The organism is Stenotrophomonas lactitubi, assembly GCF_002803515.1.
Taxonomy (GTDB): Bacteria; Pseudomonadota; Gammaproteobacteria; order Xanthomonadales; family Xanthomonadaceae; genus Stenotrophomonas; species Stenotrophomonas lactitubi.
Map to the genome: position 1 here is coordinate 1 of NZ_PHQX01000001.1, position 57,671 is coordinate 57,671.

Consider the following 57,671-nt stretch of genomic DNA (forward strand, 5'->3'; position numbering starts at 1 on the left):
CTCTTGTACGCTTTGAAACAGCTCGGTGATGTGACAAGTGTCATGATCCTCCCGGTCGCATTTGCTCGGTCAGAGTGCTGGTTTTTCACACATTAGTCCTGTTTGACGAATGTGGGCAAATGCTAAACCGGCACCTCGTCCAGGATCAGCAGGTGATAGGAATGCGCCTGCAGCGCCTGTTCGTCGCGCCAGAGCAGGGGATAGGTGGTCAGTATCAGATCATGTGCGGCAATGGCATCGAACTGCGTGTCACGCGCAGGTCCGTGCAGGGCCAGTACGCGCAGATCCGGGGTGAAGCGCGCAGCTTCACTCTGCCAGTTGTGCAACAGTGACGTCGGCATGACCACCAGCGCCGGTTTGTCCAGGCGGCCGCTCTGTTTTTCAACCAGGAGATGGGCCAGGGTCTGCAGTGTCTTGCCCAGGCCCATGTCGTCGGCCAGCACGCCGCCCAAGCCCTGCTGGCGCAGGTACTGCAGCCAGGACAGGCCCTCAAGCTGGTAGCTGCGCAGCGTCGCGCGCAAGCCCTGCGGCGCCGGGACAGCGGTCATCGCCGGTGCGTCCAGCAGGCGCTGCACGCGTGCGCGGGTATCGTTGCTGCTGTGCAGTCGCAGCTGCGCGGCGTCCTGCAGTGCCTGCAGGCGCCCGCGGTCGTGCACCTGCAGGCGCAGCGGTTGCCCGTGGTCGCCGAACAGATCCGCCAGCAGCGCGATCACCGGTTTCAGACGTCCCGCGCGCAGTGCCAGGCGTTCATTGCCCGACGTCGTCAGCAGTACGTTCTCGTCATCGCCGATCGCGTCCAGCTGACCGCGCAGCCAGCGCGGATCAGACTGCAGTACGCCCTGCAACAGCGGAACCAGTGCAACGCTGCGGCCATCGACGTCGATGGTCAGGGCCAGGTCGAACGCAGCGCTGTCGGTGGACATCGACCGCACATCCAGGTCGATCTCCTCCACCCGGGTAATGCGATGGCGGAAGGCATCGTCAGTCTCGATCTTCCAGCCCAGCGCTTCCAACCGCAGCACATCCTCCAGCAGGAAGCGGGTCCAGTCGAAACTGCGCAGCTCGAACAATGGACCGCCGCCGTCCAGCACGATGCGCGGTTGCCGCTCGCGGTGCAGGTGGACGCTGTGCAATTCCGCTTCACGCCGTGCCTCCCCGGCCAGGTCACGCGGCAGCAGGTAGAGCTGGCCCTCGGCGCCATGCACGAACAGCGACGGGTCGTCGAGAAAACGCACGTGTTCGCCGTACTCGAAAGCGACGGTGGCAACGTCGAGCCACTGCGAGGCATCGCGTTCGGTGAGCCAGGCGGGACGGTATTCCATGCTGTGCAGATGGAGGATCGGCGTCATCGCCTGGGTCTGCAGGGTGGGCAGCGTTGGCTTGGCGGCCGGGCGCAGCAGGCCCGGCGTACCCTCCAGGGAGGTTGCCAGCGCGGCCAGCAGTACGGCGGCGACATGCTCGCAGTGCCCGCCAACCGGACAGGTGCAGCGACTCTGCAGGGGGCTGTGCGGTGTGCGGGCGCTGGCATCCAGGTCGATCGACACCTGCCAGCCCTCGAGCTGGGCGGTCAGCAGCGGTGACTGGTAGCGCAGTTCACGCACTGCCGAAACGAGGTGGTTGCCCTTTCCCAGTGTCCCGGCATCCAGCCAGCGGGACAGTTCCCCTCCGGTGAATACTACGGCCATGCGTCGTCCTGTCCTCTCCATCTGCAGCACGCGTTGCCGAGGGCACCGCAAGCGGGGAAGCGGACATTCTACGGATTGAGGGCCCGGCATGCTGGTTCATGCTGCGGCGCATCCCAGCCGGCAACGGGTGTACCGCTAGAATGGCGGCATTCTCACCGGGTAGGGCAGTAGAGATGCAGCAATCGACTTCCAGCGGCACGCGCAGCAAGCGTTTCGCCTCTGCGGCGGATGCCCTGCAGGGCGTGGTCGCTGATGGCCAGGTTCTGGCCGTGGGTGGCTTCGGCCTGTGCGGTATTCCTGAAGCACTGATCGCCGCACTGCGCGACAGTGGGGCCAAGGGCCTGACCGTGATCTCCAACAACGCCGGCGTGGATGGCTTCGGCCTGGGCCAGCTGCTGGAAACCCGGCAGATCAGGAAGATGATTTCGTCCTACGTGGGCGAGAACAAGGAGTTCGAACGGCAGTTCCTGGCCGGCGAGCTGGAGTTGGAATTCAATCCGCAGGGCACCCTGGCCGAACGCCTGCGTGCCGGTGGTGCGGGTATCCCGGCGTTCTTCACCGCTACCGGCTATGGCACGGTGGTGGCCGAAGGCAAGGAAACCCGTGAGTTCGACGGCAAGCACTACGTGATGGAAACCGCGCTGCGCGCCGACGTGGCACTGGTCAAGGCCTGGAAGGCCGACGAGGCCGGCAACCTGGTGTTCCGCAAGACCGCGCGCAATTTCAACCCGGCCTGTGCGATGGCCGGCAAGGTCTGCATCGTGGAAGTGGAGGAGGTGGTGCCGGTCGGCAGCATCGACCCGGACCAGGTGCACCTGCCGGGTATCTACGTGCACCGCATCGTGCACAACCCCACTCCCGAAAAACGTATCGAACAGCGCACCATCCGTGCGGAGGGCAACTGAGATGGCATGGACCCGCGACGAGATGGCGGCGCGCGCTGCGCGTGAACTGACCGATGGCGCCTACGTGAACCTGGGCATCGGCCTGCCGACGCTGGTGGCCAATCACATTCCCGACGGCGTGGATGTGTGGCTGCAGTCGGAAAACGGCTTGCTCGGCATTGGTCCGTTCCCGACCGAAAGCGAAGTGGATGCCGACCTGATCAATGCCGGCAAGCAGACCGTCACCGCACGTGCGGGGGCCAGCTATTTCGGCAGCCATGACAGCTTCGCGATGATCCGCGGTGGTCACGTCAACCTGGCCATCCTTGGCGCGATGCAGGTCACCGACCAGGGTGACCTGGCCAACTGGATGGTGCCCGGCAAGATGGTCAAGGGCATGGGCGGGGCGATGGATCTGGTGGCCGGCGTACAGCGGGTGGTGGTGCTGATGGAGCACACCGCCAAGAACGGCGAACACAAGATCCTGGCCGAATGCACGCTGCCGCTGACCGGTGTGGGCGTGGTCGATCGCATCATCACCGACCTGGCGGTATTCGATGTGACCGATGACGGTCTGGTGCTGGTGGAAGCCGCGCCCGGAGTTGGCGATGGCGAGTTGAAGGAAAAGACGGGCGTGGCCTTCAAGCGCGCCTGATTGATCCGCGACAGGAGGTGTGCGGTCCCTCCTGTCGGTCAGCTGCGTCGGGCGTAGGCGTATTCGCTGCCGTGGGCGTCGGGCTCGCCGACGCATGCGGCCGCTGTCGCTACACGTAGTCCGGCGTGTTCACAGCATGTACCGAACACGCGTTCGATGGCATGGGCGAGCGTTCCATCTATCTGGCCGTGCTCAGCCTCGAAGTTGCTTCGGTAGAGGTGTGCGTCCAGCAGCGGGCGCAGGGCCCGCAGCCGCCACCAGCCCATGCTGCCGGCACCGAACTGGCTGCCGTCTGCTGCAGCGTGCAGGCCGACCCGCGCCTGGAGCCGTTGCAGTGCCGGACCATTGCCACCAACGTACTCGGCAACCGGCAGAAGGTGACCCTCGGCGACGACCATGCCCAAGCTGCGATCGGCCTGGAACGCAGCGTGGATGCGTGCGGCTCGCCCGCCCTGTACCAGGCGCTGCAGCAGTTCCTGCCGCCACTGATCGCCATCGGACCGATGGCTGGAACGTTTCGTATGCAGCTTCAGGATCACATCGTGCTGGTCCTGCAGCAGTTCAGCCACTTCAAGGAACGGCAGGATGTCCCGGCCATGGTTTTCCACAGCCATGACCTCGCCCTGCAGGCCGTGTGCGGCAAGTGCCTGATGCACTGCGTCCACGTGCTGCGCCGGAGTAGTCACCACGATCCGCCAAGGCAGCGCTGCATCGTGTAGTGCAGACAGGACTTCCGGCAGCGTCTCCAGGTACCAGGCATGGAGATGCACCGCCGGCTGCTGGACTGGTGCAGCAGCCGGTGACAGCGCATCACGGGTGGCCTGCAGCCACGCATGACCCAGCCTCGCATCCGGTTCCAGCACTGCACCTTCGGCCCATTCGTTCCAGGCGTTGATGAATACCATGCGCTTGTTCGTGGGCGCGGCAGCAAGGCGTTTCTCGATCGTGCTGCGCAGCCAATCACGATAGCCTCTGGGCGATGCATGCAGGTACACCCGGCCGCGCCCCGAACGGCGAGCCTCGTTGTCCCAGCCAGGATTCACGCCGGGGTAGAGCGGATAGTCCGGCAGCGGACGTGCGCTGATCTCGGCAGCCAGTTCACGCCAGTCGCGCACGTCGCCATTGAAATCGGGATTGAGCAGCCACTGCCGCGCCGACAGCGAGGAAGGGTTGCTCATGTTCGGAGGGAATTCGACGGCAGCGTCGAATCCGATGTCACGAGGGTCTGGCCGTTCAAAACCTTGAACGTAGACCAGATGGATCTCGCCCACGCCATTGTCGCGACACCAGCGGCGCCAACGGTCGGCGGTGGCACGTGCATCGGGCAGCAGATGGGGTCGGTAGACCAGCAGCATCGGCAGGCCATCGACCTTCAACGCGCGCCGGTCGCGCAGATACGGCGCGATGTGGGCGATGAAGGACAGATCGTCTTCGGCGCTGTGCTGCTGGCCGATCAGGATGTCATCGTCGCGCCCGTCCCAGCGCCGCGCCCAGTTCTCGTTGGCCCAGCACAGGCAGAACGGCAGGTCGATGCTGTCGTCGTCCAGCCATTGGCGCAGCGGGTCTTCCATCAGCGTGCGACCGCTGAACCAGTAGTAGTAGAAGCAGAACGCGCCGATGCCATACTCCGCAGCCAAACGCGCCTGGTCACGCATCACCTGCGGATTGCGCAGGTCGTAGAAGCCCAGGTCGGCAGGCAGGCGTGGCTGCACATGGCCTTCGAACTGCGGCAGGGCGCGGGTGACATTGCGCCATTCCGTAAAGCCCTTGCCCCACCAGGCATCGTTCTGCGGGAACGTGTGGAACTGCGGCAGGTAGAACGCCACCAGGGTGGCGGGCAGTGGCGAGGGCAGGATGCCTTCGCGCCAGGGGACGTGGCCGATCGCTGGTTCGTCGGCGCGCCACCGCAATTGGGCATTGGCGCGCGGTCCGCCGGCGTCCTGCTGTCCTTTCGGCGGTGGCGGCACCCAGGCGCCATGGCCGGCCAGAAAGCGGGTGCGCAGGCGATCACGCTGCCCCTGTGACAGCGGCAGCGCCCGAAAGGCCGCGCGCAGCAGCGGGAACAGTACCCGGCGCAGGTTGATGCCGGTCATCTCACGTGCTCGTTCAGGAGGGCGCGTGAGCAGGGTTTGGCAACGTAGATGTCGGTCATTTCTCCATTTTCAGCGTTGGCGGCCGTCGGGGCAAACATCACCGTGCTAGCGTTGGCCAATGCTGTTCCCCCATGACCTGCCAGACGCCGACGTCCGCCACCTGACCGGGTGGCTGCCCGCCGCTGAAGCCGACGCTCTGCAGGAGGCATTGGCACAGGAAATTCCTTGGGAAACCCACCGCATCCGCATGTTCGGCAACTGGGTGGACTCACCCCGGTTGAGCTGCTGGATCGGCGATCCGCAGGCGCGCTACCGCTATTCAGGCGCCGAGTTCGTGCCCCATCCGTGGCCGCTTGTGCTGGGGGCATTGCGCGACCGGCTGCAAGCGCAGGGCGTGGGTCGATTCAACAGCGTGCTGCTCAACCGCTATCGCGGCGGCACCGACTACATGGGCTGGCACAGCGATGACGAGCCGGAGCTGGGGCCGGCGCCGCTGATTGCTTCGTTGAGCCTCGGAGCGGCGCGACGGTTCCTGCTGCGTCGACGTGACGATCCTGCGCGCAAGGCCGAATACCTGCTCGGCCACGGCGATCTGCTGTTGATGGCCGGGCAGACCCAGCGCCACTACCAGCACGCGCTGCCGAAGATGGCGCGGGTGCAGGGTGAACGCATCAACCTGACGTTCCGGTGGATCACGCCGCGGACCTGACGCAGGTCCCGGAGCATTCATCCACGCATGGCGTGGATCTACCCGCATCGCGGGACCAGGCCCGGCGTAATCAGCGGAAACCGATCAGCGCTTCAGCGCCTGCTTGTCGTTCTGCCCGCTGGTCAGCGTCCAGCCCACCACGTCCTGCGCTACCTGCTGCAGGCCACGCTCGAAGGCCGCTGCCACCGCCGACACATCAGTGCTGCCTACCGGCTGCAGCTGACGGAAGGTGCGGTCGGCGACCACGCGCTGGCTGGTCACATCGATCAGCTTGGCGTTGATCTCGATGACGACCGTTGGCGTTGCCTGGCCCTGGTAGTCCGATTCGAAGCGACGGATGTCGGTCGACAGCTTGTAGTCGGCGCGGATGCCGGCGGCAACGCGGGCCACGCCGTGGATGCGGCCGGAATCCTCGAAGCCGCGCAGCAGGGTGTCCTCGATCATGTCGGTGGCCGGCTGCGCCCAGCTGGCGCCCTTGTAGATCTCCAGCTCCGACGGCGTCGGCCGCACGTTGATGCGCGGGCTGTCGACCATGCGCGCGGCGCTGGGCTTGGCCAGCACCAGTTGCCAGTCGGCCTGTGGCCAGCTGGGGTCGACCTTGACCTGCACGGCCGGCGAATACAGGGTGACGGGGTTCTTGTCGCCGCTGCCGAGGATCGAGCAGCCACCCAGCAGGGTGGCCAGCGACGCTGCCAACAACAGGCGCGGAAGGGTGGTCGGGCTCATTTGGGTTCGAACTCCTTCGGGGCGTCGCGGCCGAGCAGGTAGCGCGCGGGGTTGTTCTCGAGACGGTCGCTGACCCGGCGCAGGTCGCGGATCAAGCCACGCAGTTCACCCAGCGTCGGGCCGAGCTGGCCGAGGCCGTCATTGGCGAAGCTGTTGATGGCGGCGCGGTTCTCGCCAAGGATCGAATCGGCATTGCCAGCGGCCGAATCAAGCTTGGCCAGGGTGGCGTCGAGCTTGTCGATGATGCCCGGCAGCTGCTGCACCAGGTTCTTGTCCAGGCGCTCGATGGTGCCATTGGTGGTCTTCAGGGTGGTGTCCAGGCTGCGCGCGGCATCGCGCGCGCTGAGCAGCAGCGACTGCGTGCCCTGGTCGCGGTCGGCCAGGCCGCCACTGATCGTTTCCAGGTTGGCCAGGGTGGCGTTGATCGAGGCGACATTGCGGTCGCTGAGGATCTGGTCCATGCGCTCAACGATGCGGTTGGCCACATCGGTGATGTTCTGCAGCGCCGACGGCGTGGTCGGGATGATCGGTGCCGGGTCCTTGTTGACCGTGGTCAGCGCCGGCGACTGCGGCGTGCCGCCGCTGAGCTGGATGATCGACGGGCCGGTCAGGCTGGTGATCGCCAGCTTGGCGCGGGTATCGGTCTTGACCGGGGTTGTCGAGTTCAGGCGGATGCGCGCGACCACCTGGCGCGGATCGTCCGGTACCAGGTTCAGTTCGGTGATCGAGCCCACCGCGATGCCGTTGTACTGCACCGGGCTGCCGACCGACAGGCCGGTCACCGCTTCGCGGAACACCACCCGGTATTCCTGCCAGGTGCGGTCGGAGGAGTACTTGGCGGCCCACAGGCCGAAGGCCAGCAGGGCCAGGCCGGTGATCAGGGTGAACGCGCCGATCAGCACGTAGTTGGCTTTTGTTTCCATGGCTCAGGCACTCTCGATCTGTTCGCCACGCGCGGCGCGCGCGCGGGGTCCGTGGAAGTATTCCTGGATCCACGGATGATCCAGTCTCTCGATTTCCGGCAGCGGCGCATTGGCCACCACCTTGCGATCGGCGATGACCGCCACCCGGTCGCAGATCGCATACAGCGTGTCCAGGTCGTGGGTGATCAGGAACACGGTCAGCCCCAGCGCTTCCTGCAGGGTCTTGATCAGGCGGTCGAACGCGGCCGCACCGATCGGGTCCAGCCCGGCGGTGGGTTCATCCAGGAACAGCAGCGGCGGATCCAGCGCCAATGCTCGTGCCAAGCCGGCGCGCTTGCGCATGCCGCCGGACAGCTGCGAGGGCAGCTTGTTGATCGCATCGGCGGGCAGACCGGCCAGCTTCACCTTCAGCAGGGCCAGCTCGTAGTGCCAGCGCTCGGGCAGTTCGCGGTGGTGTTCCTTCAGCGGCACCTGCACGTTTTCGCCCACGGTCAGCGACGAGAACAGGGCGCCGTCCTGGAACAGCACGCCGGTATTGCGTTCGATGTGCAGGCGGCTCTCGGCGTCGTCGGCACGCGCGTCGCGACCGAGCACTTCGATCTGCCCTTCATCCGGCACGCGCAGTCCGAGGATCGAGCGCATCAGCACCGATTTGCCGGTGCCCGAACCACCCACCACGCCAAGGATCTCGCCACGGCGCACGTCCAGGTCCAGCCCTTCGTGCACGGTCTGGCTGCCAAAGCGGTTGACCAGCCCGCGCACGCGGATGGCCAGGTCGTGGCCGGCGTCGTCCTGCATGGGCACTTCTTCGGGGATCGGATGCGTGCTCATGTCACCAGTCCATGTGCATGAACCACAACGCCGCGAAGGCGTCGATGATGATCACCAGCGAGATCGTCTGCACCACGCTGGAGGTGGTGCGCTCGCCGACCGACTGCGCTGTGCCTTCGACCTTCAGGCCTTCCAGGCAACCGATCAGGCCGATCACCAGCGCGAATACCGGCGCCTTGGACAGCCCCACCAGCATGTGCCGCACTTCCATCGTGTCGTGCATGCGCGCGATGTACATCTGCGGCGGAATATCCAGATCGAACGCGCCGACGGTGATACCGCCAGCCAGGCCGGCGACCATCGCGATGAAGGTCAGCAGCGGCAGCGTCACCAGCAGCGCGACCAGGCGCGGCAGCACCAGCAGGTCGATGGGGTCGAGCCCCAGGGTGCGCATCGCATCGATTTCCTCGCGTGCCTTCATTGCACCGATCTGCGCGGTGAAGGCACTGGCGGTGCGGCCAGCCAGCACGATCGCGGTCAGCAGCACGGCGAATTCGCGCAGGAAGGCGATGTTGACCAGTTCGACCACGAAGATCTCCGCGCCGAAATCGCGCAGGATGGTCGAGCCGAGGAAGGCGATCACTGCGCCGACCAGGTAGGACAACAGTGCCACCAGCGGCACCGCATCCAGCCCGACCTGCTCCATCTGGTGCACGGTCGCGGTCAGGCGGAAACGCCGGGGTTCCTTGACCAGGCGTGCGGCCTTGACCAGGTTCTCACCGAGGAAGCTGCACAGCGCCTTGATGTTGTGGCCCGTGGCGTGGACGCTGACGCCCAGCCGCTCCAGCGCCGCCAGCACGCCGAAGTCACGCTTCGGCTTCGGACGGTCGTCGGCCACTTCTTCGATGGTGCACACCAGCGCCTGGTGGTCCGGGCGGAACTGCAGCGCGTGTTCACCGAGATCGGCACGATGGGCGACGCGCAGCACCTGCAGCACGCCGGCCGAGTCGAGCAGCTCGATGCCGGTGGCGTCGATGCCGGTCAGCTTGTCCGGAACGCCACGCAGCACTTCGGCCGCGGCCAGCGCGGTCTTGAGGGTCCAGTGGCCGGACAGCCGGATCAGTCCCGGATCCTGAGCGTCCTGTTCGAGCTGGGGGGCGTGGGTCGGGGTCATGGGGGCCATTCGGGTCGCAGCATAACCGTTCTGAATTGCACGTCGCGTCGAACCAGGATGAATTTCTCCAGCAGAGCCTGACGTAGGTAATACTACGGCGCATGTCCGCAGACGCTCACACGATCCCCACGCCCCAGGCCACCTACGCGCAGCGCGTGGCCTTTGTTTCCGAGATCGCCGGCCGCCTGCACAGCTACGGCACAACGGCCCAGCGCCTGGAAGCGGCGGTGGTTGCATTGGCCCGGCAGCTCGATCTGGATTGTGAACCGTGGTCGAACCCCACCGGCATCATCCTCAGTTTCAGCGATCCGGCGCAGGCCATCGGCTCCAGTGACATCACCCGGGTGATCCGGCTGGCGCCCGGCGAGAACGACCTGCACAAGCTCAGCGTGGCTGACGGAATCGCCGAAGAAGTGGCCAACGGCCGCATGAGCATCGCCCAGGGTCACACCGCGCTGCGCCAGCTGGACAAGGATCCGGGCCGGCGCGGCAAGCTGCGCACCATCCTGTCCTTCACCCTCGGTGCGGCCGGCGTTGCAGGCATGTGGAAGCTGCCGTGGCTGGACATCGCCACCGCCGGTGTCATCGGCCTGCTGATCGGCCTGCTCGGCATGGTCACCGACAAGCGCCCGGCCAGCCGTGAAGCGGCCGAAGCACTGGCGGCGCTGCTGGCCGGCCTGGTCGCCACCGTGGTTGCCACCTTCGTGGGCGCGCTGAATCTCAACACGGTGATCATCGCTTCGCTGGTGGTGCTGCTGCCGGGCATGTCACTGACCAATGCGGTCAATGAACTGGCCAGCCAGCACTGGGTGTCCGGCACCGCGCGCTTTGCCGGCGCGTTGACCACGATCATGAAGCTCAGTGTCGGCGCGATGATCGCGGTGACCCTGGCCGATGTGCTGGGGCTGGACCCGATGATCCGTGCCTCGCGGCCACAGGGGCCGTGGGTCGAGTGGGGCTCGCTGCTGACGGCGGCGTTCGCCTTCGCCATGTTGTTCAAGGCCAATCGTCGCGACTATCCGTGGGTGATCGCCGCCTCGGTGGCCGGCTACGCGATCTCCAAATTTGGTGGTCATGCCTGGGGTACGCCGGCCGGCATCTTCCTGTCGGCGATGCTGCTGACCGCTGGCGGCAACCTGTTCGGGCGCGTGGTCGGCCGTCCCGGCGCGATCATCCGCCTGCCGGGCATCATCATGATGGTGCCTGGCAGCACCAGCCTGCGCGGCGTGCTGACCCTGGTCCAGCAACAGGACGTGGGCGCCGGCCAGAGTGTGTTCCTGACCGTGTTGAACGTGGTGATGGCGCTGGTCGCCGGCCTGCTGTTCGGCAACCTGCTGATGCCGGCGCGCAAGACGCTGTAGGTGTGGACCGTTGGCCCGCACACCCTTGAATGGTGTGGGTGTGGACCGTTGGTCCACACACCGGATAAAGAAAAAACGCCGGCTTTCGCCGGCGTTTTTCATTGCGACCCGATCTGGCCTCAGGCCTTCTTGATCAGGAAATCTTCCGGCTTCTTGCTGCCCTTGGCGGTCAGCTCGGCCATCCAGCGCGGCTGCTTGCCACGACCGGTCCAGGTTTCCTTCGGGTTGGCCGGGTTGCGGTACTTCGGTGCAACCTTGCCCAGCTTGCGGCCGGCGGTCTTGGACGGGGCCTTGGTGGCCTTGGCGACCTTGCGCGCGCGCGGTGCGGGTTCACCACCGAACAGTTCCTCGATGGTGTAACCCTCGGTCTTGGCCAGCTTGCTCAGCTGGGCACGCACCTTGGTGATCGGGCGACGCTTGGCGACGATGGTCTGCTGCTTCTTGGCTGTGCGGATCAATGCGCCCAGCTCACGTGCCGACAGGCCGGTCAGGTCGATGCTCATCAACGATTACTCCAGAAACTAATTTAGGGACAGGGACGAGCCGGTCCGTGGCGTCGCGGGACAGAGTAATGAGGAATTAATCCCAGCACAAACAGTTGCGGTCACCGTCTGTCGGCTGGCTGGCCCGGTTGCGACCATTTTGACCGGATTATGTCCGCTGCGATTTTCCGGGGGCGGCCATCCGGCAAAGAAAGACCGGGGTATACCCCGGTCTTTTCCGATCAACCCTGCAGGCGCTGCAGCAGGGTGGCCTTGTCCAGGCTTTCCGCTTCGGCGGCGCGGCGCGAGCGGTACTCGAAGGTCCCTGCGGCCAGGCCGCGCTCGCTGACCACCACCCGGTGCGGGATGCCGATCAGTTCCATGTCGGCAAACATCGCGCCCGGGCGCAGGCCGCGGTCGTCCAGTGCGGCATCCAGACCGGCGTCGCGCAGCTCCTGCAGCAGGCCTGCGGCCGCATCGGCCACGGCAGCGTCGCCCTTCGGATTGATCACACACACCACCACCTGCCACGGCGCCATCGCGTCGGGCCAGATGATGCCGGCGTCATCGTGGTTCTGTTCGATCGCGGCGGCGACCACGCGCGAAATGCCGATGCCGTAGCAGCCCATCGTCATCACCGCAGCCTTGCCGTTCTCGTCCAGCACGGTGGCATCGAGCGCCTTCGCATAGGTGCGGCCCAGCTGGAACACGTGGCCGACTTCGATGCCGCGGGCGATTTTCAGTTCGCCGCCATCCAGCGCACGATCACCGGCACGCACGTTGCGGATATCGGCCACTTCCGGTTCGGCCAGGTCGCGGCCCCAGTTGACGCCGGCCAGGTGGAAACCGGCTTCGTTGGCACCGACGACGAAGTCGGACATCGCCGCCACTTCGCGATCGGCGACCACGCGGATTGGCTTGGCCGGCGCGACCGGACCGAGGAAGCCCGGCACGCTGCCGAGGTATTCGGCGATCTCTGCTTCGCTGGCAAAACGCTGCTCGTCCAGGCCGGCAACCTTGCCCAGCTTGATCTCATTGACCTCGTGGTCGCCACGCACCAACACCAGCACGAACTGCTGTTCCTTGCCTTCACCGGCGATCAGCGCCACCGACTTCACGGTGCGCTGCAGGTCGATGCCGAGCAGGGCGGCAACGTCTTCGCAGGTTCTCTGGATCGGGGTCTCGACCTTGCGCAGCGCTTCGCTGGCCGCAGCGCGCGCAGCCGGATCGGCGGCAATGGCCGCTTCCATGTTGGCGGCGTAGTCCGAACCGGTGGAGAACACCAGCGCGTCTTCACCGGAATCGGCGATCACGTGGAATTCCTGCGAGGCGTCACCGCCGATCGCACCGGAATCGGCCTGCACCATGCGGAAGTCCAGACCCAGGCGGGTGAAGATGCGGCTGTAGGCCACCTTCATGTTTTCGTACTCACGCACGAGGTCTTCGTCGTGCAGGTGGAACGAATAGGCGTCCTTCATCAGGAACTCGCGCGCACGCATCACGCCGAAGCGCGGGCGGATCTCGTCGCGGAACTTGGTCTGGATCTGGTAGAAGTTCACCGGCAGCTGCTTGTAGCTGGACAGTTCGCTGCGTGCGAAATCGCAGGCGGCTTCTTCGGCGGTGGGGCTGTAGCAGAAGGTCTGTTCCTTGCGGTCCTTGATCTTCAGCAGCTGCGGGCCGAACTTCTGCCAGCGACCGGTCTGCTCCCACAGTTCCTTCGGCTGGATGGTCGGAATCTGGAATTCGACGGCACCGGCACGGTCCATTTCCTCGCGGACGATGCGTTCGACCTTGCGCAGCACGCGCAGGCCCAGCGGCGACCAGGTGTACAGGCCGGACGCGAGCTTGCGGATCATGCCCGCGCGCAGCATCAGCCGGTGGCTGGTCAGCTCGGCGTCGCTGGGGGTTTCCTTGGTGGTGTGCAGGTGGAACTGGGAGAGGCGCATCGTCGGCTTCGGATTACGGCAGAGACACCTATTCTGCCAGCCCGGCCGGGGGAGGGGTATCGGCCGGGCGGCGCCCGGCACCCGCCGAATCAAAGGCAACGTCAAAAGCGGGATTTCTGTGGGATGGCGGGGTGGGTCCGGTTGCGGGGGACGCCGTAAACCCATCCATGGGGGCTTGGCCGCGGCATCCATGCCGCGGACACCCCCGCAACCGGACCCACCCCGCCTTCGACAGATTTCTGCGATCTGTCGGAATGGCATGGGCTGCTCTTGGTGGGTGTCGACCTTGGTCGACAGGTAGATCCACGCCATGCGTGGATGTTTTTCGTCCCGATTTCGAAATATCCGATTTCGATGGAGATTCATCCACGCATGGCGTGGATCTACTGGCCACCGGGAATCTGTCGAAGGCGGTGCACTGTGGGTTTGCGGGGTGTGAGCCGCATGGATGCGGCGACCAAGCCTCCATGGACGGATTCACGGCGTCCCCGCAAACCCACAGTGCACCGCCATCCCGCGGGAAGCCGCTTTGGCTGTTGCCGTTGCTCCGGCTGTTGCTTGAAAGCCTCTGCGGGTGCCGGGCGCCGCCCGGCCGATCCCCCCTTCAACCCGCCGGTGGGCAGTACGCCTTGATTGCCGCCTCGGCCAGGCCCTTCTGCGCGCTGCGCTGTTCCGGGGTAAGTGCGGTATCGGCCTTGCCGTCGCCATCGGTGTCCTGCATCACCGGGCCGCTGCCCTCCAGCAGCGCCACGTTGGCGCGGGCGGTGCTGCATTGTTCCGATACCGGCGCGGCGGAAGGCTCCGGGGCCGCGTCCGTCGCCGGTGTCCTGGCCTGGGCTCGGGTCTCGTATTTGGCCCCGGTCGGCGGCGTTTCCGAATACTGGGTCACGCCCTTGGCGTCCTTCCACTTGTAGACGGGGCCTGCCAGCGCAGTGGTACTGGCCAACAGCAGCAGGTATCCCAGGCAGGACAGGGCACGCATGGCAAACTCCGCAGAATGGGCGTAGAACGCCGATTGCAGCATTGGCGCCGACCGCTGGCAAGTCGATTAAACTGGATTCCATGGACCCGATCACACCGCCGCCGCGCTCGCGCACGATTTACCTGCTGCCCAACCTGTTCACCACGGCTGGGCTGTTCTCTGGCTTCTACGCCATCATCGCCGCGGCCAACGGAGACTTCGTCAACGCCAGCATCGCCGTGTTCGTGGCGGCGGTGATGGATGGCCTCGATGGCCGTGTCGCGCGCCTGACCGGTACCAGCAGCGAGTTCGGCGTGCAGTACGACTCGCTGGCCGATCTGGTCAGCTTCGGCATGGCGCCGGCCCTGGTGATGTACCACTGGTCCCTGTCGGAACTGAAATACGACGGTGAGCTGGTCGGTCGTCTGGGCTGGGCGGTGGCGTTCCTGTACGCCGCCTGCGCGGCGCTGCGCCTGGCCCGCTTCAACACCCAGGTGGCCGTGGTCGACAAGCGCTGGTTCGTCGGCCTGGCCAGCCCGGCTGCCGCCGGCCTGATGATGTCCTTCGTCTGGGCCTTCGCCGATGGCACCCTGGGCTGGAACGGCAACGAGCTGCGCTTCGTGGCGCTGGCGGTGACCCTGGTCGCCGCACTGCTGATGGTCAGCCGCATCCGCTTCTGGAGCTTCAAGGGCGGCGCGGCCAAGGAGGGCGCCCGTTCGGACCGCGTCCCGTTCCTGGTGCTGGCACTGGTGCCGATCGCCATCGCCATCGCGGTGATCGACCTGCCACGCGTGTTGTTCGTCGTCGGCATCCTGTACGCGCTGTCAGGCCCGGTGATGTGGGGCGTGCAGCGCCTGCGCAAGAAGCCCGAGGCGGCGTGAGCCAGGACCTGCCCGTGTTGTGGTCCCCGGCCCAGCAGGCCTGGCTGCAGGCCATGGGCTATACCGTCTATCACGATGGCAAGTTGGCCGCCGAAATGGACGCGGCATTGCAGCTGAGCGTGGCTGAAGCCGCGGCATCGGCACCCGCGCCGGTCGCGCCGACGCGCACGGCGCCACCATCGATGCAGCACGCACCCAGCCAGCGCGACGCGGCGCCGGAACCTCGGCTCGAGCGCGCGCCACCACGCACTGCCGTGCCGGTGGCGGCGCCGGATACCGTACCGGCTGCGGCCCGTCCGCTGCCCACCGGCAACGCGCGCCAGCCGCTGGTGCGCCTGCCTGATCGCCTGCAGATCGCGCTGTTGCGCGCCTCGGGCTGCAATCCGAACGACCCGGCCACACAGACGCTGATGGAAAGCTGGCCGCTGGAACAACTGCGTCGCGACCCTGCAGCCAAGCGCGCGTTGTGGCCGCAGCTGCGCGCGCTGCGCAAGGGCGCAACCGCATGAGTGCAGTCAGCCAGCCCGGGCCGGTGGCGATGCGCGCGCTGCGTGAGAGCGATCTCAATGCGGTGATGGCCATCGAAGTGCGTGGCTACCCCTATCCGTGGACCCGCGGCATTTTCCTGGATTGCCTGCGTGCCGGTTATCCCGGCCTGGCGATGGAGCGCGATGGCCTGTTGATCGGCTATGGCGTGCTCAGCCTCGCTGCCGATGAAGCGCATGTGCTGAACATCTGCATCGATCCGCTGGTGCAGTCGCGTGGGCTCGGCCGCCAGCTGCTGCGTGCGCTGGTCCGTCTGGCCGCTGATCGAGGCGCGCAGCGGGTGTTCCTGGAAGTGCGTCCGTCCAATACGCCAGCCCTGGCGCTGTATCACAGCGAAGGCTTCAACGAGATCGGCCGGCGCCCTCGCTACTACCCTGCCGCGCAGGGGCGCGAAGATGCGCTGGTGATGGCGATCGAACTGGTGGACGGCGAGCTGGAGACAATGCCGCCGCTGTAGTCGGCGTCGCGTGGCCGCTGCGCACGCCGGGCATGGCCCGGCGCTACCGATGCGTTGTTTACGCCAGCCGCAGGGCCAACACGCCGGCCACGATCAACGCCGCCGCCAGCCAACGCGCGCGCGGCACCCGCTCGCGCAGCAGGAACACCGAGATCAGCAGCGCGAACAGGATCGACGATTCGCGCAGCGCCGACACCATGGCCACCGGCACCTGGGTCATCGCCCACAGCGCCATCGCATACGATGCGGTGGTGCCGATGCCGCCGGCCACGCCCAGCGGCCAGTGCTGGCGCGCATACGCCAGCAACTTGCCGCGCTGCCGATGCAGCGCCCACAGCGGCAACGGAATGCCCGACAGCAGGAACAGCCACAACGTGTAGCTCAGCGCATTGCCGGACAGCCGTGCGCCCTGCGCATCGACCAGCGTGTAGGTGGCGATCATCGCGGCGGTCAGCAACGGCAGCCGCAGCTGGCCGCTGCGTGCGCCGCGGGCCATGCACAGGATGCCGCCACTCACCAGAATGACGCCGAGCCAGGCCGACGGCGGCAGGCGTTCGCCGAGCGCGGCGCCGGCCAACGCAACCAGGATCGGCGCGCAGCCGCGCATCATCGGATACGCCAGGCTCATGTCGACCTGCTGGTAGCAGCGTGCGACCAACGCGTAGTACGTCACCTGCAGCAGCACCGATGCGATCAGCCACGGCCAGCTTTCCGCGGCGGGGAAGGGCAGCCACGGCAAGACGAGCGCAGACAACAGCGCGGCGCTGCCGGTGACCAGCACCGTGCCGAGAAACTTGTCCGGCCCGCGTTTGACGATCGCGTTCCAGCTGGCGTGCAGTGCAGCGGCAGCGAGGACCAGCAGGAAGAGGGAAAGCGGCATCGGGTGATGATGCCATGCGGGGAAAAATGAAACGCCGGGCATTGCCCGGCGTCAGCCTTGAAAATGTGCCAATCAAGGTTGGCGTTCTGGTAGGTGCCAACCTTGGTTGGCACGTCACAGCGGTGCGGACCCAGGTCCGCACCCACCACGGAGGCGTTACAGCTTCGCGCGCTGCTCGCGCAGGCCAGCCAGCTGGTTGTTCCAGTCGACCAGGCGCACGCGTTCCTGCTCGATCACCGCTGGCGGAACCTTGTCGGAGAACTTGGCCAGCTTGGTCTCGCTCTTCTCCTGCTCGCCTTCCACGCGCTTGATCTCCTTGTCCAGGCGCGCGCGCTCGGCATCGAGATCAACCAGGCCTTCCAGCGGTACCAGCAGCTTCAGCTCACCGACGATCGCGGCGGCTGCCGGCGGCGCACTCTGTGCGTCGGCCAGCCACTGGATGCTGTCCAGCTTCAGCAGGAAAGCCAGCGAGGCACTGAAGCGCTCGATGCGCACGCGGTCCTGTTCCAGGCCGGCCAGCAGGCGCAGCGGTACCAGCTTGGACGGGGCGACGTTCAGTTCGCTGCGCACGCGGCGCACGGCACTGATCACCGCCTTCAACCATTCAACGTCGGCCTCGGCCTGTGCATGATCGCCCTCGAACTCGGCGGCGGTCGGGTACGGACGCAGCGACAGCGTGGTTTCGGCCAGGCCCAGGCGCGGGGCCAGCTGCTGCCACAGCTGTTCGGTGATGAACGGGGTCAGCGGGTGCAGCAGGCGCAGCAGCGCTTCCAGCACATACAACAGGGTGTGGCGGGTGCTGTCAGCGTCGGCAGCATCGGCGCCATTCAACGCCGGCTTGCTCAGCTCCAGGAACCAGTCGCAGAACTCGTTCCAGGCGAATTCGTACAGGCACTGCGCCAACAGGTCGAAGCGATAGGCGGCGAAATGGCCCTGCGCTTCGGCGGTGGTAGCGGCCAGGCGCGAGAGGATCCAGCGCTCGGCATCGGTACGCGGCGTCGGCACGCCAGTGAACGCCGCACCTTCGGTGTTCATCAGGGTGAAGCGGCTGGCGTTCCACAGCTTGTTGCAGAAATTCTTGTAGCCCTCGGCGCGGTTCATGTCGAACTTGATGTCGCGGCCATGGGTGGCAAGTGCGGCGATGGTGAAACGCAGCGCATCGGCACCATGGGCGGCGATGCCGTCCGGGAACTCCTTGCGCGTGGCCTTCTCGATCTTCTCCACCATGCGCGGCTGCATCAGCCCGCCGGTGCGCTTGGCCACCAGGTCATCGATGGTGATGCCGTCGATGATGTCCAGCGGGTCGAGCACGTTGCCCTTGCTCTTGGACATCTTCTGGCCCTGGCCATCGCGGATCAGGCCGGTGAAGTAGACGTCCTTGAACGGGACCTTTCCGGTCAGGTTGTCGGTGGCCATGATCATGCGCGCCACCCAGAAGAAGATGATGTCGAAGCCAGTGATCAGCACCGACGACGGCAGGTAGCGGTCGAAACCGCGCTCGGCCATCGCCTGCTCGTTCGGCCAGCCCAGGGTGGAGAACGGCCACAGCTGCGAGGAGAACCAGGTCTCCAGCACGTCGCTTTCCTGGCTCAGCACGACGTCGCTGCCGAGATTGTTCTTCGCCCGCACTTCCTCTTCGCTGCGGCCGACGTAGCAGTTGCCGGTGGCGGCATCGAACCACGCCGGAATGCGGTGGCCCCACCACAGCTGGCGGCTGATGCACCAATCCTGGATGTTGTTCATCCAGTGGCGGTAGGTGTTGATCCAGTTCGGCGGCACGAAGGCGATTGACCCGTCCTCGACCAGCTCCAGACCACGACGCGCCAGTTCGTCCATTTTCACGAACCACTGATCGGTCAGGTACGGCTCGATCACCTGGCCGGTACGGTCGCCGCGCGGCACCTGTAGCTTGTGCGCCTTGGTCTCGACCAGGATGCCGAGGTCTTCCAGTTCACCCAGCACGGCCTTGCGCGCGTCGTAACGGTCCAGCCCCTGGAAACGTTCCGGCGCGTTGTCGTTGATCGCGGCCACCGGGGTGAACAGGTTGATCATCGGCAGGCTGTGGCGCACGCCCACCTGGTAGTCGTTGAAGTCATGCGCCGGGGTGACCTTGACCACGCCGGTGCCGAACGCACGGTCGACGTAGTCGTCGGCGATCACCGGCACGCGGCGGCCGGTCAGCGGCAGCACCACGCTCTTGCCGATCAGGTGCAGGTAGCGCTCGTCTTCGGGATGCACCATCACCGCGGTGTCACCCAGCAGGGTTTCCGGGCGGGTGGTGGCGACCACCAGGTAATCGCGGGTTTCGCGCAGCGTCTCGACGCCGTCGGCATCGCGCTCGACGTGCTCGTAGCTCAGGCCTTCATCCAGCTGGTAGGCGATCGACCACAGGAAACCGTCTTCCTCGGCGCTTTCCACTTCCAGGTCCGAGATCGCGGTCTTCAGCACCGGGTCCCAGTTGACCAGGCGCTGGCCGCGGTAGATCAGGCCCTGTTCGTGCCAGCGCACGAAGGCTTCGATCACCGCTTCGGACGGCTGCGGGTCCATGGTGAAGGTGCTGCGCGACCAGTCGGCCGAGGTGCCGAGGCGGCGCATCTGCCGTTCGATGATGTCGCCGGACTGCTGCTTCCACTCCCACACCTTGCCGATGAAGCCCTCGCGGCCCAGCGAATCGCGGGTCTCGCCGTTGCCTTCCAGCGCCAGGTTGCGGCTGACCACCATCTCGGTGGCGATGCCGGCGTGGTCGGTACCGACCTGCCACAGCGTGTCGTAGCCGCGCATGCGGTGGTAGCGCACCAGCGCATCCATCAGCGTCTGCTGGAAAGCATGGCCCATGTGCAGGGTGCCGGTCACGTTCGGCGGCGGCAGCAGGATGGTGTACGGCTCGCCCTTGCCGGACGGCTTGAAATGGCCGGCCTTCTCCCAGGCCTCGTAGAGGTCGGTCTCGAAGGACTTCGGGTCGTAGCTGGAGGCGAGTTGGGTCATGCGGGGGAACCAGTCATCAAGGCGGGAAGGGAGATCAGCGCGACCCGAGGGTGCGCCGGATCTTCTGGTCGGTGTGGTACTGGCTGACCGAATAGGCAGCCCAGATCGCCGCAGGCAGCCAGCCGATCAGGGTGATCTGCAGGATCAGGCAGACGATGCCGGCAAACGGCCGGCCGATGGTGAAAAAGGACAGCCAGGGAAGAATCAGGGCGATCAGCAGGCGCATCAAGGGGTCCTCGCAGGGCTTACATGTCGTGCTTGTTCAGGTCGTAACCGGCGGTCTTGTACTGGCGCCAGCGCTCGCGCAGCGGTTCGCGCGCTTCCGGATCGGCCGGCACCACTTCCAGCACGCGCTCGCACTGGCCAAGCCAGGGTTCGTCGCGCAGGTTGATCACCAGCGGCCGCACGGGCGCCTCGCCACCGGGCGGGGCGATCAGTACCAGCGCTTCTTCCTCGTCCACGTCCTCACCCACGATCTGGTGCGGAATGTAGGCATCGTCGTCGAACGACCAGAGAAGTTCGTCCAGTTCTTCGGCCTGGGCCTGGTCGCGGGCCAGCACCAGGGTGAACAACCCGGCGTCGTTGGCCTTGCGCGCCAGTTCGCAGACCAGGCGCAACGGCTCGGTCAGGAAGCGGGGCTTGGCGATCAGGTAGAAGTCGGCGCGGGGCATGGCGGCATCCAGGTGAGGCAGGTGCCTATCCATGCCGGCTGACGGCTGGAGCGGCGAGGCCCCGGCCGGCGGTTGCCGGCCAGGGTCAGGTACAGCGTCAGGCGCGGGCGACCTGGTCCAGCAGCCACTGGCTCAGCAGGCCGACCGGACGGCCGGTGGCCATGCCGCGCTTGCCTTCATCGCTGGCCACGCCGGCGATGTCCAGGTGGGCCCAGCGCTGGCCTTCGGCGAAGCGCGACAGGAAGCAGCCGGCGGTGATGGCACCGGCCCAGCGGCCGCCGATGTTGTAGACGTCGGCGAAGCTGGAATCCAGCATCGGCTGGTACTCGTCCCACAGCGGCAGGCGCCAGGCGCGGTCGAAGACCTGCTCGCCGGCGGCCAGCAGCTCGTTGGCCAGGTCGTCGTGCTTGCTCATCAGGCCCGCGGTCTGGTGGCCGAGGGCGACCATGCAGGCACCGGTCAGGGTGGCCACGTCGACCAGCGCCTGCGGCTCGAAGCGCTGCGCGTAGGTCAGGGCGTCGCACAGGATCAGGCGGCCCTCGGCGTCGGTGTTGCCGACTTCGATGGTCTTGCCCGACATCGAGGTGATGACGTCGGACGGGCGGTAGGCATTGCCGTCGATGGCGTTTTCCACCGCCGGCACCACCACCACCAGGTTCAACGGCAGCTTGGCCTTGACCGCAGCGACGAAGGTGCCGATGACGTTGGCGCCACCGCACATGTCGTACTTCATCTCTTCGATGCCGCCCTGGGTCTTCAGGTTGACGCCGCCGGTATCGAAGGTGATGCCCTTGCCGACCAGCACGTAGGGCTTGGCGTCGCCGCCATTGCTCCACTTCAGCACCACCAGGCGCGGGCGGTTGGCCGAGCCACGGGCCACGGCCAGCAGCGAGCCCATGCCCAGCGCTTCCATCTGGGTCTCGTCGAGGATCTCGGCTTCGGCACCGTCATGCTCGCCGGCGAATTTCACGCCCACTTCAGCCAGATAGGCCGGGGTGCAGTAGTTCGGCGGCAGGTTGCCCAGCTCGCGGGCAAACTCGACACCGGCAGCGATGGCCTGGCCCTGGGCCAGGGCCTGCGCATCCTCACCGGCGATGGCCAGCTGGGCCAGGCCGGCATCGTCGGCCTTCTTCTTGCCCAGGGTGGCGGTGTAGCGGTAGGCCGCGTGGTCGGCGGCAATCACTGCCTGGCGGATCGCCCAGGCCGCGTCGCGGTCCTTCACCGCCACCTCGGACAGGGTGAACAGTGCGCTGCGGGCAGCGCCGGCCTTCAGCGCGCGCACGGCATCACCGACTGCCTTCAGGTACTGCGGCACGCCGAAGCGGGCGGCATCGCCGAGGCCGACCACCAGCACGCGCGGGGCGGTCACGCCCGGCAGGTCGTGCAGCAGGGTGGTGGCGCCGGTCTTGCCGGACAGGTCGCCGCGCTGGGCCAGGGCCGCCAGGCGGCCACCGCTTGCAGCATCCAGTGCCTGCGCGGACGCAGTCAGGGTATGGTCGGCATAGGCGCCGACGACGAGGCAGTCAACGGCGGCCGAAGCCGCAGCGAGGTGGTTCAGGGTGAATTCGAGAGCCATTGAGCAGATTCCATTGGCAAGTCCGTACAATCGCGGACCGTTTACGCCCAGACGCTAGACTGGGCGGCACCGCGAACGAACCTGAGAGTTTAAACCACCGCCCCATGTTGAAGCTCGACCGCTATCTATTGGGCGATTTCGTCCAGAGTTTCCTGGCTACCCTGATCGTCCTGCTGGTGGTCAGCGTGGGCGGCGTGCTGGTGGACATCCTCGGCAACATCGCCGACGGGCGGCTGCCGGCCAAGCTGCTGTTCTCGCAGCTGGGCCTGCAGTTCATCGTCTACATGCCGCTGATCCTGCCGCTGGCACTGATGCTGGGCCTGCTGCTGGCCATCGCCCGCCTCTACCGCGACTCGGAAATGGCGGTCATCACCGCCATCGGTGTCGGCCCCAAACGCCTGCTCAAGCCCCTGCTGCTGCTGGTGCTGCCGGTGATTGCGGTGGTCGGCGCCTGTTCGCTGTGGCTGGGGCCCTGGGCCCAGCGCACCGCCGAACAGATGATCCAGGACGCCAACCGCAGCGTGCTGATGGCCGGCCTGGAGCCGGGCCGGTTCACTCCGCTGCCCAATGGTGGCGTGGTCTATGTCGCCTCCATCTCCCCCGATGGCAGCCAGCTGGGCCGGGTGTTCCTGCAGCGGCAGAAGGAGGATCGCCTTGAAGTGGTGTCCGCCGCCAGCGGTCGCATGTACTTCGAAGGCGCCCGCCAGCGCTTCCTGGAACTGGATGATGGCCACCAGTTGGAAGGGCCGGCGGCTGGTGCGCTGGATTACCGTCTGGCGACTTTCGCCCGCAACGACGTGGCGCTGCCCGACGGCAGCGAGGCCCGCAAGAGTGATGATCCCGAACTGATGCCGACCACCGCGCTGTTCGGCGACAAGCGTCCCGAGGCGCAGGCACAGCTGCACCGCCGCCTGGCCCCGCCGCTGATCGCGCTGGCCTTCGCCCTGCTGACCGTGCCGCTGGGCCGCAGTTCGCCGCGCCAGCAGCGCTACGGCCGGATGATGCTGGCCCTGCTGGCCTACATGGTCGGCACCAACATGATGTTCATCGGCAGCGGCTGGATTGCCAACGGCCAGATTCCGTCGGCGCTTGGCCTGTGGTGGCTGACCCTGCCGCTGCTGGCACTGGCGATCTGGATGTACGCGCGTGATGGCCGCATGGCCCGCCCGAAGGGAGCCCGCGCATGATGCTGCGACCGATGCGTTTCGACCTGTACCTGGGCCGGGCAGTGCTGGGTACCGTGCTGCTGACCTGGGCGGTGCTGGTCGGCCTGGACGTGCTGATGGCCTTCTCCGGCGAGTTCAAGGACATCGGCAAGAACGGCTATTCGCTGGGCCATGCGGCAGCCTGGGTGCTGTACACCGTGCCGCGCCGGGCCTACACGATGTTCCCGACCGCAGCGGTGATCGGCGCGCTGATGGGCCTGGGCCAGCTGGCCGCGACCTCGGAGCTGACCGCGCTGCGCGCGCTGGGCCTGTCGCGCAAGCGCCTGAGCGTGTCGGTGGCGATCGCGCTGTCGCTGCTGACCGGGCTGATGGTGATCAGTGCCGAGACCCTGGGGCCCTGGGGCCAGAACCGCGCCGATTCGCTGAAGATGAGTGCCAAGTGGGGCACCGACATGGCGGTGGCGCGTTACTCCGGCCTGTGGGCGCGCGAGGGTGACACCTTCCTCAACGCACAGACGGGCGAAGAACAGCTGGTGGGCGAAAAGGGCACCCGGCTGATCCTGCGTGACGTGCGCCTCTACAGGATCAACGAGGACGGGCGGGTCGGCACGCTGACCCATGCCGCCACCGCCGAGCATGACAAGGACGGCTGGGTGCTGACCGGCGTGCGCCGCGACACCTTCGGCGAGCGCTCGGCAACGCGCCAGGAAGTGGCCCGTGAGCCGTGGAATTCCAAGCTGGACGCCGGAGCCCTGGCCACCGGCATCGCCAAGCCGCGCAACCTCAGCGTGTCCGAGCTGAGCACCAGCATCGCCTACCGCGAGCGCAACGGCCTGGATGCACGCGACTATGAGGATGTGTACTGGAGCCGCTGGTTCTATCCGTTGAATGTGCTGGCGCTGTGCCTGGCGGCGGTGCCGTTCGCGTTCGGTTCGCTGCGCAGTGGCGGCATGGGCAAGCGCCTGTTCCTGGGCATCCTGTTCGCGCTGGCGTTCTGGCTGCTGCAGCTGTTCTTCGGTCGCATGGCCGGCGCGCTGAAGTTCGACTACCGCATTGCCTACGCGCTGCCGCCGATCGTGATGCTGGCGGTGTCCGGATTGTTGTTCCGGCGCAAATCGGGCTGATTCCGGTGGCGCCGGGCCCTGCCCGGCGCTGCCAGCACAGGTCAGCGCTTCGGCATCCGCCGCAGCCGCGTGGCGCTCGCGCGGTCGTGCCAGGTCAGCCGCTGGCGATCCACCAGCGCCCACCAGAAGCCCACTCCGCCCAGCAGCAACGACAGCGTGCCCACCGCAAACCGCAGCCACAGCTGGCCGCGTCGCAACGGCGTGCCATCGCGTGATTCCAGCTTCAAGCGCCACGGGCGCATGCCCAGTGTCTGCCCGCCGCGCCGCCAGCTGGCGGTGGCATACCACCCGGTCAAGCCCCAGCACACTGCCCACAGCAGCCATTGCCAAGCGCTGAAAGGCGCGATGTTGTCGCGCTGCGCATGGCCGCTGAAGGTATAGGCCAGGGTGAACACGGTGCCGGCCAGCATCCACAAGGCCAGCACCGGCAACGCGTCATAGATCATCGCCAGCAGGCGCCACAGCAGCAGCGCGCGCGGGCGGGGCGTATCAGCGGCGACGTGGGCCGCATCGGTGGCGGGGCTCGACATGTGCCGAGCATACGCAATGCTGGCCGTGCCCGCAGTTGGCCTCGTATCCTGCGTGCATGGCCGCCACTTCCACTCCCGCCGAACGTCGTCAGCTGGTCCAGCAACTGCCCGAGCTGCGCGGCGAGGACAGCCAGCGCATCCTGCGTTTCCTCGACGCGATCTGGGCCGAGCACGGCCTGGCCCGTGCCACGCTGGACAGCTACCGCCGCGACCTCGAAGGCCTGGCGCGCTGGTGTGATGGACGCGACGGGGGGCTGGCCGGTGTTGAACGTGCCGGCCTGTTCGATTACCTGGCATGGCGCACCCGTCACAACTGGTCGCCGCGCAGCAACGCGCGCTTGCTGTCGGCGCTGCGCGCGTTCTTTGCCGACGCTGTGCGGCGTGGCGAACGCAGTGAAGATCCCAGTGCACTGCTCGATCCGCCGAAGCTGCCACGGCTGCTGCCCAAGGCGCTGGCCGAGAGCCAGATCGATGCGCTGCTGGCGGCGCCGGATATCGACAGTCCGCTCGGCCTGCGCGACCGCGCCATGCTGGAACTGATGTATGCCGCCGGGCTGCGCGTGAGCGAGCTGGTGCTGCTGCCTGCCACGGCGGTGAACCTGCGCCAGGGGGTGCTGCGGGTGACCGGCAAGGGCAGCAAGGAGCGCCTGGTGCCGCTGGGCGAGGAGTCGCAGTACTGGCTGGAACGTTACCTGCAGCAGTCGCGACCGCAACTGGTGGGCAAGGGCAAGGTGCAGGCGCTGGCCGACGGGCAGACGCCCTTGTTCATCGAACCGGCCCTGCATGGCTTGACCCGCCAGGCGTTCTGGCACCTCGTCAAGCGTTATGCGGCGGTGGCCGGCATCGACCCAGCGCGGATCAGTCCGCATGGCCTGCGGCACAGTTTCGCCACCCACCTGCTGAACCGTGGCGCCGATCTGCGCGCGCTGCAGATGCTGTTGGGCCACAGCTCACTGTCCACTACCCAGATCTACACGCTGGTCGCACGCGAACACCTGCAGAAACTGCACGCCCGCCATCATCCACGCGGCTGAGCCCACGGCTGAACCCCTGCCGGGCCTGTGCGCGGCATCGCGGACCGCTCAGGATGGCTGTGTCAGAATCCGAAGTCTTCTTTCTGCTGCGGACTGCTCCATGCTCCGATTCGCCATCGCCGCCGTGTTCGGCGCGCTCAGCCTGAGTGCCTGCGCCCAGCCCGCCCCGCCCGCCGCAAAGGCGCCCGCCGCAGCGGCAGCCAAGGCCGGTCCTGCCGCCACCGCCAATGCTCCGGCCGAGCAGGCCGTGCGCAAGGCACTGACCGAGCTCAACCCCGGCTTCCAGGTGGATTACATCGGCGCCGCGCCCTTCCCTGGCTTCCGTGAAGTGGTGGTCTCCGGCCAGCTGCTGTACGTCTCCGACGACGGCCGCTACCTGTTCCAGTCGCAGCCCTACGACACCCGCGCCAAGAGCCCGGCCAACAGCGAAGGCCTGCTGGGCTACCGTCGCGACCTGCTGGCCAAGGCCAATCATGGTGACCGCATCGTGTTCGCCGCGCCGAACGCGAAATACACCATCAGCGTGTTCACCGATATCGAATGCGGCTACTGCCGCAAGCTGCACCAGGACATCGCCGAGCTCAACCGCAACGGCATCACCGTTGAATACCTGGCGTTCCCGCGCATGGGGCTGGGCAGCAAGGATTACACCGACATGATCTCGGTCTGGTGCGCGGCCGATCGTCGCCAGGCCCTGACCAATGCCAAGCGTGGTGGCACGGTGGCCGCGAAGAACTGCACCAACCCGGTGGCCATGCAGTACGCCCTGGGCCAGCAGCTGGGGGTGAACGGTACGCCGGCCATCTTCGCGCCGGATGGCACCCAGCTCGGCGGCTACCTGCCGCCGGCGCAGCTGCGTGCCGCGCTGGAGAAGCTGTCGGCCAAGCGCTGACCGAAACGCCGCCGGGCATGGCCCGGCGCTACCGTGGATGGGCGGGTAGCGCCGGGCCATGCCCGGCGGATGTGGCAACGCGAACGAGGCCGGGGACGTAGTGCGTCCCCGGCCTTTTTCCTACTTCAAGCCATCACTGACCGCCTTGGTCAGCGTGCCCTGCGCGTCGTCGCCGCTGAACTCCCAGACAAACGCACCGCCCAGTCCCTGGGTCTTCACGTAGCCCATCTTGCGGGTGATGTTGGCCGGGGTATCGAAGCTCCACAGCGTGCTGCCGTTGTAGATCCAGGTGGCCCCGGCGGTATTGTCGGTATAGCCCTGCCACGCCAGGTTCTTCAGCACCTTCCAGTCTTCGATGCCGGCCTCGTAGGTGCCCGGTGCCGCACCGGTGGCGCTCTGGTACAGGCCGTTGTTGGCGTTGGTCACCCCGGTCCAGCCGCGCCCGTAATAGCCGATGCCCAGGTTGAGCTTGGCGGCGGGAACACCGCGGCTGATGAAGGCCTCGATGGCATCGTTGCTGTTGTACAGCTTCTGGTCGCCGGTGGACGGATCACTCGGCGAATCGAACAGCGCCGACTGGTGATTGGTCTTCGCATCCCACGCGCCGTGGAAGTCGTAGGTCATCACGTTGATGTAGTCCAGGTACGGGTGGTACGCGGCCGGATCGGTGACGCGGATCTTGTCGATGCCGGCGCCGACCGCCACCGTCAGCAGCAGGCCCGGACGCACCGCATCGAGCTGGCGACGGAACTCGGCCATCAGCGCGGTGAAGTTGGCATTGTCCTCGGGCGTGCCGCAGGCGATACCGCAGGCCACCGGGTATTCCCAGTCGATGTCGATACCGTCGAACACGCCCAGTGCTGCCCCCGGGCCACCGGCGCCGTCGGTCACCGGCAGGTTGCCCTTGATGTAGGCGTCGATGCACGAGGCGACGAAGGCCTGGCGGTTGGCCGGCTGCGCCGCGCTGGAGAAGCCGCGCGACCAGGTCCAGCCACCCAGCGAGATCAGCACCTTCATGCCCGGGTACTTGGCCTTGAGCTGCTTGAGCTGGTTCCAGTTGCCACGCAGCGGCTGGTCCCACGTATCGGCGCTGCCGCTCACGCTTTCGCCGGCACCGAAGGCCTTGCTGTAGTCGGCGAAGGCATCGCCACCGGCACCGCTGTTCGGGTCCGACGCCTGGGTGATGCCCACTTCGCAGCGGTTGTTGCGCACGTTGCCGAAGGCGTAGTTGATGTGGGTCAGGCGCGCGGCCGAACCGCTGCTGTCGATGTTCTTGACCCGGTAGTTGCGGCCATAGATGCCCCACTGGGTGAAGTAGCCGATGACCCGCTTGCCGGTGGTGCCACCGTCGCCGGCCAGGGTGCTGGCGGTCACCGCCGTGCCCTGTGCGGAGGCATTGCCGGCGTTGTCGCGGGCGCGCACGCGGTAGCTGTAGCTGGTGGAGGCGGTCAGCCCGCCATCGACATAGCTGGCGCTGGACGGTGAACCGACCAGGCTGCCGTTGCGGTACACGTCGTAGCCGGCCAGGCCGCTGCCTCCGGTGTTGTCGGTGGAGGGACTCCAGCTGAGCGCGATGCTGTTGGCGGTGCGGGTGCCCACGGCCAGGCCGCCGGGCACGCTGGGTGCGGTGGTATCGCCACTGGCCGCGTTGACGGTGATGGTGATGGTCGCGGTGCTGGCGGTGGCGTTGTTGTTGTCGGTGGCGACCGCGCGCAGGGTATGGCTGCCGGCGCTGGCGTTGGCCCAGCTGGCGCTGTACGGCGCGCTGGTGTCGACGCCCAGCGAACTGCCGTCGCGGAAGAACTCGACCTTGCTGACGCTGCCGTCCGCATCGCTGGCATTGGCGGTCACATTGACCGTGCTGCCGGCGCTGAAAGTGGCGCCGTTGGCCGGCGAGGTCAGGCTGACCACCGGCGGCTGGTTGGCGCCGCTGCCGTCGCAGGCGCCGAGGTTGGTGTAGTAGGGCGCCCCGGCCGGATGGTCCGGCGGTGCGTTCCAGATGTCCTGGTTCGCCCGGTAGAGGACGCCTCCTTTCTGCAGGGTATCGCCACTCCGGTAGATCTTGGCCTGGTCCCATTCGGCCACGCCGGCACAGCTGGCGGCCTGGGCCAGGCCGGGCAGGGCAACGGCCCCGGCGAGGGCCAGCAGCCAGGCCAGACGGCGCGGGCGACAGCGTTGAAGGGAAGGGTGGGCACTGCGTACATCGGCACTCTGCACAAGCGGGTCGTACATGGTGTGTCTCCGATCGATGGTTGGCGCACGGGCCACGACGGCGCCGCACGTAACGCAGGGTCCGGACATCGCCCGGGAAGGCGACGGAGGGGGCGGACGGAGGTACCTGGTGGGCCGGGGAGAGAGTCCGGCGCCAGGTAGGGACAACGTTGTCATCAATTGCGTGGTCAATCCGTGAGCGAGCGCATGGTTCGGGGATTTGGGCGAGCGCGGCGCTGGCGCGCGGTCGGCAGCCATCGGCGGAGCCCCTTCGTGGTTGGCATCTAGAGCAGGTTCCGGGGTTGGGCCGGGCGGGTGGGGTCACGCGGGGACGCCGTGAACCCATCCCTGGGGGCTTGGCCGCGGCATCCATGCCGCGGACACCCCGCCTGACCCCACCCACCCGGCCCCCGACAGGTTCATGCGGGCGCCAGCCACGAAAGACGAACAAAAAATCAAAATCAAACGCCGATCGCTTCGCTCTCAGGCGTTTGATTCCAGGCATTCCTTGGTTGCCGGCGAGCGGCCGGCACTACCGGAAGCATCCACGCATGGCGTGGATCTACCGTGTCGACCAAGGTCGACACCTACCAACAGCAGCAGGAAACTGTCGAAGGCGGGGTGGGTCCGGTTGCGGGGGTGTCCGCGGCATGGATGCCGCGGCCAAGCCCCCAGGGACGGGTTTACGGCGTCCCCCGCAACCGGACCCGCCCCGCCATCCCACGGAATGCCCGCTTTGGCTTTGGCCGTTGCCGTTGCCTGCGCTCTGGCCTCTGCGGGTGCCGGGCGCCGCCCGGCCGAAGCCTACCCCCGCTTCCGGTACAATGTCGGGCCCGTTTCCCAACTACGGTTCCCCGGACATGATGGTCCTCGAGGGCGCGCCCGCCCTGTCGCCGTTCCGCCGCGAACGTCTTGAATCCCGCCTGCAGTCCATCGCTCCCTCCCTGCGCATCAGCGGTGCCTGGCACGTCTACTTCGTGCAGGCCGAGGGCACTGCCGCCCCCGACGTCGATACCCTGTGCCGCATCCTGGAAGCCCGTCCGCAGTCCGAGGCGGTCGCTGACGGTGCGGTCAGCCGCATCGTGGTGCCGCGCCTGGGCACGCTGTCGCCGTGGTCGAGCAAGGCCAGCGAACTGGTCCGCGGTGCCGGCCAGCCGGTGAGCCGGGTCGAGCGTGGCCTGCGCATCGACGTACTGGGATGGCCGGCCGATGCCGCCGCCCAGCAGGCATTGATCAAGGTGCTGCACGACCCGATGACGCAGTCGGTGCTGGAGACCGTCGATCAGGGCCAGTCCCTGTTCTCGACCCCGGCCCGTGGCGAACTGGAGCGCGTGCCGGTGGACCAGCTGGAGGCCGCCAACCAGCGCCTCGGCCTGGCCATGGCGCAGGACGAGATCGACTACCTGCGCGAACGCTTCACCGCGCTGGGCCGGTCGCCGTCGGACGTGGAACTGATGATGTTCGCGCAGGCCAATTCCGAGCACTGCCGGCACAAGATCTTCAATGCCAGCTGGACCATCGACGGCCAGGAGCAGGACCGCTCGCTGTTCCGGATGATCAAGAACACCCACCAGCAGACGCCGCAGCACACGCTCAGCGCGTACAGCGACAATGCGGCGGTGATCGAAGGCCACCCGGCCTCGCGCTATCGCCCGGACCCGGCCAGCGGCGAGTACCGCCGCGAACCGCAGGTGCCCAGCGCGTTCCAGATCAAGGTGGAAACGCACAACCACCCGACCGCGATCGCGCCGTTCCCGGGCGCGTCGACCGGCGCCGGTGGTGAAATCCGCGACGAAGGTGCAACCGGTCGTGGTGGCAAGCCGAAGGCTGGCCTGAGTGGTTTCTCGGTCTCGCACCTGCGCATTCCCGAGCTGCCGCAGCCGTGGGAAGCGCCGCGTGCGCTGAACCCGCGCATGGCGCCGGCGCTGGAAATCATGACCGACGGCCCGCTCGGCGGCGCTGCGTTCAACAATGAATTCGGCCGCCCGGCCCTGCTCGGCTACTTCCGCAGCTTCGAACTGCCGGAAGGCGCCGACCTGGTACGCGCCTACGACAAGCCGATCATGCTGGCCGGTGGCCTCGGTGCCATCGACCGCGTGCAGGTCGACAAGATCCTGCTGCAGGACGGCGATGCCGTGATCGTGCTCGGCGGCCCGGCGATGCTGATCGGCCTCGGCGGCGGTGCCGCCAGTTCGGTCGCCTCCGGTGAAAGCGCCGAGGATCTGGACTTCGCCAGCGTGCAGCGCGACAACCCGGAAATGGAGCGTCGCTGCCAGGAGGTCATCGACCGCTGCGTGGCGATGGGTGCCAACAACCCGATCAAGTTCTTCCATGACGTCGGTGCAGGTGGCCTGTCCAACGCCATTCCCGAACTGCTGCACGATTCCGGCGTGGGCGGCATCATCGACCTGGGCAAGGTGCCCACCGACGATCCGTCGCTGTCGCCGATGCAGCTGTGGTGCAACGAGTCGCAGGAGCGCTACGTGCTCGGTGTGGCGCAGGAGCGCCTGGCCGAATTCGCGGCGCTGTGCGCGCGCGAGCGCTGCCCGTTCGCTGCGGTCGGTGTCGCCACCGCAGCCGAACACCTGGTGGTGGCCTATGGCGCCGTGCCGGGCAACATCCCGGCCGATGCGCCGATCGACCTGCCGATGGACGTGCTGTTCGGCAAGCCGCCGAAGATGCACCGCGATACCGCGCACCCGCCGGCACCGCGCTGGCCGGCGCTGAAGACCGGTGGCATGGATCTGCAGGAAGCCGGTCTGCGCGTGCTCGCGCACCCGACCGTAGCCTCCAAGAACTTCCTGGTCACCATCGGCGACCGCAGTGTGGGCGGCCTGACCGCACGCGAGCAGATGGTCGGCCCGTGGCAGCTGCCGGTGGCCGACGTGGCGATCACCCTGGCCGACTTCGACGGCGTGGCCGGCGAGGCGATGGCACTGGGCGAACGCACGCCGCTGGCGCTGCTGGACGCGGCTGCTTCGGCCCGCATGGCCGTTGGCGAAGCACTGACCAACCTGTGCGCGGCCCCGGTCGATGCGCTGGATGAAATCAAGCTGTCGGCGAACTGGATGGCCGCGGCCGGCCACCCGGGCGAAGACGCGCTGCTGTACGACGCGGTGAAGGCGGTGGGCATGGAACTGTGCCCGCAGCTGGACATCAGCATCCCGGTGGGCAAGGACTCGCTGTCGATGCAGGCGCAGTGGCACGACCAGGGCGAGGCGCACAAGAGCGTGTCGCCGGTGTCGCTGGTGATCACCGCGTTCGCGCCGGTGGCCGATGCGCGTCAGCAGCTGACCCCGCTGCTGGACCGCGATATCGACAGCGAGCTGTGGTTGATCGGCCTCGGTGCCGGCAAGCAGCGCCTTGGCGGTTCGATCCTGGCCCAGGTGCACGCCGACCATGGCGACCTGCCGGCGTTCGCCGGTGCCGCCCCGGACCTGGACGACCCGCAGCGCCTGCGTGGCTTCTTCGAACTGATCCGCGATGCACGCCAGGCCGGCCTGCTGCGCGCGTACCACGACCGCAGCGACGGTGGTGCGTTCGCCGCGCTGTGCGAAATGGCCTTCACCTCGCGCCTGGGCCTGGACATCACCCTCGACGCCTGGGGCGATGATCCGTTCCGCAGCCTGTTCAATGAAGAACTGGGCGCCGTTGTGCAGATCGCCCGCGAAGACCGCGCCGCGTTCGCCGACCTGGTCGAGCGCCACGCGCTGACCGAGTGCGCGCAGCGCATCGCCAAGCCGACCACCGCGCCGGTGGTGCGGGTGTCGCTGGGCGGTGACTCGCTGGCCGAATGGCGCTGGGAAGCGTTGTTCGACGCCTGGTGGTCGGTGACCCACGCCATGCAGAAGCGCCGCGACAATCCGGCCAACGCCGATGCCGAGCGCGAGATCGCCCGCGCCTTCACCGCGCCGGGCCTGAAGCCGAAGTTGAGCTTCGATCCCAATGAGGATGTCGCCGCACCGTTCGTGCAGACCGGGGCGCGTCCGCGCGTTGCGATCCTGCGCGAACAGGGCGTCAACGGCCAGATTGAAATGGCCAACGCCTTCGAACGTGCCGGCTTCCGCGCATTCGACGTGCACATGAGCGACCTCATCGAAGGCCGCGTGGCGCTGCAGGACTTCACCGGCCTGGTCGCCTGCGGCGGCTTCAGCTACGGCGACGTGCTCGGTGCCGGCCGCGGCTGGGCGACCTCGATCCTCGAGCGCACTGCGCTGCGCGATGCCTTCGCCGCGTTCTTCGCGCGTGAGGACAGCTTCGCCCTGGGCGTGTGCAACGGCTGCCAGATGATGAGCCAGCTGAAGGACATCATCCCCGGTGCCGAGCACTGGCCGCAGTTCCGCCGCAACGCCAGCGAGCAGTTCGAAGCCCGCACCGCGCTGCTGGAAGTGGTGGAGTCGCCGTCGATCCTGCTGCGTGGCATGGCCGGTTCGCGGCTGCCGGTGGCGGTGGCGCATGGCGAAGGCCAGGCGGTGTTCGACAACGCCGTCGACCAGGCCACAGCCCGTGTCGCGTTGCGCTACATCGACGGCAACGGCAACGTCGCCAGCCACTACCCGCTGAATCCGAACGGCTCGCCGGACGGCATCACCGGCCTGACCAGCACCGACGGCCGGGTGACCATCATGATGCCGCACCCGGAGCGCACCCCGCGCGCGCTCAACCTGAGCTGGGCCCCGTCCGAGTGGCAGGGCGATTCACCGTGGATGCGCATGTTCCGCAACGCACGGGTGTGGTGCGGCTGATCGCACACGCGTTGCGCAGCTGACGATGCCATCGCGTATGGAAACCCGCCGGGAAACCGGCGGGTTTTTCTTTTTGAATACGGAAACTCCTGTGCTGTCCATCAGTTACATACGGTTTCATATGTGAGGATTCCCTCACGCATGCCTAACAAAATACGTACATAAACAAGTGAAACAGTGAACTGCTTCACGGCAATGGCTTTTGCTGCGTCAAACTCTTGACGATTCGCAAAGATGCCGTTAACACTTGACCCCCGTTTCAAATCTGTTCATCCCGCAGTAACCGCACGGCGCACGCGCTCGGTTTTCTGTCCCTGCGCGCCGTTCGGCAATACACCGCAGTAAATCACGCGAATAACGCCCCCAGGGGACGTTGAACCACGAAGGTTCGGCGGTGGCGTTGCTTTGCCCAAAACCAGTCCAATCAGGAGCCGTACCGATGAATCGGATTTATCGCAAGGTCTGGAACAAAGCATTGGGTCAGTTGGTGGTGGCCTCGGAACTGGCCTCTTCCAGCTCATCAGGCGGGGTCGTCGACCAGCGCCGCAGTGCGACGGATGCCGCGCCGGCACGACTGGCCGCAGCGTTGGCCTTGGCAATGGGACTGGGAATGACCGGCATCGTTTCGGCGCAGTCGGTCGAGATTGGCGGCAGCGCGAACTGCGTGGTGCTCAACAGCAAAGTGGTGGACAAGTGCGCGGTCGATGGCACTGCCAGCGCCAAGGGCAGCAACGCGGTGGCGATCGGCGCGGGTACCAGCGCCACCGGTGCCAACAGCGTGGCGCTGGGCGCCGGTTCCAAGGCAGCTCGCGCCAACACCGTCTCTGTCGGTGATGCCGGCAAGGAACGGCAGGTGACCAACGTCGCCGCCGGTACCGCCGCCACCGATGCGGTGAACAAGGCGCAGCTGGATGCACAGGCACGCGCCACGCAGGCTGCGCTTGCGCAGGCGGCGGCCGAGGGCAGCCGCTATTTCAAGGCCGATGGCGCGGGTGACAACAGCGACGCGGCGAAGATCGAAGGCGAGGGCGCCATCGCGGTCGGCAGTGGCAGCCAGTCGCTGGCCAACGCCACCACTGCGGTCGGCACCCAGGCGATTGCTGCGGGCGTCGGGGCCAGTGCCTTCGGCCAGAACGCGCTCGCCTTCGGTGATGCCAGCGTGGTGGTCGGGCAGAGCGCGGCGGCATTCGGCCTGGGCGATACCGCCGTCGGTGCCCATGCCGTGGCCGCCAGCGAGAACGGCGCAGCCACCGCACTGGGTGCACTGTCCGAAGCCAGCGCCGATGGCGCCACGGCAGTGGGTGCAGGCGCAGTGGCCATGGGCCCGGGCAGCACCTCGCTGGGCCGCGGTGCAACTGCCGCCAACGAAGCCTCCATTGCCGTCGGTGCGTTCAGCACGGCGGCGGGCGAGTACAGCACCGCGCTGGGTTCCAACTCGGCCGCCGTGGCCACCGGCAGCGTGGCATTGGGCGCCGGCTCGCTGGCCGATCGCGTGGATACCGTTTCGGTGGGTGCGGTCGACTACGGCCTGACCCGGCAGATCACCAGTGTTGCCGCAGGTACCGAAGATACCGATGCGGTCAACGTCGGCCAGTTGAAGGGTGTGGCGGCAGTAGCCGATACCACCGCCAAGCGCTTCCAGGCCACCGGCAGCAGCAACAGCGATGCTGGCGCATTGGCCGAGGGAGATGACGCGCTCGCCGCTGGCGAAGCCGCCAATGCAATCGGCAACGGCACAACCGCCGTCGGTGCAGGTGCGACCGCTGTCGCGCAGAGCGCCACTGCAGTCGGCAACAACGCGCTGGCCTCGGGCCAGAACAGTGCGGCCTTCGGCAACAACGCGCAGGCAGTCGGTCCGGGCAGCGTCGCCGTCGGCGGTGCTGCGGTGGATGCTGATGGCAATCCGCTGATCACCAGTGGTGGCGTGCCGGTAGAGACCGGCGCCACCAGTGCCGGGGTCGGTGGTACCGCTGTCGGCGCCAGCGCCGATGCCGGCGGTTTCGCCGCCTCGGCGTACGGCGTGGGTGCCTACGCGGCAGGTGTGCAGTCGTCGGCGTTCGGCGCGGTCTCCAATGCCATCGGCGATTACTCAACGGCCGTCGGTACGCAGAGCAACGCTACCGGTACCAGCAGCGTGGCCATCGGTGGACCGGCCGATCTGATTCCGGGCCTGGGCTTCTTCGTGCAGACCCAGGCCAGTGGCGAAGCGGCCACGGCCGTCGGTGCCGGCGCGATTGCCAGCGGTGACCATGCCGTGGCCAACGGCAGCCTGACCGAGGCCTCCGGCACCGATTCGGTCGCAGTGGGCTACTTCGCCTACGCACCGGGCGAGAACGCCAGCGCACTGGGGGCGCAGACCTGGGCCAGTGGCGCGCAGAGCACCGCCGTCGGCTACTACGCCACTGCGCGGGGTGCCAACAGCGTTGCACTGGGTGCGAATTCCGAAGCGGTGCGCGCCAACAGCGTGGCCGTGGGCAGTGCCGGCAACGAGCGGCAGATCACCAGCGTGGCGGCCGGCAGCGAAGCCACCGATGCAGTGAACAAGGCACAGCTGGACGCCGTGGCCAGCACCGCCGACACCACCGCGCGCTTCTTCCAGGCGCAGCCGGAGAGCGGCAGCGATGCCGGTGCCTATGCAGAAGGCGAGGGTGCCGTAGCGGCGGGTTCGGCCAGCAACGCCATCGGTGCCGGCGCGCTGGCGCAGGGCGCAGGCGCTGCGGCCATCGGCGCCGACAGCGTGGCCCTGGGTCGCAATACCTTCGCCGACGGTGACGGTGCAGTGGCCGTGGGTGGCCTCGGCCAGGCGTACGACGAATACAACCAGCCCCTGCTGGATGACCAGGGCAATCCGGTGCAGATCGGCACCACCGCTTCGGCCGGTTCCACCGCCGTCGGCAATGCCGCGCAGGCGACCGGTGCCAGCAGCAGCGCCTTCGGCAATGCTGCACAGGCCACCGGCGACAACAGCTTCGCGGCAGGCGGCAAGTCGCGCGCTACCGGCAGCTATGCCGTCGCCATCGGTGACAGCGCCTTTGCCAAGTCCGACGACAGCACCGCCGTGGGTGGTTACAGCACCGCCAGCGAGGAGGGCGCCACCGCTTTTGGCGCCGGTGCCTGGGCCACCGGCCGCAATGCTTCGGCGTTCGGTCCGGCGGCATGGGCCAGCGCCAACGGTGCCACCTCCATCGGCTACAACAGCTGGGCCAACGGCATCAGTTCCACCGCTGTCGGCCGCGGCGCCTTCAGCTACGGCGACAACAGTGTTGCGCTGGGCTTCCAGGCGTTGGGCAACAGCATCAACAGCATCGCCATCGGCACCAACACGGTGGCTGGCGGTGAAAGTGCGATCGCCCTGGGCGCGGGCAGCGCGGCCAGTGGCAACAACGCGGTTGCGCTGGGTGCCGGTTCGGTGGCCAGCCGTGACCGCAGCGTGTCGGTGGGCAGCGCCGGCAACGAGCGGCAGATCACCAGTGTGGCGGCCGGTACCCAGGCCACCGATGCGGTGAACAAGTCGCAGCTCGACGCGGTTGCAGCCAGTGCGGCGACCACCGGCAAGTACTTCCAGGCCAGTGGCAGCGCCGACAGCGATGCCGGCGCCTACGTGGAAGGTGACAATGCGCTGGCCGCCGGTGAATCGGCCAACGCCATCGGCAACGGTGCAACCGCGCTGGGCAGTGGCGCCAATGCGCTGGCCAGCAATGCACAGGCCATCGGCTTCAATGCGCTGGCCACAGCAGCCAATGCCAGCGCCATCGGTGCCAACGCGCAGGCGACCGGCGAATACGCCACCGCGCACGGTGCCGAGAGCGAAGCCAGCGGCGAGCAGAGTGCGGCCTTCGGTGCGGCCTCGGTGGCCAGCGGCGCTGGCAGCACCGCCACCGGCGTGTTGTCCGAGGCCAGCGGCGAGGAAGCCGTGGCGGTGGGCTACTTCAGCAACGCCAGTGGTGAGGCGGCCACGGCGGTCGGCAGTGAAAGCGTGGCCAGCGGCACCGCTTCGGCCGCGTTCGGCATCGGCGCCGAAGCGACCGGCGGCTACAGCACGGCCATCGGTGGCTACGCCAACGCGTCGGCATTCAACGCCACCGCCTTCGGCAACTTCGCCAACGCCTCCGGCTCCAACAGCGTTGCGCTCGGCGGCGATTCGGAAGCATCCGGTGCCTACAGCACCGCCACCGGCCAGGGCAGCCTGGCTACCGGCACCAATGCCGTGGCCGTCGGTGGCTCGTTGTTCGGCCTGCTGGCGACCGAAGCATCCGGCGACTATTCCACCGCGGTCGGCGGCGGCGCCTATGCGCCGGGCACCAACAGCACCGCGCTGGGCAATGCGGCGGAATCGCGCGGTGCCAACAGCGTGGCGCTGGGTGCCGATTCGATTGCAGACCGCGACAACACCGTGTCGGTCGGAGGTGGCGGCAACACCCGCCAGATCACCAACGTGGCAGCGGGTACCCAGGGTACCGATGCAGTGAACAAGGACCAGCTGGACGCAGTGGCCGCCGAAGGGGCCAGGACCAGCAAGTACTTCCAGGCCAGTGGCAGCGCCGACAGCGATGCTGGTGCCTACGTGGAAGGCGACAGCGCGCTGGCTGCGGGTGAGGCCGCCAATGCGATCGGCACCGGCGCCACCGCGCTCGGCAGTGGCGCAACGGCGGTGGCCGCGAACGCCACGGCGGTGGGCTTCAACAGCCTGGCCAGCGGCGGCAACGCGGCCGCAGTGGGCAACAACGCGCAGGCGACCGGTGAAGACAGTGCCGCGCTCGGCAACGGCGCGGTGGCCAGCGGCATCAGCGCCACCGCCACGGGCACCGCTGCACAGGCCAGCGGCGTCTACAGCACCGCCAACGGTGCGGAGGCTGTCGCCAGCGGTGCGCAGTCGCTGGCCAGTGGTTTCCGCAGCGCGGCCTCGGCCGATGGCACCACCGCCATCGGTGGTTACAGCGAAGCCAGCGGCCGCCTTGGCACCGCGCTGGGCTACGGCTCGGCGGCGACCGGTGCCAACACCACGGCTGTCGGCTTCGGTGCAGCAGCGGCAGGCAGCGGCGCGGTCGCCGTCGGTCAATCCAGCGAAGCCAGCGGCGATGAGAGCGTGGCCATCGGTGGCAGCACCTTCTTCGGCCTGGTGCCGTCGCGTGCCAGTGGCTACGGCGCAGCGGCGTTCGGCGCCGGTGCCTGGGCCACCGACGACTACGCCACCGCCATCGGCTGGAACTCGTGGGCCGATGGCGCCGAGTCCACCGCGCTGGGTGCCAGCGCTACCGCCAACGGTGCCAACAGCGTGGCCCTGGGCGCAGGCTCCAAGGCCGACCGTGACAACACCGTGGCCGTCGGCAGTGCCGGCAGCGAACGCCAGGTGACCCACGTCGCCGCAGGCACCGAAGGCACCGATGCGGTGAACAAGAACCAGCTCGATGCCGTCGCTGCCACGGCGAACAAGACCAGCAAGTACTTCCAGGCCAGCGGCAGCGCCGACAGCGATGCCGGTGCCTACGTGGAAGGCGACAACGCACTGGCTGCCGGTGAAGCGGCCAATGCGGTCGGCAACGGCGCCACCGCGCTCGGCAGTGGTGCCACGGCCGTGGCCGCGAACGCGACCGCCGTGGGCTTCAACTCGTTGGCCACGGGCAGCAATGCGGCCGCGGTGGGCAGCAATGCACAGGCCACCGGCGCAGACAGTGCCGCACTCGGCAACGGCGCGGTAGCCAGTGGCATCAGCGCTACCGCCACCGGCACCGCTGCACAGGCCAGCGGCGTCTACAGCACGGCCAACGGTGCGGAGGCTGTCGCCAGCGGTGCGCAGTCGCTGGCCAGTGGTTTCCGCAGTGCGGCCTCGGCCGATGGCACCACCGCCATCGGTGGCTACAGCGAAGCCAGCGGCCGCCTCGGCACCGCGCTGGGCTACGGCTCGGCGGCGACCGGTGCCAACACCACGGCTGTCGGCTTCGGTGCAGCAGCGGCAGGCAGCGGCGCGGTCGCCGTGGGTCAATCCAGCGAAGCCAGTGGCGCAGAGAGTGTCGCCATCGGTGGCAGCACCTTCTTCGGTCTGATTCCGTCGCGTGCCAGCGGTACCGGTGCGGCCGCCTTCGGTGCCGGTGCCTGGGCCACCGACGACTACGCCACCGCAATTGGTTGGAATGCGTGGGCCGATGCGGCTGACAGCACCGCTCTGGGTGCCAGCGCTACGGCCAGCGCAGCCAACAGCGTCGCCCTCGGCGCAGGCTCGAAGGCGGACCGTGCCAACACGGTGGCCGTCGGCAGCGCAGGCAGCGAACGCCAGGTCACCCATGTTGCCGCTGGCACCGAGACCACCGATGCGGTGAACAAGGGCCAGCTGGATGCAGTGGCCAGTGTCGCCGACAAGACCAGCAAGCACTTCCAGGCCAGTGGCAGTGCCGACAGCGATGCCGGGGCGTACGTCGAAGGCGACAACGCGCTGGCCGCGGGTGAAGCGGCCAATGCGATCGGCAACGGCGCCAGTGCGCTCGGCAGCGGTGCCACCGCGGTTGCCGCCAACGCCACCGCAGTGGGCTTCAATGCGCTGGCCAGCGGCGCCAATGGCGCTGCGCTGGGCAATGCGGCACAGGCTACCGGCGTGGACAGCGTGGCGCTGGGCAGCGGTGCTGTCGCCAGCGAGCTCGGCGCCAGCGCCACCGGCGCCGGTGCGCAGGCCAAGGGTGCCTACAGCACCGCCAGCGGCGCGCAGTCCACCGCCAGCGGCACGCAGTCGCAGGCCAGTGGCTTCCGTGCCACCGCAACGGCCGACGGTACGTCGGCGCTGGGCAGCTACGCCGAGGCCAGCGGTCGCCTCGGTACGGCTGTCGGCTACAGCGCCAAGGCAACCGCCGCCGGTGCCACGGCGGTTGGCTTCGGTGCCACCGCAAGTGCCGCCAACAGCACGGCGCTGGGCGCGTCGGCAGTGGCCGATCGGGCCAACACGGTATCGGTGGGCAGTGCGGGCGCGGAGCGGCAGATCACCCGCGTTGCCGCCGGTACCCAGGCCACCGATGCAGTCAACCGCGCGCAGCTGGATGCGGTCGCTTCCACCGCAGACACCACCAGCCGCCACTTCCGCGCCAGCGGCAGTGGCACCGCAACCGCCAGCGGCACCGACGCTGTGGCCATCGGCTCGGCGGCCAACGCCGGCGGTGCACGCAGCAACGCACTGGGTGCCAATGCCTCGGCCATTGGTGGCGGCGCGCTTGCGCTGGGTGCCAACAGCGGCGTCACCGGGGCCAACTCGGTCGCCCTCGGCACCGGTGCGCGCGCCCTGGAAGCCAACGTGGTGTCGGTCGGTGGCGGCAACGGCACTGCCGGCCCTGCCACGCGCCGCATCGTCAACGTCGCCGATGGCCGCATCACCGCCGGCAGCAGCGATGCCGTGACCGGTTCACAGCTCAACGTCACCAACCAGCGCGTGGGCGCGGTGGAAACCCGGGTCGGTGATTTCGACTCGCGCATCGCCACCGTTGAAACCAGCGCGGCCAGTTCGGTCGGCTACGACGACGCCAGCCGTGACCGCCTGACCCTGGCCGGTATCCAGGGCACCACCATCGACAACGTCGGCGCCGGCAGCATCGCCTCCGGCAGCCGCCAGGCGATCAATGGTGGCCAGCTGTTCCAGTCGCTCAGCGATGCCGCCAGCTTCCTCGGCGGCGGTGCCAGCGTCGGCATGCAGGGGGTGTTCGTTGCGCCGAACTATGTGATCCAGGGTTCCACCTACAGCAACGTCGGCGACGCACTGGGCGCACTGGACCGCAAGGTCAGCGAGATCGATCGTCGCACCGCCAGCGGCACGCGTTCCGGCGCGGCCAGCCTGCGTTCGATGGCCGCTCCGCTGGACGCCGACGCGGCCAGCGCGGCCACGGCTTCGGCCACCGCCGATGCGAGCCTGGCGGATAGCGGATCGGCAACGGCCACCCGTGTGCAGGGCACCCCGACCGCAGCCAGCGCAGGCAGTGCACAGCCGGCACTGGTCGCAGGCGGTGGCATCAACGCCGTCGCGATGGGGGATGGCGCTGTCGCCAGTGGTGCATCGTCCACCGCGGTCGGCCAGGGCGCGAGTGCAACGGCAGCCAATGCGGTGGCGCTGGGCCAGGGCTCGGTTGCCGATCGCGCGAACACCGTCTCGGTCGGCAGCGAGGGCAACGAACGCCAGGTCACCAACGTGGCGGCCGGTACCACCGCAACCGATGCGGTCAACAAGGGCCAGCTGGACCGTGGCATCACCACCGCCAACGGCTACACCGACAGCCGCGTGCAGGCGGTTACCGACAGCTTCGATGTGTTCAAGGGCGAAGTGGATGGACGCCTGCGTCACATGGATCGCCGCATCGACCGTCAGGGCGCGATGAGCTCGGCGATGCTCAACATGGCCACCAGTGCCGCCGGCATCCGTACCCAGAACCGGGTCGGCGTCGGCATCGGTTTCCAGGGCGGCGAGTCGGCCATGTCGCTGGGCTACCAGCGTGCGATCAGCGATCGCGCCACGGTCACCATCGGTGGTGCCTTCAGCAGTGATGACAGCTCGGTCGGCGTTGGTGCCGGCTTCGGCTGGTAAGTGCGCAACAACGTGCCGGTGGGCAACCCCATCGGCACGTCGAGCAGTGAGCGCCAAAGGGGCGTGGCCGGCAACCCTGGTGGGCCAGCCAGGGCAGTCGCAGGGAGTGATGGCCGTAGTGAGCTCCGTCCGTGCAACGGGCGGAGAAGGAAAGCTCAACCATGACCTTGAAGAGGATTTCGAACGTGACCAAGAAGCAGACCCTTCGCATCAATGTGCTGGCTGCCGCCGTGCTGTCGTTGACTGTTGGCGTCGGTGCGGCGCATGCGGCCAAGCCGGGCGTGGCCAAGGAACCGGCACGCGTGGCCAGCACTGCCCAGCAGAGCGTGGACGGCATCATCGTGAAGTACCGCAACGGCACTGCTGCCGCCAGCGATCGTTCGACCAAGCTCTCGGTCGTGCAGTCGGCGTTGTCGCGTGCCATCGTCAGCAGCGGCACCACCAGCCGCGCCGCGGCACTGTCTCCGCTGGTGGAGCGCAAGCTCGGTGCCGGTGGCGACCTGATCCGCCTGAAGTCCAAGCTGGGTTCGGCCGACATGCAGAAGGTGCTGGCTGAACTGAATGCCGATCCGTCGGTGCAGTACGCGGTGGCCAACGTGCGCCTGCAGCGTTCGGACCTGCGTGCCACCAACGCGCAGCCGGCACTGGTGCCCAACGACCCCAACTACGCGCAGTACCAGTGGAACTTCTTCAATGCCACCGGTGGCGTGAACGCCCCGGCCGCATGGGATCTCTCGCAGGGCGAGGGCATCGTGGTCGCCGTGCTCGATACCGGCATCCTGCCGGGCGTGCCGGACTTCGGCAGCAACCTGCTGGAAGGCTACGATTTCATCAGTGACAAGGAATCCTCGCGCCGCCCGAACGACGGCCGCGCGCCCGGCGCCACCGACTACGGTGACTGGGTGGAAACGGCCAACGAGTGCTACACCGGCTCTGAACCGGAAGGCAGTTCCTGGCACGGCACGCACGTTGCCGGCACCATTGCCGAAGTGACCAACAATGGCAGCGCCCTGGCGGGCCTGGCCTACAAGGCCAAGGTGCTGCCGGTGCGCGTGCTGGGCAAGTGCGGTGGCACCCTGGCCGACATCAGTGACGCCATCACCTGGGCCTCCGGTGGCACCGTGCCGGGCATTCCGGCCAACACCAACCCGGCCGAGATCATCAACATGAGTCTGGGCGGTGGCGGCGCATGCGATGCCGCCTACCAGGACGCGATCAACGGCGCGGTGTCGCGCGGCACCCTGGTGGTGGTCGCGGCCGGCAACGAAACCGATAACGCATCCAAGTACCGTCCGGCCAGCTGCAACAACGTGGTGGCGGTGGGTGCGACCCGTGTCACCGGTGGCATCACCTATTACTCCAACTACGGCACCGCGGTCGACCTGTCGGCCCCGGGCGGTGGCGGCAGCGTCGACGGCAACCCGAACGGCTACATCTGGCAGGTCGGCTCCAGTTCGGAAACCACCCCGGACGCTGGTGAGTGGGTGCTGATGGGCAAGGGCGGCACGTCGATGTCCTCGCCGCATGTTGCCGCCGTGGCCGCGATGGTGCAGAGCGCGTTGATCGCCAAGGGCAAGGAGCCGCTGGCTCCGGCCGCACTGGAAACGCTGCTGAAGCAGAGCGCGCGCAAGTTCCCGGTGACCATCCCGGCGGCGACCCCGATCGGCACCGGCATCCTCGATGCCAAGGCCGCACTGGATGCCGCGCTGAAGGAGCCGTGCACCGAGAACTGCGAGCCGGAAGGCATTCCGCTGACCAACAAGGTGACCGTGGGTGGCTTGGCCGGTGCGGCCGCCAGCGAAACCGTCTACACCTTCGAAGCGGCGGCCGGCAAGACGCTGAGCGTGCTGACCTACGGCGGCAGCGGCAACGTGTCGGTGTATCTGGCGCAGGGCCGCGTGCCCACCGCGACCGACAACGATGCCAAGTCGACCCGCCCAGGCAATACCGAAACCGTGCGCGTAGCCAAGCCGGTGGCCGGTACCTACTACATCAAGGTGGTGGGTGAGGCCGCTTACAGCGGGGTGAGCATTCTGGCGACCCAGTAATAACCGACTGTCGTAAATGAATAAGCGAGGCCCGTCACCTGTGTGACGGGCTTCGTCTTTTTACGAAAGAAGAATCGGAGAGGGTGGAAACCACGGCTTAACTGCTAAAGTCGGGACGATCGACAGGAGAGTCACGTGAACGCGCTCGCTGCCACCGCCATCGACGACACTGAAGGCCGCATCCTCGATGCGCTGCTGGCACGTGGTCGGCTCAAGGAAGGAGATCTGGCGCGTGCGCGGCCACTGCATGCCGAGGCCGGTGGCAGCCTGCTCGGCCTGCTGGTCCGGCTTGGGCTGGTCTCCGAACGTGACCAGGCGCAGGCCAGCGCCGATGTGTTGGGCTTGCCGCTGCTGGAAGGACGGCAGCTGCCTGAATCGCCACCGCAGGCACTGGCCGAAGGCCTGCCGCTGTCGCTGCGCTTCCTCAAGCAGTTCCACGTATGCCCGCTGGCGCTGGATGAACACGGCGTGCAGCTGTGGCTGGCCGACGCCCACGATCCGTACCCGCAGCAGGCCGTGCAGCTGGCACTGGGCGTGCCGGTCACGCCGCTGCTGGGCATGCGCGCGGAGATCGATGACCTGGTCGAGCGCTGGTTCGGCCAGGGCCGCAGTGCGATGGGGGCGATCGTGGAAACCGCCGATGGCGAAGGCGGCGCAGTGGACGATATCGAGCACCTGCGCGATCTCGCCTCGGAAGCGCCGGTGATCCGCCTGGTCAACCTGGTGATCCAGCGCGCGGTCGAACTGCGCGCCTCTGACATCCACGTCGAGCCTTTCGAGAACCGGCTGAAAGTGCGTTACCGCGTCGATGGCGTGCTGGTCGAAGGCGAGAGCCCGCCGGCCAACCTGACCGCCGCGGTGATCAGCCGCATCAAGATCATGGCCCGGCTGAACATCGCCGAGCGCCGCCTGCCGCAGGACGGCCGCATCATGCTGCGCGTGCAGGGCAAAGAGCTGGACCTGCGTGTCAGCACGGTACCCACCGCGCACGGCGAAAGCGTGGTGATGCGCCTGCTCGATCGCGAGACGGTGGTGTTCGACTTCCACCGGCTGGGCTTCACCGATGCCTTCCTGCCGCAGTTCCGCAAGGTGCTTGAACAGCCGCACGGCATCCTGCTGGTGACCGGTCCCACCGGCTCGGGCAAGACCACCACGCTGTACACCGCGCTGAGCCAGCTCAACACCGCCGACGTCAAGATCATTACCGTTGAAGATCCGGTCGAATACCAGATCGAAGGCATCAACCAGATCCAGGCCAAGCCGCAGATCGGCCTGGACTTTGCCAATGCCCTGCGCAGCATCGTGCGCCAGGATCCGGACATCATCATGATCGGCGAAATGCGCGACCTGGAAACCGCGCGCATCGCGATCCAGTCGGCATTGACCGGCCACCTGGTGCTGTCCACGCTGCATACCAACAATGCGGCGGGCGGCATCACCCGCCTGCTCGACATGGGCGTGGAAGACTATCTGCTCACTTCCACCATCAACGGCATCCTGGCCCAGCGCCTGGTGCGCCGTCTGGAGCCGACCCACGCCGAGCGCTATGAAGCCTCGCCGGAAGAAATCGAGCGCTTCGACCTGCGTCGCCTGCAGCCGCAGGGAACGATCCACCTGTATCGGCCGAAGCCGTCGGCACTGGCGCCGACCGGCTACCTGGGGCGCACCACCATCATGGAATTCCTGGTGATGAACGACGCGCTGCGGCGTGCGGTGATGCGCCGCGATGGCATGGGCGAGATCGAACGCATCGCCCGTGAAGCCGGCATGCGCACCATGTACGAGGACGGCCTGAGCAAGGCCCTGAGCGGGCAGACGACCCTTGAGGAAGTCCTGCGCGTGACCGAGGAAGGCTGATGCGCGCGCAGGGACGACGCTGACATGCCGAACTATCGTTACAAGGCGCTGAATACGCACGGTGAAGTGTTCGACGGGCAGATGGAAGCGGCCAGCGAGGCCGAGCTGGTCGCGCGCCTGCAGGACCAGGGCCATCTGCCGATGGAAACGCAGCTGGCCGACGGCGGGGCGGTTGGCGGCAGCAGCCTGCGCGGCCTGTTCCGCCAGCGTCCGCTGCAGGGCGCGGCATTGCTGCAGTTCACCCAGCAGCTGGCGACGCTGCTCGGTGCCGGGCAGCCGCTGGACCGCGCGCTGTCGATCCTGCTCAGCCTGCCCGAAGACGAGCGCTCGCGCCGCGCGATCACCGACATCCGCGACGTGGTGCGCGGTGGCGCGCCGCTGTCGACTGCGCTGGAACGCCAGCACGGCCTGTTCTCGCGCCTGTACGTGAACATGGTGCGCGCCGGTGAAGCCGGTGGCAGCCTGCACGACACCCTGCAGCGCCTGGCCGATTATCTTGAACGCAGCCGTGCGCTGCAGGGCAAGGTGATCAACGCGCTGGTCTACCCGGCGATCCTGCTGGTGGTGGTGGGCGGTGCGCTGCTGTTCCTGCTGGGCTATGTGGTGCCGCAGTTCGCACAGATGTACGAAAGCCTGGACGTGGCGTTGCCATGGTTCACCAACCTGGTGCTGCAGCTGGGCCTGTTCGTACGCGACTGGTGGGTGCTGCTGCTGGTGGTGCCGGGCGTGCTGCTGTTGTTGTTCGAACGCAAGGCGCGGCAGCCCGCGTTCCGTCTGGCGCTGGATGGCTGGCTGCTGCAGCGCCGCGGCATCGGCCGCCTGCTGGGCGAACTGGAAACCGCGCGGCTGGCGCGCACCCTGGGGACACTGCTGCGCAACGGCGTGCCGCTGCTGGCGGCGCTGGGCATCGCCCGCAACGTGCTCGGCAACCGCGCGCTGGCAGCGGACCTGGAAACTGCCGCCGACGAGGTCAAGAACGGCACCGGCCTGTCGCTGGCACTGTCGCGCGGCAAGCGCTTTCCCCGGTTGGCGCTGCAGATGATCCAGGTCGGCGAGGAGTCCGGCGCACTCGATACCATGCTGCTGAAAGCTGCTGATACTTTCGAACAGGACAGCGCCCGCCGCATCGACCGCCTGCTGGCGGCGATGGTGCCGGCGATCACCCTGGTGCTGGCCTCGGTGGTCGGCGCGGTGATCGTGGCCGTGCTGGTGCCGTTGTACGACCTCACCAACGCCATCGGCTGACGATGGCCTCCTTCGCAACCCCGACATCCCGTACCTGAAAGGACCGACCATGATTGCTTCCCGTCGACCGATCCGCCTTTCCTTCACTGCCGCACGCCACCAGTCGGGCATGAGCCTGCTGGAGATCATCATCGTCATCGTGCTGATCGGCGCGGTGCTGACCCTGGTCGCCAGCCGCGTGCTCGGCGGCGCCGATCGCGGCAAGGCCAACATCGCCAAGGCGCAGGTGCAGACCGTTGCCTCCAAGGTCGACAACTACCAGATCGACACCGGCAAGCTGCCTGCCTCGCTCAACGACCTGGTGACCGCACCGGCCGGCGTCGGTGGCTGGCTGGGCCCGTATGCCAAGCCCGCCGACCTCAACGACCCGTGGGGCCACGCGCTGGAGTACCGCGCACCGGGCGAAGGCCAGGCGTATGAGCTGATCAGCCTGGGCAAGGACGGCAAGGCCGGCGGCAGCAGCGTCGACGCTGACATCCGCTACCAGCCGTAAGCACGCATGCTGCTTTTCCTGCCGCGCCGGTTGTCACGCCCGCGCCTGCACGGCAGGCGCGCAGCAGGCCTGTCGCTGCTGGAAATGCTGCTGGTGATCGCGTTGATCGCGGCCATCGGCCTGATCACCGCCGCTGGCATGTCGCGCGGCTTTGCTGGCATGCAGCTGCGCAGTGCCGGCAAGGACATCGCCAACCAGCTGCGCATGGTGCGCGCGCAGGCGATTGCCCGCGGTGAGCCGCAGCGCTTCGTGATCGAACCGGCACAGCATCGCTGGCAGGGCGCCAACCAGCGACACGGCGAAGTGCCGGCCAAGCTGAAGGTGCAGTTCGAAGGTGCCGCGCAGTTGGCCACCGCACCCGGTCAGGGCGTGATCGAATTCCATCCCGACGGTGGCTCCAGCGGCGGCCGCATCCGCCTGCAGCTGGAGAGCGCCGAGTGGCGTATCGATGTGGGCTGGTTGACCGGTGAAGTCCGTTCCGGACCGTGGCGGGCGCAATGAGGTCGCGCGCCCGTGGCTTCACCCTGCTTGAAGTGATCGTTGCCTTCGCACTGCTTGGGTTGGCACTGACGCTGTTGCTGGGCAGCCTGTCCGGTGGCGCGCGCCAGGTGCGTGATGCCGAGCTGCGCACGCGCGCGGTGCTGCACGCGCAGTCGTTGCTGGCTGCCGCTGGCGTGGAAACGCCACTGCAGGCCGGCAGCCAACAGGGCGAGTGGGAGCAGGGGCGATATCACTGGCAGCTGCAGGTGCAGCCCTGGGCCGAGCCGCGCAGTGGTGCGCTGCCCGCTGCGCAGTCGCCGGGTACGCCTTGGCTGGCGGAACTGCAGCTGCAGGTGCGCTGGGGCGACGGCGAGCGCGAGCAGTTGCGCTGGCGCAGCCTGCGCCTGTTGCCGCCTGCGCTGGAGAATGCGCGATGAGGCGCCGCGCGCGGGGCTTCACCCTGATCGAAGTCATGCTGGCCACCGTGCTTCTAGCTGGCGGCCTGGCGTTGGCGTTCGCCAGCGTGCGCTCGGCGATGGCGATCAGCCAGCGCGGTGAGCAGATTGCCGCGCAGAGCGAACGCATGCGCGCAGTGCAGGCCCTGCTGCGGCGCCAGCTCGCCAGCGCCCTGCGCAGCCCGCTGGAAGTGCCCGATCCCACCCGCGAACCGGTGTTCTTCCAGGGCGATGATCGGGGCATGCAGTTCGTAGCCGATCTGCCGGGCTATCTCGGTCGCGGCGGCCCGTACCTGCATGCGCTGCAGGTGGATGGCGCAGCCGGCCACCGCCGCTTGCTGCTGGAGCTGGTGCTGCTGCAGGAAGGCGAGCGCATCGAAGAGAGCCCGCCGCGCCCGCCCGAAGTGCTGGCGGAGGACTTGAAGGATGTACGGCTGCGCTATCGCGGTGTCGACGCCAGCAACGGGCAGATGACCGAATGGTTGCCACGTTGGGATGACACCCGGCGCCTGCCGCTGCTGGTGGAAGTGCAGATCGTGCCAAGCAGGGGCACGCCGTGGCCGCCGCTGGTGGTGGCACTGCGCGCCGGCGGCAGCGGAGGCGCGCGATGAAGCGTCCACGTGGTGCCGCGCTGGTACTGGTGCTGTGGCTGATCGCGCTGATGACCGCGCTGGTCGGCGCTTTTGCGCTCAGCGCACGGGTCGAGCACCTGCAGCAGCGGGTGCTCGGTGATGATGCACGCGGCCAGGAGCGCGCGCGCGCGGGCCTGGAATACGCACTGCTGCGGCTGCAGCCAGACCCGCAGCGTCCGCCGTGGCAGGCCGACGGCCGGGCCTATCGTTGGCAGTTCGACGACGCCCGCATCGAGATCCGGGTGCTGGACGAGAACGGCAAGATCAACCTCAACCTGGCGGATGCGGCCCTGCTGTCCGCATTCATGCAGGCACTGGGCGAGCCGGCTGAAACCGCCAGGCAGTTGGCCGGTGCGATCATCGACTGGCGCGACGAAGACAGTCTGCTGCAGCCCGGTGGCGGTGCCGAGGCGCCCGAGTACGCCGCCGCAGGCCTGCCCTACGGCCCGCGCAACAAGCGCTTTGAAACCCTGGGCGAACTGCAGCGGGTGCTGGGAATGCGCGGGTCGCTGTACGCCGCGATGCTGCCGCACCTGACGCTCTACAGCCGGCAGGCGCGCCCGGATCCACGCTTCGCCGGTGGCCCGGTGTTGACGGCAATGGGCCTGGATGCGGAACAACTGCTGGCGCAACGCGCCCAGCAGGAGCGTGACGGAGATAACGCTGCGGGTGCATCGGCGCTTGCCAGCAGCAGTGGCACCTATAGTATCGAGTCCCGCGCCACTGACGGCAGCGGACGCCTGTCGGTGCTGCAGGCGGTGGTGCGCAACGGATCGGGCGGGGTGCCCGGCCGGACCTACACAGTGCTTCGCTGGGAGCAGGGAATGGCAGCAAGATGACGGCTTGGCAGGACAGTCTGCGGCAGGTGCAGGGCCAGATCGGCCCCGGTGCCGGCCGTTTCCTGCGCTGGTGGCGGCAGTCGTTGCTGGCCTGGGTGCCGATGCGCTGGCAATGGGCGCTGGGCTGGTCGCAGACCCGCCTGCTGCTGCAGTGCGAAGACGGGCAGCTGCAGGTCTGGCGCGAAACCGGTGACGGCCTCGAGCCCGTGGCCCGTCTTCCGTGGCCGCTGCAACCGGCGGACCTGGACCGCGTGCTGGAGCCGCGCCTGCGCAGCCTGCCACGGGTGTGGCTGCTGCCCGCCGGGCAGGTCCTGCGGCGCACGCTGCGTCTGCCCGCCGCGGCCGGTGACCGCCTGCGTGCGGTGGTCGGCTACGAGATCGACCGGCAGACACCGTTCGAAGCCAGCCAGGTCAGCTATGACATCCGTGAACTGGGCAGTGCCGGCGAAGGCCTGCTGCAGGTAGAGCTGGTGGCCTGGCCGCTGCGTCAGCTCGATGACTGGCGCGCGCAGATCGGCGAGTGGGCAGATGCGTTGGCCGGTGTCGATGCGATAGATACACAGGGCCGCGCCCTGCAGGTCAATCTGCTGCCGCCCGCGCAGCGTCAACAGCGGCCGGACCCGATGCGGCGCTGGAACCTGCTGCTTGCCGCAGCGGCCCTGGTGATGCTGGTGCTGGCGGCGATGCAGCTGCTGGACAATCGCCGCGCTGCTGTCGATGCGCTGCGCGAAGACGTCGAGCGCAGCGCCCGCAGCGCGCGTGGCGTCGCCAGCGAACGCAGCCAGCTGCAGGCGCTGCTGGATGGAGCGACGTTCCTGGAAACACAACGCAACCAGCGCGCCAGTACCGTCGAAGTGTGGAATGAGCTGACCCGGCGCCTGCCCGATGGCACCTACCTGGAAAAACTGGCAATCGAGAACAACAGCCTGCAGCTGATCGGCCTCAGCAGCGAAGCATCGCAGCTGGTTCCGCTGCTGCAGGACGCGCCGCAATGGCGCAAGGTGAACCTCACCGGCGTGCTGCAGGCCGATGGTGCCGCCAGTGGCCGCGACCGCTTCACCCTGACCGCCGAGCTGCAGCCATTGCCTTCGGCGGCACCTGCGCCCGCAGCCGCCCCGACTGAAACCACGGAGGCGGCCCATGCCGATGCCAAGCGCACGCCGTGACCGCTGGTTGGCACTGGCACTGCTGTTGGCAGTGCTGGGCCTGGCCTACCTGCTGCTGGTGCACCCGTGGTTCACCCAGCCATTGCTCGCGATCGACGCCGATGCCGCTGCCCTGCGCGAACGCCAGCAGCGCGTACAGGCGCAGCTGCAGCAGCAGCCGCAGATCGAACAGCGGCTGCGCGCGACCCGCGACGCCCTGCAGCAGCGCCCGGGGTTCCTGCAGGAAGCCACCGCCGAGGCCGCTGCGGCCGCGCTCGGCGCACGCCTGCAGGATGCGGTGGCGATGGCCAGCCCGGGCAACCGCAGCTGCACCATCAGCAACCGCACGCCATTGAGCGACAACCGTCGCGATGCTGCGTTCGTCCGTGTGGCCATGCAGGTGCGCCTGCGCTGTGGCGTGGCCGAACTGGCCACCGTGCTGCACAGCCTGGAGACCGGCAGCCCGCGCCTGTTCGTGGACAACCTCAACCTGATCGCACAGCGCTTCCAGCAATCGCCGAACGAATCCGGCCTCGGTCTCGATGTGTCCTTCGAGCTGGCCGGCTACCTGTTGCCAGGTGCGGCTGCCGATCCCGCCACAGCGCCCGTGGCCACGCCACCTGCAGCGGCGCCGGTGGTGTCGCCGCCGGCACCTGTACCGGCACCGGCGGATCAGCCTGCTGCCGATGCGCAGGAGGTGGCCGATGAAGCTTGAACAGATCAACCTGCGCACCGGGCTGTTGCTGGCGGTGGCCGGATGGGCCGCTGCGACCTGGCTGGCCACCGGCTTCGGCCTTGGCAGCCAGCTGCCCACGGTCAGCACGGAGGGCGATGCCCAGGCCGCGCTGCCGGCGTTGCCCGTGCTGGCGCCCGAACGCATGGCCGGCGCAGACAGCTACAGCGTGATCAGCGAACGGCCCCTGTTCGCCGAAGACCGCAAGCCGCGCCCGTATCTGCTGGGGGGCAGCGAAGCCGCCGCCAGCCCCGCGCTGCGCCTGACCGGCGTGCTGCTCACCCGCGATTTCAGCATGGCCACCTTCACCACCGAGCAGGGCCGCTCGCTGCGCCTGCGCCTCAATGGCGATGCAGTCGATGGCTGGCAACTGGTCGCCTTGGAACCACGCCAGGCCACGGTGATCGGCTCCAGTGGCAGCCAGGTGCTGGAGCTGGCCGTGTTCAATGGCCAGGGCGGTGAAGCGCCGACGGTCCTGCGCGGGGCCAATGGCGCACCGCCTGTGCCCGGCGCGGTGGTTCCGCCGCCGCCGCCACAGCCGGCGCCCAGCCAGACCCAGCCCAACCCACGTGCCACCGATGGCAACGTGGCTCCCGCGTCGCCTGCACCGGCCGCGGCCGCCGCGCCACCTGCCAACACCAACGGTCCCAGCGAAGCGCAGATGCAGGCCATCCGCGAACGCATCCAGGCCCGCCGCCGTCAGCTGCAGCAACAGCAGCAACAACCGTCGCCGCCCCCGGGCGATGGCACCAACCGATAGAGTGAATGCATGAATCTGCGTTTTCTTCCCTGGTCCCTTGCCCTGACACTGCTGGTCGGCTGCAGCACCGTGTCCGCCCCGCATGTGCAACGCAACGGCAACCTGCAGCCATCGGCCAGCGCCGGTCAGGCCGCCACCGATGCGCAGACCGAAGCGGCCGATCAAGCCCAGGGGACGCCGCAGGCGGTGATCCGCCGTGGCACCGGCACCATGATCAACCGCGAGGCCGCGCGCAAGCCGTCGCCCGCGTTGCATGCGGCCAGCTCCGGCGAAGCCACCTTCAACTTCGAGGGCGAGTCGGTGCACGCGGTGGTCAAGGCCATCCTCGGTGACATGCTCGGCCAGAACTACGTGATTGCCCCGGGGGTGCAGGGCACAGTGACCCTGGCCACGCCCAAGCCGGTATCGCCGGCACAGGCACTGAACCTGCTGGAGATGGTGCTGGGCTGGAACAACGCCCGCATGGTCTACAGCGGTGGCCGCTACAACATCGTCGCCGCCGACCAGGCACTGGCCGGGACCGTGGCGCCGAGCACTGCGCCCGCCTCCAGTGCACGCGGCTTTGAAGTGCGCGTGGTGCCGCTGCAGTTCATCTCCGCCACCGAGATGAAGAAGGTGCTGGAGCCCTATGCGCGGCCCAATGCCATCGTCAACGTCGACAGCGGCCGCAACGTGATCACCCTGGGCGGCACCCGTGCCGAACTCGAGAACTACCTGCACACCGTCGAGATCTTCGACGTCGACTGGCTCTCGGGCATGTCGGTGGGCGTGTTCCCGATCCAGTCCGGCAAGGCCGAGCAGGTCGCGGCCGATCTGGAAAAGGTATTCGGCGAGGAGAGCAAGACGCCCAGCGCCGGCATGTTCCGTTTTCTGCCGCTGGAAAACGCCAACGCCGTGCTGGTGATCACCCCGCAGGTGCGCTACCTGGACCAGATCCAGCAGTGGCTGGACCGCATCGATACCGCCGGTGGCAGCGCGCGCCTGTTCTCGCATGAACTGCGTTACATCAAGGCACGCGATCTGGCTGAACGCCTCAGCGAAGCCTTTGCCAGCAGCGGCAACCGTAGCGGCGCCGGCCCGGCATCGCTGGCACCGGGCGCCATTCCGTCGCAGCTGGGCAGTGATGGCGACCGCGGCATGGACGCCAACAACGGCAGCAGCTTCAACAACACGGTGGGTGGCAGCAGCGGCAGCAGTGGCGGCGGCAGCTCCGGTTCCCTGAACCTGCCGCAGCGCCAGTCGGGCAACGTCAGCATCAGCCTGGAAGTGGAGGGCGATCGTGTCGGCGTGTCGGCGGTGGAAGAGACGAACACGTTGCTGGTGCGTTCGACGCCGCAGGCCTGGCGCTCGATCCGCGAGGTGATCGAAAAGCTGGACGTGATGCCGCTGCAGGTGCACATCGAAGCGCAGGTGGCCGAGGTCGGGCTGACCGGCGACCTGAAGTACGGCGTGAACTGGTACTTCGACAACGCCGTGGCAGGGCGCGCGCTGACTGGAGCATTGGCTGGGCTGTCCCTGCCGGCGGCGGCCGGCGGATCCTGGAACACCTTCGCCGGTGCGGTGACCGGCACCGATGGCGCCGGTTGGGCATTTACCGGGCACAACGGTGCGGCCGTGGTCAGCGCACTGGACAAGGTCACCGACGTGCGCCTGCTGCAGACACCCTCGGTGTTCGTGCGCAACAACGCCGAAGCCACGCTCAACGTGGGCGACAAGGTGCCGATCAACACCACCACGGTCAACACCGGCATCGGCACCAGCAGCTACAGCTCGGTGCAGTACATCGACACCGGCGTGATCCTGAAGGTGCGCCCGCGCGTAACCCGCGACGGCACGGTGTTCCTGGACATCGTGCAGGAGATCAGCAGCGCCTCCGACGTACCGGAGAACTGCAATCCGCAGGAGCGCAACTGCAATCCGCGCATCTCCACCAAGAAGCTGGCTACTGAGGCGGCGGTGCAGAGCGGGGACACCATCATGCTGGCTGGCCTGATCACCGATTCGGCCACTGATGGCAGCAGCGGCATTCCCGGCCTCAGCCGGATTCCGGTGTTGGGTGCGCTGTTCGGCCAGAAGAGCCGCACCAGCCGTCGTTCGGAAGTGATCGTGCTGCTGACCCCGACCATCGTCCGCAACGGCCAGGAAGCACGCACCCTGACCGACGAATACAGCCAGCGCTTCCGCGCGATGGAGCCGCTGAACCAGCCGGGCTCAAAGAAGTAGGTGGGTTCGGCCGGGCTGCGCCCGGCACCCGCCGAAGCCGAAGCCGAAGCAACGGCAGCAGCAACAGCAACAGCAACAGCGGGTTTACTGGGGGAGGGCGGGGCACTGTGGGTTTGCGGGGACGCCGTAAATACGTCCATGTAGGCTTGGTCGCCGCATCCATGCGGCTCACACCCCGCAAACCCACAGTGCCCCACCTTCGACAGTTGGCCGGTGGCCAGTAGATCCACGCCATGCGTGGATGAATCTCTTTCAGATATCGAATGAAATTCTGGGGTCAGATCCATTTTCCTGTGGAAAACGGATCTGATCCCAAGAGTCGTTCCGACGGTTCGCGGAAAACTGTCGAAGGCGGGGTGGGTCCGGTTGCGGGGGTGTCCGCGGCATGGATGCCGCGGCCAAGCCCCCAGGGACGGGTTTACGGCGTCCCCCGCAACCGGACCCATCCCGCCATCCCACGGAATTCCCGCGGTTGCTGTTGCTTCGGCTTCGGCTTCGGCTTCGGCGGGTGCCGGGTGCAACCCGGCCGACACCCACCCGATGCTACGCTGTGGCCACCGACAACCACGGAGGCGGGATGGGGGCGATCGTGTTGTTGCCGCTCGGCGTGGACGACGCGGTGCTTGACCGCTGCCTGGCCGCGCTCGATGCCGGTACCGCAGCGGGGACATCGATCTGGCTGGGCGATGACGCGCAAGCCGGGCCACGTGCACAAGCGGTGGTCGAACACTGGCTGGCACATACGCCGCTGCAGGCCGAATACACCCGCCGCGCCAGACCCCTCGGCGAGGTCGCCCATCTGGACGAAATGCTGCGTGCCTGCGACGGCCTGGACGTCGCGGTGCTGGCCCCGGACAGCGTGCCTGCACCGGGATGGCTGCAGCAGTTGCAGGCCACCTTCGCTCGTGACGCCGCCATCGCCACCGCCACGCCGTGGTGCAATGTGGGCGAAACCGCTGCCTGGCCGCGGCTGGGTGAACTCAACCCCGAACCGAGCGACCCGGCGCTGTTGGCCCACGTCTGCGCGGCGCTGCCGACCCTGCATCCTGAACTCCCCTCGGCAGTCACTCATGCGGTGCTGGTGCGCGCCAATGCGCGGCGGCGCGCCGGTGGCCTGGATGCAGAAAGCTACCTGGGCTGGAACGCGGCGCTGGTCGATCTGAGCCTGCGCATGGCCGGCCTCGGCTGGCGCAACGTGTTGTGCGAAAACGCCTTCGTCAGCCGTGCCAGTGAAGCGCCCAGCCGCGACGGCGATCTGGAGGCATTGGCCGCGCGCTGGCCGGGCTGGGTACCGCGGCTGGCTGACTTCCTGATGCATGATCCGCTGCACGCGCTGCGCCAGGACCTGCAGCACAACCTGCAGCAGGCGATAATGCCGCGCGGGCAGGGCGACCTGTTCGTCCCGCCATCACCGCTGGAGCCGCCTGTTTGAATTCCGCCATTGCCGCCATCGTCGTCACCTACCAGAGCGGCAGCACCATCGATGCCTGCCTGTCGCGACTGCGCCAGGCGCAGGACGTGGCCGAGATCCGGGTGATCGACAACGGTTCGCTGGATGACACCCTGGAAGTCATACAGCGCCACGCCAGCCACGATCCGCGCGTGCGTTTCATTGCCAACCCGGACAATCCCGGTTTCGCCGCAGCCAACAACCAGGGCGCTGCTGATTCACGCAGCCCGTGGCTGGCCTTCATCAATCCCGACCTGATGGTCGAAATCGATACCCTCGCCGCACTGCGTGACCGCGCCGGTGCGGTGGGCGACAGTCTGCTGGGTGTGGAGCAGGTGGACGAGCACGGCCAGGCCGATGACGCGGTAAGGCGTCGTGATCCGGACTTCCTCGCCATGCTGCGCTCGCCCGGGCGCGGCGCGCGGTTGGCCATTGCCGGCGACCCGGTGCAGCCGTTGCAGCAGGTACCGGCGTTGTCCGGTGCGCTGCTGCTGATGCCGCGCGCCTTGTTTGATCGCATCGGCGGCTGGGATGCCGGTTACCGGCTGCATGCCGAAGACCTGGACCTGTGCCGCCGCGTGCGTGATGCCGGTGGCGTGGTCGCCATCGCCAACGACCTGAAGGTGACCCATGTGCGCGGGGTGTCCAGCCGTTCGCGGCCGTTCTTCGTGGAATGGCACAAGCATCGC

General features: G+C 67.7%; 43 protein-coding genes (1 of these 43 running past the window's edge). 27 read left to right on the top strand and 16 right to left on the bottom strand.

Annotated elements, in window-relative coordinates; translation table 11 throughout:
* Window positions 1–122: 122 nt before the first annotated feature.
* Complete coding sequence (locus tag CR156_RS00005; protein ID WP_100551501.1) at window positions 123–1,685, bottom strand: DEAD/DEAH box helicase; 1,563 nt, start codon at window positions 1,683–1,685, stop codon at window positions 123–125.
* Between the two features lie 173 nt (window positions 1,686–1,858).
* On the opposite strand from CR156_RS00005, the gene CR156_RS00010 reads away from it, so the two are divergent.
* On the top strand, window positions 1,859–2,590 hold the full coding sequence (locus CR156_RS00010; protein ID WP_100551502.1) for a CoA transferase subunit A: 732 nt from the start codon (window positions 1,859–1,861) through the stop codon (window positions 2,588–2,590).
* Window position 2,591: 1 nt separating this feature from the next.
* A complete protein-coding gene (locus tag CR156_RS00015) occupies window positions 2,592–3,224 on the top strand; it encodes a CoA transferase subunit B (protein ID WP_100551503.1) in 633 nt (210 codons plus the stop codon).
* A 38-nt stretch (window positions 3,225–3,262) separates the two neighbouring features.
* On the opposite strand, the gene CR156_RS00020 is transcribed toward CR156_RS00015, so the two are convergent.
* Entirely contained in the window at window positions 3,263–5,317 is a 2,055-nt protein-coding gene (locus tag CR156_RS00020) for a glycoside hydrolase family 99-like domain-containing protein (protein WP_100551504.1), read from the bottom strand.
* 118 nt (window positions 5,318–5,435) lie between these two features.
* Here CR156_RS00020 and CR156_RS00025 point away from each other — a divergent pair, with 118 nt between their 5' ends.
* Window positions 5,436–6,026, top strand: coding sequence for an alpha-ketoglutarate-dependent dioxygenase AlkB family protein (locus CR156_RS00025; RefSeq protein ID WP_100551505.1), 591 nt, complete (start codon window positions 5,436–5,438; stop codon window positions 6,024–6,026).
* A gap of 84 nt (window positions 6,027–6,110) precedes the next feature.
* On the opposite strand, the gene CR156_RS00030 is transcribed toward CR156_RS00025, so the two are convergent.
* Genes CR156_RS00030 through CR156_RS00045 form a run of 4 tightly spaced genes read right to left on the bottom strand, consistent with a single transcriptional unit; the run spans window position 6,111 to window position 9,629 of the window.
* Complete coding sequence (locus CR156_RS00030) at window positions 6,111–6,752, bottom strand: ABC-type transport auxiliary lipoprotein family protein (RefSeq protein ID WP_100551506.1); 642 nt, start codon at window positions 6,750–6,752, stop codon at window positions 6,111–6,113.
* Window positions 6,749–7,675, bottom strand: a complete 927-nt coding sequence (locus CR156_RS00035; RefSeq protein ID WP_100551507.1) for an MlaD family protein — start codon at window positions 7,673–7,675, stop codon at window positions 6,749–6,751. Before CR156_RS00035 ends, CR156_RS00030 begins: the two co-directional genes overlap by 4 nt.
* 3 nt (window positions 7,676–7,678) lie before the next feature.
* A complete protein-coding gene (locus CR156_RS00040) occupies window positions 7,679–8,506 on the bottom strand; it encodes an ABC transporter ATP-binding protein (RefSeq protein ID WP_100551508.1) in 828 nt (275 codons plus the stop codon).
* 1 nt (window position 8,507) lies between these two features.
* A complete protein-coding gene (locus tag CR156_RS00045) occupies window positions 8,508–9,629 on the bottom strand; it encodes an MlaE family ABC transporter permease (RefSeq protein ID WP_181393105.1) in 1,122 nt (373 codons plus the stop codon).
* Window positions 9,630–9,721: 92 nt separating this feature from the next.
* On the opposite strand from CR156_RS00045, the gene CR156_RS00050 reads away from it, so the two are divergent.
* On the top strand, window positions 9,722–10,981 hold the full coding sequence (locus CR156_RS00050; RefSeq protein WP_025878492.1) for a threonine/serine exporter family protein: 1,260 nt from the start codon (window positions 9,722–9,724) through the stop codon (window positions 10,979–10,981).
* A gap of 119 nt (window positions 10,982–11,100) precedes the next feature.
* On the opposite strand, the gene CR156_RS00055 is transcribed toward CR156_RS00050, so the two are convergent.
* The 3 genes from CR156_RS00055 to CR156_RS00070 form a co-directional block, all read right to left on the bottom strand.
* A complete protein-coding gene (locus tag CR156_RS00055; protein WP_089238647.1) occupies window positions 11,101–11,484 on the bottom strand; it encodes an H-NS histone family protein in 384 nt (127 codons plus the stop codon).
* 221 nt (window positions 11,485–11,705) lie between these two features.
* On the bottom strand, window positions 11,706–13,409 hold the full coding sequence (locus tag CR156_RS00060) for a proline--tRNA ligase (RefSeq protein WP_100551510.1): 1,704 nt from the start codon (window positions 13,407–13,409) through the stop codon (window positions 11,706–11,708).
* 604 nt (window positions 13,410–14,013) lie between these two features.
* Window positions 14,014–14,391: a DUF4124 domain-containing protein gene (locus tag CR156_RS00070; RefSeq protein ID WP_100554043.1), complete on the bottom strand. Its 378-nt coding sequence runs from the start codon at window positions 14,389–14,391 to the stop codon at window positions 14,014–14,016.
* Window positions 14,392–14,471: 80 nt separating this feature from the next.
* On the opposite strand from CR156_RS00070, the gene pssA reads away from it, so the two are divergent.
* The 3 genes from pssA to rimI are packed head-to-tail and all read left to right on the top strand — an operon-like array spanning window position 14,472 to window position 16,254.
* Window positions 14,472–15,251 carry a CDP-diacylglycerol--serine O-phosphatidyltransferase gene (gene pssA / locus CR156_RS00075; protein WP_099820368.1) on the top strand — a complete coding sequence of 260 codons (780 nt, stop codon included), beginning with the start codon at window positions 14,472–14,474 and terminating at the stop codon, window positions 15,249–15,251.
* Window positions 15,248–15,760: a hypothetical protein gene (locus CR156_RS00080; RefSeq protein WP_100551512.1), complete on the top strand. Its 513-nt coding sequence runs from the start codon at window positions 15,248–15,250 to the stop codon at window positions 15,758–15,760. The genes pssA and CR156_RS00080 overlap by 4 nt, the downstream gene beginning before the upstream one ends.
* Window positions 15,757–16,254: a ribosomal protein S18-alanine N-acetyltransferase gene (gene rimI, locus CR156_RS00085; protein ID WP_100551513.1), complete on the top strand. Its 498-nt coding sequence runs from the start codon at window positions 15,757–15,759 to the stop codon at window positions 16,252–16,254. Before CR156_RS00080 ends, rimI begins: the two co-directional genes overlap by 4 nt.
* A gap of 58 nt (window positions 16,255–16,312) precedes the next feature.
* On the opposite strand, the gene CR156_RS00090 is transcribed toward rimI, so the two are convergent.
* The 5 genes from CR156_RS00090 to CR156_RS00110 form a co-directional block, all read right to left on the bottom strand.
* Complete coding sequence (locus CR156_RS00090; protein WP_100551514.1) at window positions 16,313–17,134, bottom strand: EamA family transporter; 822 nt, start codon at window positions 17,132–17,134, stop codon at window positions 16,313–16,315.
* A 156-nt stretch (window positions 17,135–17,290) separates the two neighbouring features.
* Window positions 17,291–20,119 carry a valine--tRNA ligase gene (locus tag CR156_RS00095; protein WP_100551515.1) on the bottom strand — a complete coding sequence of 943 codons (2,829 nt, stop codon included), beginning with the start codon at window positions 20,117–20,119 and terminating at the stop codon, window positions 17,291–17,293.
* Window positions 20,120–20,153: 34 nt separating this feature from the next.
* Window positions 20,154–20,345, bottom strand: coding sequence for a YqaE/Pmp3 family membrane protein (locus CR156_RS00100; protein WP_025879360.1), 192 nt, complete (start codon window positions 20,343–20,345; stop codon window positions 20,154–20,156).
* A 19-nt stretch (window positions 20,346–20,364) separates the two neighbouring features.
* Entirely contained in the window at window positions 20,365–20,790 is a 426-nt protein-coding gene (locus CR156_RS00105) for a DNA polymerase III subunit chi (RefSeq protein ID WP_025879359.1), read from the bottom strand.
* A 97-nt stretch (window positions 20,791–20,887) separates the two neighbouring features.
* Window positions 20,888–22,366 carry a leucyl aminopeptidase gene (locus tag CR156_RS00110; RefSeq protein ID WP_099820363.1) on the bottom strand — a complete coding sequence of 493 codons (1,479 nt, stop codon included), beginning with the start codon at window positions 22,364–22,366 and terminating at the stop codon, window positions 20,888–20,890.
* Between the two features lie 104 nt (window positions 22,367–22,470).
* On the opposite strand from CR156_RS00110, the gene lptF reads away from it, so the two are divergent.
* Together lptF and lptG are read left to right on the top strand one after the other, a co-directional pair.
* Complete coding sequence (gene lptF / locus CR156_RS00115; protein WP_100551516.1) at window positions 22,471–23,553, top strand: LPS export ABC transporter permease LptF; 1,083 nt, start codon at window positions 22,471–22,473, stop codon at window positions 23,551–23,553.
* Window positions 23,550–24,656 carry an LPS export ABC transporter permease LptG gene (gene lptG, locus CR156_RS00120; protein WP_099820361.1) on the top strand — a complete coding sequence of 369 codons (1,107 nt, stop codon included), beginning with the start codon at window positions 23,550–23,552 and terminating at the stop codon, window positions 24,654–24,656. The genes lptF and lptG overlap by 4 nt, the downstream gene beginning before the upstream one ends.
* Window positions 24,657–24,697: 41 nt before the next feature.
* Here lptG and CR156_RS00125 read toward each other — a convergent pair whose 3' ends face one another.
* On the bottom strand, window positions 24,698–25,186 hold the full coding sequence (locus CR156_RS00125; RefSeq protein ID WP_100551517.1) for an RDD family protein: 489 nt from the start codon (window positions 25,184–25,186) through the stop codon (window positions 24,698–24,700).
* Between the two features lie 56 nt (window positions 25,187–25,242).
* Between CR156_RS00125 and xerD the strand changes: the two genes are divergently transcribed.
* Window positions 25,243–26,220 (top strand): site-specific tyrosine recombinase XerD, encoded by a 978-nt coding sequence (gene xerD, locus CR156_RS00130; RefSeq protein ID WP_100551518.1) that lies wholly within the window; start codon window positions 25,243–25,245, stop codon window positions 26,218–26,220.
* A 100-nt stretch (window positions 26,221–26,320) separates the two neighbouring features.
* The gene (locus CR156_RS00135) at window positions 26,321–27,112 is read left to right on the top strand and encodes a thioredoxin fold domain-containing protein (RefSeq protein WP_032977259.1); all 792 of its coding nucleotides are present in this window, start codon (window positions 26,321–26,323) and stop codon (window positions 27,110–27,112) included.
* A gap of 120 nt (window positions 27,113–27,232) precedes the next feature.
* Here CR156_RS00135 and CR156_RS00140 read toward each other — a convergent pair whose 3' ends face one another.
* Entirely contained in the window at window positions 27,233–29,344 is a 2,112-nt protein-coding gene (locus tag CR156_RS00140) for a glycosyl hydrolase family 18 protein (RefSeq protein ID WP_100551519.1), read from the bottom strand.
* Window positions 29,345–30,183: 839 nt separating this feature from the next.
* Here CR156_RS00140 and purL point away from each other — a divergent pair.
* The 16 genes from purL to CR156_RS00225 all read left to right on the top strand — a co-directional run.
* A complete protein-coding gene (gene purL / locus CR156_RS00145) occupies window positions 30,184–34,068 on the top strand; it encodes a phosphoribosylformylglycinamidine synthase (RefSeq protein ID WP_100551520.1) in 3,885 nt (1,294 codons plus the stop codon).
* A gap of 439 nt (window positions 34,069–34,507) precedes the next feature.
* Window positions 34,508–42,622 carry an ESPR-type extended signal peptide-containing protein gene (locus CR156_RS00150; protein ID WP_100551521.1) on the top strand — a complete coding sequence of 2,705 codons (8,115 nt, stop codon included), beginning with the start codon at window positions 34,508–34,510 and terminating at the stop codon, window positions 42,620–42,622.
* Window positions 42,623–42,783: 161 nt separating this feature from the next.
* A complete protein-coding gene (locus CR156_RS00155) occupies window positions 42,784–44,670 on the top strand; it encodes a S8 family peptidase (protein WP_180166718.1) in 1,887 nt (628 codons plus the stop codon).
* A 135-nt stretch (window positions 44,671–44,805) separates the two neighbouring features.
* On the top strand, window positions 44,806–46,527 hold the full coding sequence (gene gspE, locus CR156_RS00160; RefSeq protein WP_100462854.1) for a type II secretion system ATPase GspE: 1,722 nt from the start codon (window positions 44,806–44,808) through the stop codon (window positions 46,525–46,527).
* Between the two features lie 24 nt (window positions 46,528–46,551).
* A complete protein-coding gene (gene xpsF, locus CR156_RS00165) occupies window positions 46,552–47,772 on the top strand; it encodes a type II secretion system protein XpsF (RefSeq protein WP_100551522.1) in 1,221 nt (406 codons plus the stop codon).
* A gap of 49 nt (window positions 47,773–47,821) precedes the next feature.
* Window positions 47,822–48,265: a type II secretion system major pseudopilin GspG gene (gspG, locus tag CR156_RS00170; RefSeq protein WP_032951922.1), complete on the top strand. Its 444-nt coding sequence runs from the start codon at window positions 47,822–47,824 to the stop codon at window positions 48,263–48,265.
* Window positions 48,266–48,271: 6 nt separating this feature from the next.
* Window positions 48,272–48,766, top strand: a complete 495-nt coding sequence (gene xpsH / locus CR156_RS00175) for a type II secretion system protein XpsH (RefSeq protein WP_100551523.1) — start codon at window positions 48,272–48,274, stop codon at window positions 48,764–48,766.
* Window positions 48,763–49,182, top strand: a complete 420-nt coding sequence (xpsI, locus tag CR156_RS00180) for a type II secretion system protein XpsI (protein ID WP_100551524.1) — start codon at window positions 48,763–48,765, stop codon at window positions 49,180–49,182. The genes xpsH and xpsI overlap by 4 nt, the downstream gene beginning before the upstream one ends.
* Window positions 49,179–49,811, top strand: coding sequence for a type II secretion system protein J (locus CR156_RS00185; protein WP_100462858.1), 633 nt, complete (start codon window positions 49,179–49,181; stop codon window positions 49,809–49,811). Before xpsI ends, CR156_RS00185 begins: the two co-directional genes overlap by 4 nt.
* Window positions 49,808–50,671 (top strand): type II secretion system minor pseudopilin, encoded by an 864-nt coding sequence (locus tag CR156_RS00190; protein WP_100551525.1) that lies wholly within the window; start codon window positions 49,808–49,810, stop codon window positions 50,669–50,671. Before CR156_RS00185 ends, CR156_RS00190 begins: the two co-directional genes overlap by 4 nt.
* Window positions 50,668–51,837, top strand: a complete 1,170-nt coding sequence (locus tag CR156_RS00195; RefSeq protein WP_100551526.1) for a PilN domain-containing protein — start codon at window positions 50,668–50,670, stop codon at window positions 51,835–51,837. The genes CR156_RS00190 and CR156_RS00195 overlap by 4 nt, the downstream gene beginning before the upstream one ends.
* A complete protein-coding gene (gspM, locus tag CR156_RS00200; protein WP_100551527.1) occupies window positions 51,812–52,531 on the top strand; it encodes a type II secretion system protein GspM in 720 nt (239 codons plus the stop codon). The genes CR156_RS00195 and gspM overlap by 26 nt, the downstream gene beginning before the upstream one ends.
* Window positions 52,521–53,309, top strand: a complete 789-nt coding sequence (locus CR156_RS00205; RefSeq protein WP_100551528.1) for a general secretion pathway protein GspN — start codon at window positions 52,521–52,523, stop codon at window positions 53,307–53,309. The genes gspM and CR156_RS00205 overlap by 11 nt, the downstream gene beginning before the upstream one ends.
* Before the next feature lie 9 nt (window positions 53,310–53,318).
* Window positions 53,319–55,532: a type II secretion system secretin GspD gene (gene gspD, locus CR156_RS00210; protein ID WP_100551529.1), complete on the top strand. Its 2,214-nt coding sequence runs from the start codon at window positions 53,319–53,321 to the stop codon at window positions 55,530–55,532.
* 577 nt (window positions 55,533–56,109) lie between these two features.
* Window positions 56,110–56,964, top strand: coding sequence for a glycosyltransferase family 2 protein (locus tag CR156_RS00220; RefSeq protein ID WP_100465672.1), 855 nt, complete (start codon window positions 56,110–56,112; stop codon window positions 56,962–56,964).
* Window positions 56,961–57,671 carry the 5' portion of a glycosyltransferase family 2 protein gene (locus CR156_RS00225; protein WP_100551530.1) on the top strand. The gene runs 129 nt beyond the window's last position, so the window shows 711 of its 840 coding nt (coding positions 1–711); the start codon lies at window positions 56,961–56,963; its stop codon lies off the right edge, out of view. The genes CR156_RS00220 and CR156_RS00225 overlap by 4 nt, the downstream gene beginning before the upstream one ends.

Bases quoted from the DNA above. Each gene is read 5' to 3' on its own strand.
- CR156_RS00190 (WP_100551525.1), top strand. From the start codon at position 49,808: ATGAAGCGTCCACGTGGTGCCGCGCTGGTACTGGTGCTGTGGCTGATC.
- gspG (WP_032951922.1), top strand. From the start codon at position 47,822: ATGATTGCTTCCCGTCGACCGATCCGCCTTTCCTTCACTGCCGCACGC.
- CR156_RS00140 (WP_100551519.1), bottom strand. From the start codon at position 29,344: ATGTACGACCCGCTTGTGCAGAGTGCCGATGTACGCAGTGCCCACCCT.
- CR156_RS00105 (WP_025879359.1), bottom strand. From the start codon at position 20,790: ATGCCCCGCGCCGACTTCTACCTGATCGCCAAGCCCCGCTTCCTGACC.
- CR156_RS00150 (WP_100551521.1), top strand. From the start codon at position 34,508: ATGAATCGGATTTATCGCAAGGTCTGGAACAAAGCATTGGGTCAGTTG.
- CR156_RS00095 (WP_100551515.1), bottom strand. From the start codon at position 20,119: ATGACCCAACTCGCCTCCAGCTACGACCCGAAGTCCTTCGAGACCGAC.
- xerD (WP_100551518.1), top strand. From the start codon at position 25,243: ATGGCCGCCACTTCCACTCCCGCCGAACGTCGTCAGCTGGTCCAGCAA.
- CR156_RS00055 (WP_089238647.1), bottom strand. From the start codon at position 11,484: ATGAGCATCGACCTGACCGGCCTGTCGGCACGTGAGCTGGGCGCATTG.
- xpsI (WP_100551524.1), top strand. From the start codon at position 48,763: ATGAGGTCGCGCGCCCGTGGCTTCACCCTGCTTGAAGTGATCGTTGCC.
- CR156_RS00045 (WP_181393105.1), bottom strand. From the start codon at position 9,629: ATGGCCCCCATGACCCCGACCCACGCCCCCCAGCTCGAACAGGACGCT.
- gspM (WP_100551527.1), top strand. From the start codon at position 51,812: ATGCCGATGCCAAGCGCACGCCGTGACCGCTGGTTGGCACTGGCACTG.
- purL (WP_100551520.1), top strand. From the start codon at position 30,184: ATGATGGTCCTCGAGGGCGCGCCCGCCCTGTCGCCGTTCCGCCGCGAA.
- CR156_RS00040 (WP_100551508.1), bottom strand. From the start codon at position 8,506: ATGAGCACGCATCCGATCCCCGAAGAAGTGCCCATGCAGGACGACGCC.
- CR156_RS00185 (WP_100462858.1), top strand. From the start codon at position 49,179: ATGAGGCGCCGCGCGCGGGGCTTCACCCTGATCGAAGTCATGCTGGCC.
- gspD (WP_100551529.1), top strand. From the start codon at position 53,319: ATGAATCTGCGTTTTCTTCCCTGGTCCCTTGCCCTGACACTGCTGGTC.
- lptG (WP_099820361.1), top strand. From the start codon at position 23,550: ATGATGCTGCGACCGATGCGTTTCGACCTGTACCTGGGCCGGGCAGTG.
- CR156_RS00090 (WP_100551514.1), bottom strand. From the start codon at position 17,134: ATGCCGCTTTCCCTCTTCCTGCTGGTCCTCGCTGCCGCTGCACTGCAC.
- CR156_RS00025 (WP_100551505.1), top strand. From the start codon at position 5,436: ATGCTGTTCCCCCATGACCTGCCAGACGCCGACGTCCGCCACCTGACC.
- CR156_RS00070 (WP_100554043.1), bottom strand. From the start codon at position 14,391: ATGCGTGCCCTGTCCTGCCTGGGATACCTGCTGCTGTTGGCCAGTACC.
- lptF (WP_100551516.1), top strand. From the start codon at position 22,471: ATGTTGAAGCTCGACCGCTATCTATTGGGCGATTTCGTCCAGAGTTTC.
- xpsF (WP_100551522.1), top strand. From the start codon at position 46,552: ATGCCGAACTATCGTTACAAGGCGCTGAATACGCACGGTGAAGTGTTC.
- CR156_RS00155 (WP_180166718.1), top strand. From the start codon at position 42,784: ATGACCTTGAAGAGGATTTCGAACGTGACCAAGAAGCAGACCCTTCGC.
- CR156_RS00125 (WP_100551517.1), bottom strand. From the start codon at position 25,186: ATGTCGAGCCCCGCCACCGATGCGGCCCACGTCGCCGCTGATACGCCC.
- xpsH (WP_100551523.1), top strand. From the start codon at position 48,272: ATGCTGCTTTTCCTGCCGCGCCGGTTGTCACGCCCGCGCCTGCACGGC.
- CR156_RS00195 (WP_100551526.1), top strand. From the start codon at position 50,668: ATGACGGCTTGGCAGGACAGTCTGCGGCAGGTGCAGGGCCAGATCGGC.
- pssA (WP_099820368.1), top strand. From the start codon at position 14,472: ATGGACCCGATCACACCGCCGCCGCGCTCGCGCACGATTTACCTGCTG.
- CR156_RS00220 (WP_100465672.1), top strand. From the start codon at position 56,110: ATGGGGGCGATCGTGTTGTTGCCGCTCGGCGTGGACGACGCGGTGCTT.
- CR156_RS00035 (WP_100551507.1), bottom strand. From the start codon at position 7,675: ATGGAAACAAAAGCCAACTACGTGCTGATCGGCGCGTTCACCCTGATC.
- rimI (WP_100551513.1), top strand. From the start codon at position 15,757: ATGAGTGCAGTCAGCCAGCCCGGGCCGGTGGCGATGCGCGCGCTGCGT.
- CR156_RS00205 (WP_100551528.1), top strand. From the start codon at position 52,521: ATGAAGCTTGAACAGATCAACCTGCGCACCGGGCTGTTGCTGGCGGTG.
- CR156_RS00010 (WP_100551502.1), top strand. From the start codon at position 1,859: ATGCAGCAATCGACTTCCAGCGGCACGCGCAGCAAGCGTTTCGCCTCT.
- CR156_RS00020 (WP_100551504.1), bottom strand. From the start codon at position 5,317: ATGACCGGCATCAACCTGCGCCGGGTACTGTTCCCGCTGCTGCGCGCG.
- CR156_RS00110 (WP_099820363.1), bottom strand. From the start codon at position 22,366: ATGGCTCTCGAATTCACCCTGAACCACCTCGCTGCGGCTTCGGCCGCC.
- CR156_RS00135 (WP_032977259.1), top strand. From the start codon at position 26,321: ATGCTCCGATTCGCCATCGCCGCCGTGTTCGGCGCGCTCAGCCTGAGT.
- CR156_RS00100 (WP_025879360.1), bottom strand. From the start codon at position 20,345: ATGCGCCTGCTGATCGCCCTGATTCTTCCCTGGCTGTCCTTTTTCACC.
- CR156_RS00060 (WP_100551510.1), bottom strand. From the start codon at position 13,409: ATGCGCCTCTCCCAGTTCCACCTGCACACCACCAAGGAAACCCCCAGC.
- CR156_RS00005 (WP_100551501.1), bottom strand. From the start codon at position 1,685: ATGGCCGTAGTATTCACCGGAGGGGAACTGTCCCGCTGGCTGGATGCC.
- CR156_RS00015 (WP_100551503.1), top strand. From the start codon at position 2,592: ATGGCATGGACCCGCGACGAGATGGCGGCGCGCGCTGCGCGTGAACTG.
- CR156_RS00050 (WP_025878492.1), top strand. From the start codon at position 9,722: ATGTCCGCAGACGCTCACACGATCCCCACGCCCCAGGCCACCTACGCG.
- CR156_RS00030 (WP_100551506.1), bottom strand. From the start codon at position 6,752: ATGAGCCCGACCACCCTTCCGCGCCTGTTGTTGGCAGCGTCGCTGGCC.